The following is a 57,671-nucleotide window of genomic DNA, read 5'->3' as shown; positions in this document are numbered from 1 at the left end:
TGAGAAGTGAAATAATATGTGTTTTCCCTCCCCCATCTTCTGCTCCTGCATTCATATGCAATATCCTCATATTTTTTCCTCCTTTAAATCCTCGCCACATTTCCATCTATCTTTATTTTACTGTACTAAAAAATAAAAGCTAACAAAAGTTAGCTTTTATTTTAATCATTCAATTTCTAAGTCTACAATTAGATAAGCTAACACCACTACAAAGTAGATCCCAACTCCTGGTGCTGTTAAAATATGTCCTGCAATATAAGCAATACCTAATGCTAACAATAAGCTTGCTGCAATCATTCCATATTTTATATTAAATATCTCTTTAAACCTTGTAATAAATACTAGTAGGATTCTTAAGCCGTAATAAATAAATGGAATCATTAGTAATGCAAAACCAATAATCCCAAAGTCATAAAACCAATCATGGAAGTCCATTTCAATTAGCTTTGGATCTGGCTGCTTTTGTTCATTATATTTAAAATTACCTGCATAACCCATTCCTAATAACTTTTGTGACGTTGGCGCTTCTTTAAAGAACTGCTTATGTCTTTCTTCATATACTTGACGTCCGCTGAAAATAAGATTTTCTTGATTTTCTTGATTTTGCTCTTTCTCAAGCTCTTTCTTAACTTCCTCTTCTATCTTTGCCTTTTCTTCTGGCTTTTCAACTTTATGATGATTTTCTTCTTTTGCTTTAAGTTCTTGCTCTTTTTTCAGCTTCTCTTTAATTTCTTTTTCTTTTTGACCTTGCTGTGCCACATTTTGCTCTGATAAATAGTTATTGTGAATGCCCATATTTTGTGCTAATGGCGTTTGTTTAAACGTTCCAACTACACCAGCTAATAGGACAATAGCAATTACTGCATTAAGCGCAAGGGATTTTTTGTTCGGATTTTTTCTATCAAATAATAATTGTAGTACAATAATCCCGATTGCTGCCGCTAACGTAGCACCAATTGAGCCCATTCCTACTTTCGTACCGACCTGAATTAATGAGTAAATCATTAAAAGCGATGGAATCCAATATAAAACGTGTTTCCAGCTCTTTGTTTTTTGAATAGAATATAGTACCACAATAGGGAAAATAATAGCTAAGATTGAACCTAGTTCATTCCCTGCATAGAACCAACCTCGAGAACCTACCTTCATCCATTCATAACTACCAAAGTCAGTAGATGTTGAAATAGAAATAACCATAATTGCGTTAATGATTAATGTAGAATATACAATACTATTTCGAACCTTATCACTAATATTAACTTTCTTTTTCAATGATTTTAAAGCTAAAATGTATGACCCCAGCATGATATATATATATAATGCTTTCGCAACGAATTTAACTTCTTCACTAAGTACAATAGGATCCTTAACTAGTTTGTTATTAATAAATCCTACCCCTAAAACTCCGGCTAATAATATAAGATAAATTAAAAACTTTCTATTTCCCTTCTCTTTTGCCTGAATTAAAATATAAATGCCACCAACAGCCATAATAAGGAATCTTACTAAAATTCCAACGGTAGCACTTGACTTTAATAAAGTGATGCTAAGAGACGTTAATAAATCTAAAACAGGCTGTAAAATAATAAAAAAGAGCAAAAAACGCTCAAATCTAACCCTAGCTTGATTTGCTAACATTCCAAGACCTCCATACAAAATCTTAACATTATCTTTTAATCATAATTTTTTATCATTCAAACACACCTAGCAATTATAACATAACTCATATTCAAATCGAGAACTATTTTTCCAGCTAAAACTAGCCAGGACAAGTATTAATCAGTAATAGAAATTACTGTTCTTTCGCTATACTCCTTATTTTTACAAAAGCTATCTAACAACCATCCCCTTATTTTTGTCAGTATATACATATTTTTTTATCATTTTATACAGATGTAAACAACATACCTACCATTGTAACATTTTACCAGCTAGGTAACACCAAAAAAATGTAAAATTAATCTTTTCATATCTTTTTCAAATTACTTTATAGCTATTTTCCAAACATTTTCAAACGCTTTCTTTATGTATTTTATCCGTTTTTCTACATGTAGCGAAAAGTAATTGTTATTTCCAATACTTTAGTGTATATTTTTTCTCTGGAACATCTTTAAGAGGAAGGGATTAAGGCCATGTTATTAATCGATATATTTACGTTTCTTGGCATTATCGCCGCTGCCATTTCTGGTACATTAGTTGGTTTAAAAAAAGATTTAGATTTATTCGGTGTCCTTTGTTTAGCTGTAGCTACTGCGCTCGGCGGCGGTATTATTCGTGATATTATGATCGGTAACCTGCCTCCCGTCGCATTTGTTAAACCCATTTACTTTTTCGTAAGCGTATTATCAGCATTATTTACTTGTATGTTTTTTGAGCGTATCAATAAACTTCAAGTTGTTATTATGCTTTCTGACGCTGTTGGCTTAGGCGTTTTTACAGCTATTGGTGCAAATGCGGCAATGTCACATCATGTTGACGCCTCATTTTTAGTTGTTTCAATGGGAGTTATTACAGGTATTGGAGGCGGTATTTTGCGTGACATTTGCGCTCAAGATATCCCCTACGTCTTCCGAAAAGAAATTTACGCCATCGCTTCTATTTTAGGGGCAATTAGTTTCCTAATCACATATGCAATGGGGGCACACGTATTGGCTTTCTATGTTTGTTTATTAGTAACATTCATTATTCGTGTTGTCACTGTCATATATAATGTACATTTCCCAGTTTTCTTTAAAACACATGCTAAAATTAATAAAAGTCATTAAGAGAATTCTATATGGAATTCTCTTAATTTATATACTATTCTACACACTAACATAGAGTAATTGCATATAAAAATATATAATTATATTAGAACCAAAAAAAGAAAACACTTTACAAACAGGGGGAAGAACGATGCTTGGGGTTTTTAAAAAACATAACAATAAAACAAACGTAAGTATACTTGAATTAAGTAAGAATCAACAAATCACTTTTAACGTTCCTACTAATTCTGAACTGAAAATTCAAATGGATATGCTACATATTTCAAAAGAAGATTTACAAATCGTAAAGGTACTACAGCCTTTTATTTATGAAGAAATTGATTGGATTACTGAAAAATTCTATTCCAATATTACAAAACAGCCTAATTTAATTACGATTATCGAACGTTATAGCTCTATTCCAAAACTAAAGCAAACTTTAAAAACACATATAAAAGAATTATTTAGCGGAGATATGCATGAAGACTTTATTGAACAACGTGTTAGAATTGCAAAAAGACATGTACAAATTGGGTTACATAGAAAATGGTATACTGCCGCTTATCAAGAATTATTCCGCTCTATCATGAAGATTTTAAAAACGAAAATTACAACAATTGACGATTTTTCTTATTCTATAAACGTAATAAACAAATTACTTACTCTTGAACAAGAACTCGTTATTGCGTCTTATGAATCTGAATATGAAAGAATGCAAAAAGAACTTGAAAAAGAAAAAGAAATAACAGCTATGACCATTACGCACATTGCAACAGAACTAGCATCTGTATCTGAAAAAACAAGCGCTTCTATTCAGCAGTTAACCGCTAAATCTGAAACGATTGTAGAAATTGCTAAAACAGGTACGTCATTAGCTACAACATCAGAAGAAAAAGCAAATAAAGGTAAAGAACAATTAAATGAGCAAAATAAACGAATGGAATACATTCAAACGAACATGGAAACGATTATTACAGATACACATGAACTTCTCGATATTTCTAACAAAATTAACGAAATTATAGATATTGTAAAATCAATTGCCGAGCAAACAAATTTACTCGCACTAAACGCTGCAATTGAATCTGCGCGTGCTGGGGAATTTGGCAAAGGCTTTTCTGTTGTAGCTGGAGAAATTAGAAAGTTATCAGAGCAAACGAAAGAATCTATATTTAACGTTACAAAGCTCGTTGAAAAAACAAATGAACAGATTGTTCGTGTCTCTTCTTCCGTGAAACAAATTAGCTCTCTCGTATCTGAAGGAACTGATAGTATGTCTGCAACGGATCAATACTTCCAAGAAATCGTAAAAGACATGTCTAACTCAAAAGAACAGAATAAAAAAATTGAAAATGAGTTAGAAACCATTTCACAAGTAATGAAAGGAATTCAAGATGATTCCTCAAAAATGGCTCTAACAGCTGATAGTTTACAACTAGAACTGAACCGATAGAGCGATTATGTCAGTAGAGATTCTTTATCTCTACTAGCTCTTAGTATTCATCTTCCATCAAAAAAAGAATCCAAATTGGATTCTTTTTATTTTCTAAAGAATATTTTTTGACAATACACATAACTCATATAAACACCAAAGCTTTGCAAAATAAACAATGCTGGCACAATAAGATTATAATATGCCATATCGACTTGGAAGAGCTTTAATAATACGTATCCGCTAATTAACAATAAGAACAACATATATCCCTCATTTTGTTGTTTCTTAATAAGAAAGTGTAATAGAGCTATAGTCATAAACAATGTTACCGCTATATATATCAGTTTTTCACATTTGAAAAGAGTAGAATTTATCCCCTCATCTGAAAACTGATTTATCACCGGTTCTAAAAGTTTAAATCTTTCTCCCTCAATCTCTTTTAACTTCTGATCAATATGCTCTGTTACACTTTGATTTTTCGATACTTTTTCCTCACGTTGCGCTTTTCCAATTAAGACAGATTGAACATACGTCTCATTCGAAATCGTATATTGTGACAGTCCCATTGTCTTAATTCCATAATTCACACTAAAATGAGCACTATAAAACAGAATAAGTATCCCTATCGTCTTTAGTAACACTTTTTGTTTCGTTGCTGATTGAAACACTTCAATTAATAATACATATATCGTGATAAAAATAGGAAGAAATAATCCCATTGGGAAAATCATATTACTACATGCAAATAAAATCGCTGAAAACACCCACATATAAGGATGATCTAATCCTTTATATAAAAGTATGTAACAAGCAAAATAAAATAAAAATATTGCAAGTGACTCAGGAGTTAATACGGAACTCATGAATATATTTGGAATATACAGAGCATAAAATGTGGAAGCAATACGACCGCATTCTTCTCCAAAAACCATTGCCGCAATACGATAAATAAAAAGTGCAGTTCCTGCGCAAAATAACACATTAAATAGTTGTAAAGCAAATAATGTATCACCAAATATACGAATAATTACTGACTCATATATAATAAACGGCAAATGAGTTATAGTCCCTATATTATTACCAATTGCAATCTCCTTTGCAGACTCATACATCATTTTCATATCACCAATTATTGGAGCATCTACAAATAACAGCATACTAAGCCTCACAACTATAGATATACTTATAAGAAAAATAAGAAATTGTTTGTCTGTAAAACGATATTGTAAAATTGATGCCACTAACAAAATGAGTATGACGAAAATTGCCAATATGATTGTTACACTTGTTGTACTTCCTCCAAAAAATTGCTTACTTGTCTCAAATGCTGTCCAACAACTATAAACAAAAAATGCAAGCATCGCACCAATCGTAATTTTATTGAAGAAAGATGAAAAATTTGTTTGTATATGATTCATATGTCCATTGCACCTCTATTTCCATTCATAACAAAACGATTCTATCATGAATGGGTACACGGCTGATAGGGAATTTCTATGACAAATACATAGTCATTACTTTTTACTTGCAATGTAAGCGAATCCTCTTTTACACTACATTTTAGATAAAATAAATTTTCTTTCAGTTACATGAATACAAATACAGACATTTAAATAATCCTCTTTTGGAATACGCTTTACTTTATTAAATATCTAATATGAGTAATCCACTTACACATAATATTCTGATTGAAAACAGACTATAGGGGCTGAATATATGGAAAAGAAATTCATGCGAGAATCAAAAGCAATTAAAACAACACGTGTTTTTCCTAACGATTTAAATAATCACCAAACACTGTTTGGAGGGAAATTATTAGCAGAAATTGATAGTATTGCTTCAATTGCGGCTGCAAGACATAGTCGTAAACATTGCGTAACAGCATCTATTGATTCAGTTGATTTTTTAACTCCAATTCACCAAGCTGATTCTGTTTGTTATGAAGCATTTGTATGTTATACAGGGAAATCTTCAATGGAAGTTTTCGTAAAAGTAATCGCAGAAAATTTATTAGCAGGCGAGCGTAGAATTGCCGCCACTTGCTTCATTACATTTGTGGCAATAAAAGATGGAAAACCTTCGTCCGTACCACAAGTACTTCCTGAAACTGAAGAAGAACATTGGTTACACACAACCGGTTCAGAACGCGCGGAAAATAGAAAAAAAGGACGTTTAAAAAGTAAAGAAATGGCTGAGGTTTTAACTTTAAATAAACCTTGGAATATTTAATACGATACTCTTCCATATACATGCATAGGTTCTTTCTTCCTTGCATGTATTTTTTATGCAAAATATTCCCTCTTATCCTTTTATTCTCAATCTGTCCTCTTAAATCATGCACCAGCTTTTCCTTTATTTTGTTATACTGTTAATGGTATATTAAAGAAAGTTCGTTTAAAAATAACCATAATATGATTAAGTATATAAGGGATGGTGCGGTAATGACTATTGAAGTACCAATTTCAATACCAAAAACGTTAATTATTATTCCAGCGTATAACGAGGAAGAGGCAATTGCAGATACATTAACAAGATTATTAAAACTAAAACAGCATTTTACTGGATTAAGCATTTGCGTTATTAATGATGGATCACACGATAAAACAGCTCAAATCGTAAAAGAATTTCCTGTTCACCTTGTGAATTTACCGTATAATCTAGGTATTGGCTCAGCTGTACAAACTGGATATAAATACGCATATGAGAATGGATATGATATTGCGATTCAGTTCGATGCTGATGGACAACATAACCCAGATGATTTATATAAAATTATAAAGCCTATCGCTGAAGATGAATGCGATATGGTACTAGGGTCACGTTTTACAGAAAAAACAGCATATAAAGGTAGTATTTCCAGAAGAATCGGTATTTTTTATTTTACTGCCCTATTGAAAGTACTAACAAAACAAACATTTATGGATCCAACTTCTGGATATCGTGCTATCAATCGAGAAGTAATTACAATTTTTGCACACAATTATCCAAAAGATTATCCAGAACCAGAAGTTCTTATTCATTTAAAAAAGAAAAAACTTCGCATTAATGAAATATCTGTAAATATGCAAGAGCGACAAGGTGGACAATCTTCTATCACACCTTTTAAATCTGTATATTACATGATTAAGGTAAGTCTTGCTATATTGATGCAAAAAATCGTGAAAGGTTGATAATAAATGCCTATAATTACCTTTTCATTCATCTTTATTTTATTATTATTATTATTAATTATTAATTCTATTCGTCGCGGAACTTTAGAAACGAAATATGCTGTTTTGTGGATTTTCGTTTGTATTGCAATGGCTATTTTAAGTTCTACCGATAAAATTATAAACTGGATTGGAAAACTATTAAAAGTAGAATATCCCCCTTCCATTTTATTTTTATTTGGATTATTATTCTGTTTCATCTTAATTTTTGATCTAACAAGAAAAATTTCTAAACAACATCATCAACTTGTAACATTAACGCAAGATTATGCGTTACTAAAGCAAAAACTACATGCAACCGAGCCAGACAAAGATTAACCTAATAGTTCAAAACCAATATAAAAAACCTCTTAATTTATTTCAAAAATTAAGAGGTTTTTTATTCTCAATAATAATTTATTCCCCTTCACAATCGTTACGATAAATATATCCTACTTACTAACTAAGTAAAAATAGTATAAATAAGAATTTATATGCAATAAACATATTAAAGCCGTTTGAAATACGAGAATTAACCATAAGTCACCACCTTTTTAATAGAAAGTTGATTTACAAAGTTTATATGCGTTAAAATTATACAGATGTTCTTGTAATCTTCTTCCTTTCAAAAGGCTTGTATATATGGTGCAAGACATAAAAAACTTGAGGAGATAAAAATTCTATGATGGAACAAAAACAACTTGTTTCTGTTGTCATACCTCTGTATAACACGGAAAAATATATTGAAGAAACGATGCAGTCAATATTAGATCAAACATATAAAAACATCGAAATTGTAATTGTAGATGATGGGAGTAAAGATCAGTCACCTTCTATCGTAAAAAATCTTGCTGAAAAATACCCAGGGCAAGTAAAATACGTTCATCAAAAAAACCAAGGCGTTTCAGTAGCCCGTAATACAGGTATGGAAAATGCTAGCGGAGAATATGTCGCTTTCCTTGATAGCGATGACTTATGGCATCCAACTAAAATTGAGAAGCAAGTCGAAAGTATGCATAAAAACGAAATGGACGCGTGCTATTGTGGTTATATGAATTTCTACGAAGAAACAGGCGAGAAGGTTGAACATACAACAAACTTTATTAAAGGTGATATGACAAAAGCATTCCTAACACATCAAGTTGTTGCTCAAACAAGTACTTGGATTTTCAAAAAATCTATCGTAATAGATCATAACATTCGTTTTACACCAGGATGTAGTTGGGGCGAAGACTTGGAGTTTTTATTTAAACTTATGAGTGTGACAAATGTATGTTATGTCGATGAATATTTAACATATTACAGAATCTTATCAGAAGGAAATCTTTCTTCTAAATATAAAGATTATGAATTAAAAACGGCAAAAGAGCTGGAAGTATTCAATCGTATGAAAGACTGGGTACATAATAAATCTCAAGATTTCATTACAAAAGACCCTCAGTCACTTATTGAGATTCTTGAGACTTATTTATTTCCTTATACAGTCATCAATAACTCTTGTATATATATTAAAGAAAACTCTCAATTAGATAAATCACAAGTTCAATTAATCAAAAAAGATATAAAGAAATATTGCCGTAAAATCTATTCAAAGAATGGAAAGCGTAGTAAAAAACTATATGCAATGCTTTGGTTTGTACGAATTAAATTTCTGTTTTCTTAAACTGAAAATATAACGATACTCTCTTTCTGTGAACAAATCAAAATTACAAATAGGACAAGCTAACAGGGTCCTAAAGAATAGAAAGGTCTTTTCTCATGAAAACAAATAAAATTCTAAAAAATGCATCCTACCTCTTTGTAGGAAACATTACTGTTCGTTTTGTACTGGCTATTGCAACAATTCTCTTTGCAAGATATGTTTCACCAGATGAGTACGGGATGTTTACAGTTGCATTAGCAGTTTCCGCTGTCATTTGCTATTTTACGGATGCAGGTTTGACACATACGTTTATGCGTGAAGGAACAAAAAGCAACGCTAACATTAGCGTATTAATAAGCAGTTATTTACGAATTCGTTTAGTATTAGCTATCGTAATTTCTGTGCTCTTCGCCATTTTCGCTCAGTTCTTCTACACTGATGCTTACTTACGTGCCATGGTATATTGGGTCGTACTACCAACCATGTTTGGAGCTACTTTACAAGGGGTTGGGATGGCCTATTTCCAAGTAACAGAGCGTATGCAATTCACAGCGATTATTTCTGTACTACAAGGTGTGACGGCCGCAGCCGCTCTTCTGCTAGGGATGTCATTTAAATGGTCACTTATGATGGTTGCTGCTATGTATGGAATATCTAGCCTTATAACAGGAGTCATTGCCTTTATAATGACAATCCGCTATACAACAATTCATAAGGGTTGGAATAAAGGCATTTTAGATCAATTACTTATTTTCACAGTCAATGGCGTTATCATTATGCTTTTACCGCAGTTAGGTCCTATTATCTTAGAAAAAGTTTCAACGAAAGCACAAGTTGGATTCTTTGGGGCCGCCTATAAAATACCTGCTGTACTTTACCAAATACCTGGTGTAATTGCAGCAGCCTTTTATCCAAAATTGTTTGCTTTTGGAAACGAAAATAATATTGATGAACATAGAAAGCTATCTCAATTCGAATTAAAGCTTATGTCTTTCTTAGGGATGGGAATTTCTATCCCGTTTATTGCCGATCCAAGTTTTTGGATTGTAACTCTATTAGGTGAAAAATATGCGCCAGCTGGTAATGCACTTGCAATTTTAGCCTTTATGGTCATTTTACAATCTATCAACTATCCGCTTGCTGATAATTTAACAACAGCTGGTCAACAATGGAAACGTGCGACAACTATGGCAATTGGATTAGCTGTCGCTATCATAAGTTACATCATATTAGGTAGCCAATTCGGAATGATGGGAGCTACTGTAGCTGCTATCCTTACTGAGATTACATTATTAATCGGATTTTCATTATTCGTTCGTAAAGGATTTTCATTGCTATTCAAAGGAATAATATTCAATACACTAGCATTTATAATTAGTTATGCAATATACCGCACAGTATTAATTAGCTTACCACCACTAGTAGCTTTAGTACTTACTGGTATATTGTATGGCATTATTGGCCTTGCAATTGATCCACAAATACGCGGATTAATTTTAGGATTTGTAAATAAAAAGCTAGGTAGATAAACAATAACAAGGCAAGCTTCTAAATTGTAAATAGAAGCTTGTTTTTTTACTTATATACAATTCCCCTTCATAATAAAAGGTTCTAGGTACAACCCCAATATATTTCTCGTACTTCTCTCCACTTAATACAACTGGCTTTTCCGTCAAATATAGTATTTCCACAAATTCTTTCATCTACTTATCAAACAGACCAATGAACTGGATTATTCCTCTTTTTACAGTTATTATTCGTTTGGTATATCCCGTTAATTCTCGTATGTGTTAAATCAATTCCTCACCTGTAATGGCACCACAACCTGATATGTTCCAATTTTGTCCATAGGCCTCGCCATGTGAAGCTAATTCAACTATTGCTTTTGCACCATCTGGTGTAAAACTATATTCACGGGCAATCTTTTTATCTCCAATAAAGCTAGACATTTTATTTGCAAGTATTCCTTTTAATGTATGATGGACAAGTGTGTTTTCTGCATTTGGACCATAAAAGTTTGGGAAATGAGCAATAAACATTCGTACATTAGCTTATTTTGAAAATATATACATTTTGAAATGATGGCATTATATGAAAGAATTTAGTATCATGATTCAAGGTACTATTTCAAGTTGGACGGAGGATACTATGAGCTTATTAACAGTTGAAAAATTAGGACATACATTTGGCGATCGTACATTATTTAAAGATGTATCTATGCGATTACTAGCAGGTGAACACGTTGGATTAGTTGGTGCAAACGGAGTTGGTAAATCAACATTTATGAATATCATTACTGGTCAACTTATTCATGACCAAGGTCGTGTAGAATGGACACCGGGCACACATTATGGCTACTTAGATCAGCATACTGTTTTAACGCCTGGACGTACAATTCGTGACGTACTAGCGGATGCATTTTTACCGTTATTCGAAAAGGAAAAAGCTTTAAATGAAGTTACAGAAAAAATGGGAACTGCTACACCAGAAGAGCTAGAAGAACTTCTTGAGCAAATGGCAGAAATACAAGATGCACTTGAAGCAGGTGGTTTCTATTTACTAGATATGAAAATTGAAGAGGCTGCACGTGGTCTTGGAATTGATGCAATTGGTTTAGATCGTGATGTTTCAGCACTAAGCGGTGGACAACGTACAAAAGTATTGCTTGCAAAGCTATTACTTGAACAACCAGAAGTGTTATTACTTGATGAACCTACTAACTATTTAGACGTTGAACATATTCATTGGTTAACAAATTATTTAAAAGAATACCCACATGCATTCTTATTAATTTCTCATGATACGGAATTTATGAACAAATGTGTTGATGTTATTTTCCATCTAGAATTCACAAAAATGACACGCTATACAGCGACATATGAAAAATTCCTAGAACTAGCAGAAATCAATAAAAATCAACATATAAACGCTTATGAAAAGCAGCGCGAGTTTATCAAAAAGCAAGAAGATTTCATTGCAAAAAACAAAGCCCGTTATTCAACAACAGGTCGTGCAAAGAGTCGTCAAAAACAACTTGATCGCATGGAACTTATTGATCGCCCAGAAACAGCAATTAAACCTGAATTCTCATTTAAAGAAAGTCGTGCAAGTAGTCGCTTCGTCTTTGAAGGTGAAAATGTAGAAATTGGATATACACATCCGCTACTACCAAAGCTATCAATGACAATTGAACGCGGTGAAAAAATTGCTATCGTTGGATGTAATGGTGTTGGTAAATCAACGTTACTAAAAACAATTTTAGGTAAAATTAAACCTTTAAGTGGTAAAACAAGTCTTGGTGACTTCTTAGAGCCAGCATACTTTGAGCAAGAAGTTAAAGCTGATAATATAACACCAATTGATGATGTATGGAATACATTCCCTGGCCTAGACCAGCATCAAATTCGTGCGATGTTAGCAAAATGCGGATTAAAAAATGAACATATTTCTCGCCCATTAAGTCAATTAAGTGGTGGAGAACAAGCAAAGGTTCGTTTATGTAAGCTAATGGGTGAAGAAAGTAACTGGCTACTATTTGATGAGCCGACAAACCATCTTGATGTTACAGCAAAAGCGGAACTTAAGAAGGCTATGAAAGCATATAAAGGAACAATTCTTCTTGTATGTCACGAACCGGACTTTTATGAAGATTGGGTTACAAAGGTTTGGAACATAGAAGAATGGGCACAACAAAACTCTTAATTACCTAACCTGCCCTTTATACTGTAACTTAACGTACAAAGGGCAGTTAAGTTACATCCGTAATAAATTTTGATAAGGGGTTTTGAAATATAATGGAAAGTACGTTCTCTCTCAAACTTAATACGTTTTTTGTAAAAATTTTATTATTACTATGTCTAATCATTTCTGGTGCTATCACATGGCATTCGGTAGCAGTGATTAAAGAACATGATGAGACTAGCCTCTTAGTTTTAATACCAGTCCTTATTCTAATAGGTCTTGTATTTTTACTTTTTGGCTATATTTCTAATAAATATATGTCAAAATTGACATTTTCTATCTCACTAATCATTTTGGCTTTTTCTATTCGATTAATTTGGATGCTCAATATTCAAACTCCTGTAGAAACAGACTTTTCAATGATGTACCATAGCGCTATACAAGCTGCTAAAGGAGACTTTAGTTTCGCACAAAATACTTATTATACTTCATGGGTTTACCAACTTGGCTTTACAATGTACCAAGCCTTTATTATTAAGTTATTTGGCGAAGGAACGTTCCTCTTAAAATTTTTAAATATAATCTATTGTACAGGAACAACATTACTAATTTATAAAATAACTTCTTATATATTTAATGAATGGTCTGGACGAATAGCTGGATTACTATATGCATTTTATATCCCAAGTATTGTATTGAGTTCTGTACTAACAAATCAACACCTTGCTGTATTTTTATTTTATCTAGGCTTCTATTTATTAATTACAAAAGGCCTAAGCAATAAATATACGTGGATTTTTATAGGGGCTATCCTAGCTTTAGGAGACATCATGCGTCCACTTGGTGCTATAATCTTAATTGCAATAACTATATATGTCTTTTTGCAAGGTATATTAGGAAAATCAAGAAAAGAGATTTTTACTTCTGTAAAAAAACTTAGTGGCATTTTGATTGTATTTTTTCTTTTACATCAAATTGTAAGTTACTCATTTATATATTCCGGAATTACACAATATCCTCTCTCTAATCGTGATCCACTTTGGAAATTCACGTTAGGATTTAATCATGAAACAAAAGGTAGCTATTCTGGTGCAGATGCGGAATATATTATGTCCCTTAAACTTGGCGAAGAACGAACTGCGGCCCAAAAAAAGCTAATTCAAGAGCGACTATCTGATCCACAGAAAGTTTTATCTTTATTTGGGGATAAATTTGTACTCATGTGGGCAGATTATGACTCCGCACCATTATGGAGCCTAGTAACATTGGAAAAGACAGATAAGGATATGGTGTCATTAAAAGAGGATCTTACAAAATATGAAAAGTATATGTATACTGCGGCTATGATATTTGGCACATTATCACTCCTTTATCTCATCCTAACTAAACAAAATAAAACACATTACACTCTATTTTTATTACTAATAATTGGTTACGTAGCTATTCATTTCTTAATCGAATACCAAACAAGGTACCGATACTTCATTATCCCTAGCTTTACAATAATTCAAGGCTACGGAATATATATTTTTTATAGTCTAATATCGAAAAAGAAATTGTCATAAAAAGAAAATAAGAAACTACCTTTCAAAATATTTATAATTGCCCTCAATTTTACTTATAATTTACATTTTGAGGGCAATTTTTTATGATTAATTTCATTTGAAACTTGAAAATATGGTATAATTTTTATTTGTTGTATATGAATAACACTTCTATATTTTTTGTTTTACTTATATATTATTATAAACATGAGGATATTATTATGGAAAAACTCTTAAAGTTTGGCTTAGTAGGGATCTTTAATACACTCATTACAATTATTAGCTTTTGGATATTATTAAAATTCGGTATGAACTACCTTATTGCGAATACCATTGCCTATTCAATTGGTGTTGCCAATAGCTACTATTGGAATAAAAATTGGGTATTTAAACCTAATAATAAAGGCTCGTCAATGTTCTTTAAATTTCTAACTGTAAATTTAATTGTATATGCTTTTAATACATTATGTTTATTTATATTAGTAAATAAACTTACCTTTAATGCATTAATTGCACAGATCTTCGCAATTGGTTTCGGAATGGTTATAAATTTTGTCCTTAATAAAATTTGGACATTCAACCAAACTGAAAAGGTGACTAATTAAATTTGAACAACTTATTAAAAATACGGAGGATGCAACATGCAAAAATTAATTTCGGTTGTAGTTCCTATGTACTTCGAGGAAGAAGTAGCACAAGAATGTTATAACCGTTTAAATTCCGTTATGCTTCAAAATAACATTAATTACGAGTTTGTCTTTGTAAACGACGGTAGTACAGATCGCACAATGGAAATCTTATCTGAAATTGCAGCAAATGATTACCGTACAAAAATTGTTAATTTCGCACGTAACTTTGGTCACCAAGTAGCTGTTACAGCTGGTATTGCTGCCGCAAAAGGTGACGCTATTGTAATTATAGATGCAGACTTACAAGATCCACCTGAAGTTATTCCTGAACTTATTGCAAAATGGGAAGAAGGATATGAAGTTGTTTATGCAAAACGTAAGCAACGTAAAGGTGAAACTTGGTTCAAACTTTTAACAGCTAAGTATTTCTATAAATTCTTAAACTATATGTCTGATATCGATATCCCAAAAGATACTGGTGATTTCCGAATCATCGACCGTAAAATAGCTGATGTTTTCAATCAAATGACTGAGCGAAATCGCTTCATCCGCGGTATGATGTCTTGGGTTGGCTTCCGCCAAACATATGTTGAATATGAACGTGATGAGCGCTTTGCTGGTGAAACAAAATATCCATTAAAGAAAATGATTAAATTTGCATCTGACGGCATTATTGCATTTTCGACAAAGCCATTACGCATCGTTATGTCTTTAGGTTTATTATCAGTTCTTATTTCTATAATTGTCTTACTATATACAATTACTGTGAAGGTCTTTGGACATGGCACGCAAACAGGTTGGGCGTCCATTATGGTTGCTATTACATTCTTTAGTGGTATTCAATTACTTGGTCTTGGAATCGTTGGCCAGTATATTGCTCGTATTTATGACGAAAGTAAAAACCGTCCGATTTATATCGTAAAAGAAACAATTAACATTGATGAAGAAGAGACAGCACTGCAAAAAGAAAAAGTGAATGCATAATAAAAAGGTAACAATGAAAACTATCATTGTTACCTTTTTATATTGTAATAGCCCATAAGCCTCAAACGAAATTCTTTTAAAGTTGGATATGCCTCTAAATTAAACAACATCCCTTGGATAACCGGAATTCTTGGATTTTTCATCCTCATTTCTGCCTCCAAAACATCTAATGTAACAAGCAATTCCTCATCTTCTAATTGATCCGCTAAAGTACGTTTAAACACAATAATTTCTTTTAAAAAATGTTCCTTAACCTGCTCTTTAATAAGCTCTGATTTACAAAGAAATTCTCCAAGCTTTTCTTCATGTAATACAGGTTCTTCTGAAGATTCTACCAATCCATCTACTAAATGATCCACTCTTTTCAAAATAAAAGCAGAGACGTAAGATAAGTCTATTTCTGGCGCTTGTAAAATAATTAGTTCTAAATATCCACGGCATATGCCTTCTACCATAATGACTAAATCTAATAAATATGGCATAACCTTATCACCATAAATAGACAGTAAACTATTCCGATAAAATGCGTGAGACTCTAACTTCATCCGCATCATAAATTCTTCTACTTCTTTATTAAAAGGAATCGCATTTTCCCTTGCATGCATAATAATAAATTCTTTATGCTTTTGTATATCATTAAACTGGCAATGCAATTGTTTTGCAAATTTTTCACGTGGCAATAACGACTCTTTTTCAATATCCATCATTTTGTTTTGAATCTTGTCATAGTAATATCGAAGTGTCGCTAATAAAAGTTCCTCTTTTGATTTAAAGTATAAATAAAAGGCTCCCTTAGATATGCCACAAGCTGTCACAATTTCCTGCACCGATGTCGCATTTACACCCTTAGTCGCAAATAACTTCATAGCCATCTCTATAATTAAGCGCTCTTTTTCTTTCATATCATGTCTCTCCTAAATTTAATCTTGCATCTTATTATGAATGTATTATACCATCCCTTTTCATTGACGTCTGACCAATCAGTCAGTTATATTATGTATTAGACTGACCAGTTGGTCAATATAATACAAAGGGAGCGCAAACATGAACAAAATTATTAATTTTTCGTTAAAAAATAAGTTCGCAGTTTGGCTACTAACCATTATCGTTACCATTGCAGGTATTTATTCTGGGCTGAATATGAAGCTGGAAACAATCCCTGATATTACAACACCTGTTGTAACAGTAACCACGGTTTATCCTGGTGCTACACCAGAAGAAGTAGCTGATAAAGTTTCAAAACCGATGGAAGAGCAACTGCAAAATTTAAGTGGTGTAAACGTTGTTAGTTCATCATCTTTTCAAAATGCATCTTCTATTCAGGTAGAATATGATTTTGATAAAAATATGGAAAAGGCTGAAACAGAAATAAAAGAAGCTCTCGCAAATGTGAAACTGCCAGAAGGCGTAAAGGACCCGAAAGTTTCACGTGTAAACTTCAATGCCTTTCCTGTTATTTCATTAAGCGTAGCAAGTAAAAATGAATCTTTAGCTACCTTAACTAAAAATGTAGAAAAAAATGTTGTGCCAGGATTAAAAGGACTTGATGGAGTCGCATCTGTTCAAATTTCAGGTCAACAAGTAGATGAAGTACAACTTGTCTTTAAAAAAGATAAGATGAAAGAATTAGGTTTAAGTGAAGATACTGTAAAAAATGTAATTAAAGGATCGGACGTATCTTTACCACTTGGCCTATATACATTTAAAGACACAGAAAAATCAGTTGTTGTAGATGGAAATATTACAACAATGAAAGCATTAAAAGAATTAAAAATCCCTGCTGTTCCTTCATCAGCAAGCGGTCAAGGTAGTCAAACTGCTGGAGCTGGTGCACAAATGCCACAAATGAATCCAGCTGCTATGAACGGGATTCCGACAGTTACATTAGACGAAATTGCTGACATTAAGGAAGTCGGAAAAGCAGAATCTATTTCTCGAACAAATGGAAAAGAAGCAATTGGAATTCAAATTGTCAAAGCTGCTGACGCCAACACAGTTGATGTTGTAAATGCAGTGAAAGATAAAGTAAAAGAACTTGAGAAAAAATATAAAGACTTAGAGATTATTTCAACATTCGACCAAGGTGCACCTATTGAGAAATCAGTAGAAACAATGCTGAGCAAAGCCATTTTTGGTGCTATTTTTGCGATTGTTATTATTATGCTGTTCCTACGAAATATCCGAACAACATTAATCTCTGTCGTTTCCATACCACTTTCTTTATTAATTGCTGTATTAGTCATAAAGCAAATGGATATTACACTTAACATTATGACGCTTGGAGCAATGACAGTCGCTATCGGGCGCGTTGTGGATGACTCCATTGTTGTTATTGAAAATATTTACCGACGTATGTCGTTATCAGGAGAGAAACTACGCGGGAAAGATTTAATTCGTGAAGCTACGAAAGAAATGTTTATTCCGATTATGTCTTCTACCATTGTAACAATTGCTGTATTTTTACCGCTTGGACTAGTAAAAGGTATGATTGGTGAAATGTTCTTACCATTCGCCTTAACTATCGTCTTCGCTTTATTAGCATCGTTACTAGTAGCAGTTACAATCGTACCGATGCTAGCTCATTCTTTATTTAAAAAAGAGAGCATGAGAGAAAAAGAAGTACATCATGAAGAAAAACCAAGTAAATTAGCAAACGGTTATAAACGTATACTTGCATGGGCTTTAAATCATAAAATCATCACATCAAGTATTGCTGTCCTTCTATTAATTGGTAGTCTTGCACTTGTTCCAATTATCGGTGTAAGTTTCTTACCATCTGAAGAAGAAAAAATGATTATTGCAACGTACAACCCTGAACCAGGTCAAACGTTAGAAGACGTTGAAAAAATTGCAACGAAAGCTGAGAAGCACTTCCAAGATAATAAAGACGTCAAAACAATTCAATTCTCATTAGGTGGCGAAAACCCAATGAGTCCTGGTCAATCAAATCAGGCAATGTTCTTCGTACAATATGATAACGACACGAAAAACTTCGAAAAAGAGAAAGAACAAGTCGTTAAAGATTTACAGAAAATGTCTGAAAAAGGCGAATGGAAAAACCAAGACTTCGGAGCAAGTGGCGGTAGTAACGAAATCAAGTTATACGTTTACGGAGATAGCTCAGAAGACATTAAGCCTGTCGTAAAAGATATTCAAAACATAATGAAGAAAAACAAAGACTTAAAAGATATAGACTCTAGTATTGCAAAAACATACGCAGAATACACTTTAGTTGCAGATCAGGAAAAGCTAAGTAAAATGGGTCTAACGGCTGCACAAATTGGAATGGGACTTTCTAATCAACATGATCGCCCTGTTCTGACAACAATTAAAAAAGACGGTAAAGATATCAATGTATATGTAGAAGCTGAAAAACAAAATTATGAAACAATCGATGACTTAATAAATCGTAAAATTACAACGCCGCTTGGTAATGAAGTGGCTGTAAAAGATGTGATGACTGTAAAAGAAGGAGAAACTTCGAATACAGTGAAACACCGCGATGGCCGTGTTTATGCGGAAGTAAGTGCAAAACTAACATCTGATGACGTTTCAAAAGCATCCGCCGCGGTTCAAAAAGAAGTAGATAAAATGGACCTTCCTTCTGGCGTAGATGTTTCTATGGGAGGCGTTACAAAAGATATTGAAGAATCATTCAAGCAACTTGGCTTAGCGATGTTAGCTGCGATTGCTATTGTATACTTCGTTCTTGTCGTTACATTTGGCGGTGCTCTTGCACCATTCGCAATTTTATTCTCGCTACCATTTACAATCATTGGAGCCCTTGTTGCCTTATTAATCTCTGGTGAAACGTTAAGTGTCTCTGCAATGATCGGTGCCCTTATGTTAATCGGTATCGTTGTAACAAACGCAATCGTGCTTATCGACCGCGTTATTCATAAAGAAAATGAAGGTCTATCAACACGTGAAGCTTTATTAGAAGCTGGTGCAACACGCCTTCGCCCGATTTTAATGACTGCAATTGCAACAATCGGTGCTCTTATCCCGCTCGCATTAGGATTTGAAGGTAGCGGCTTAATTTCTAAAGGACTTGGTGTAACAGTAATTGGTGGATTAACAAGTTCAACATTATTAACACTTCTTATTGTTCCAATTGTTTATGAAGTATTAAGCAAGTTTAAAAAGAAAAAAGTAAAGTAACAAAAAAATAACCTCGCTAACTGCGAGGTTATTTTTTATTTCCAAACAAGATTAGGAAATCACCATAGCCTTCTTTTTCTAATTCCTCTGTTGGAATAAATCGAAGAGCTGCTGAATTTATACAATAGCGAAGTCCATTTGGTCCTGGACCATCTGGAAATACGTGGCCGAGATGTGAATCTCCTTCCTTACTTCTCACTTCTGTACGCGTCATATTATGACTCACATCCATTTTTTCCTTCACACTAGCTGACATAACTGGCTTCGTAAAACTAGCCCATCCACATCCACTATCAAATTTATCTAGAGAAGTAAACAAAGGTTCACCTGAAACGATATCTACATAAAGACCTTCTTCTTTATGATTCCAATACTCACTTCGAAATGGTGGTTCTGTACCATTTTCCTGTGTTACATAAAATTGCATCTCACTGAGTTTTTCCTTTAAATGAGCATTATCTTTTGGCCAATGTTGCTTAATAAACGCATCTCGCCCTGAGCCCTTACGGTATAACTCGTAGCGGAATTCATTTTTCTTATGATATCCTTGGTGATATTCCTCTGCGGGATAAAACGTAGCAGCTGGCAATATTTTTGTCGCAATCGGCTTTGAAAAGCGTCCACTCCTTGCAAGCTCTTCTTTTGAAGCCTCTGCTTTTTTATGTTGTTCTTCATTATGATAAAAAATCACTGTTTCGTAAGACTGTCCGCGATCGTGGAATTGCCCACCTACATCAGTCGGATCAATTTGTCTCCAATATATATTTAATAACTCCTCATACGGCATTTTATTTGCATCAAATGTAATTTGTACTGCCTCATAATGTCCCGTCGTTTCTGAACATACTTCTTTATATGTTGGATTCTCTTTATGACCACCTGTATAGCCAGAAACAACCTTTATAATTCCTTCCATCTCTTCAAATGGCGAAACCATACACCAGAAGCACCCTCCAGCAAATGTAGCTAATTCTACCTTTTCATTTACAGCCATTCTTTCACCCCTATTCTATCTTCTCCTTACAGTATGGCATAAGAAACATCATGTTATAAAAGAAAAAGCATCGAACATCGATGCTTTTTTCTCTTCACTTTATTTTTTTCCAGCGTCCCTCTCCATTTCATCACTTGTCACATCTAAGACATCTAATAAGAAAATGAAGATTGGAATACCGATAATTAATCCCCATACACCTAAGAAGTGTTCCGAGAAGATTAATACCATAAACGTATAGAAAATTGGTAAGTTTGTTTTTTGCGACATAAACTTCGGATTTAACACGTAACTTTCAAGCGCATGAATGACTGTTACGATAACTAAAATATAAACAACGTACATAATACCGCCGATATTGTAAGCAATCATACAAAGCGGGAATAACGAAATGATAACCCCAGCTACTGGAATTAAACCAAGTAAGAAGATCATTAACGCTAAACCTAATAATTGTGGGAATCCTAATATCCATAATGCAATAACGGATAAAACGCAGTTAACAACTGCAATTAAAAATTGTGCCTCAATTACTTTTCCGAATGAACGTGCAAATTTCTTACCGAAGTACTCGATTTCAGTATAGAAAATTGCAAGTCTGCTCTCTTTAAATTTTGCAGTAAAAGCAACGATACGAGCTTTCTCCAATAAGAAAAATAAACTTAAAATTAAAGAAAGTAACACTTGAAGGCCAAATTTCCCAACATTCGTAATCGATTTATACAAAATGTCAACGCCTTGTCCTACATACTTCGAAAGTTCCATATGATTAACAGCATTAACTGCATACTTAATTAATTCACTGTCCGGTGGGTTTCTTAAAAATACGTTAAATTGATAAATCAATTGTGAAATTTGTATCGTTAATACTGGTAAATATTTAAATAGCGTAATAGCAATTCCACCAATTAACATGACATATAGAAATGCTATAATGAGTTTTCGATTAATGGGCATGAAATGATCTAATTTGCGGGAAATAAACTTTTGGAATCGATCCATTAAATACGTAAGAATAAACGTAATTAAAATTAAATTCAACATACTTTGCAGCCCGTATAACACGAGAGCAAGTATTACTAATACGAGTAACCTCTGAAATCCTTTGCTTTGAAACAGGTTTTTTATTTGCATAATCGACGAGTACTCTCTCCTGTCCTATAAAGTAAAACGTTAATAAGTAGATTTTTCTCTCTTTTCTACTTTTAATTATTCATTCATATTAAGATTTTTATAAGCTCATTATACGCCTACCTTAGCAGATCTATAGTAGCTTACTTCTTATTTTACAATACAATGACCTAATTCAAAACGTATTCTACACAGTATTAATGAAGATTTAAGGAAACTTACATTTTGTCACAATAGGTCTTACCACTACTGTAACATAAAAAGCAAGCTATCAGTAGAAATCTGTCCTACAAATAGCTTGCTTTTCTCATTTTTTAAGTAATTTTTACTATCCAATGAATAGCATGAACATCGGTATGACAACTACCGTTACAACTCCAACTACTGTTACAGCAATACTTGCCATAGCTGCCTCTACTTCACCCATTTCAATTCCTACTGCCACTCCTAATGCATGACCTGCTGTTCCAAGTGCTAAACCTTTTGCAATTGGATGTTTCACTCTAAATGTTTTTAAGAATAACGCTCCTAATGCGTATACGATGACTGCGTTAAAGATTACTGCAAATGATGTAATTGCTGGTATACCACCAATACTTTCAGAGATTGGTAATGCAATTGCTGTTGTTGCCGCTTGTGGTAACATTGAATTCATTACTGCTGTATCTAGGCCAATTGCTTTTGCAACAATGAACACGACAATTACTGAACAAATAGATCCAACCACGATAGCTGATAAAATTTGCCACCAATATTTTTTCAACTTATCCACTTGTTTATATAATGGAATTGCAAACGCGATTGTTGCTGGCTCTAAGAAAAAGCTAATCATTTTTCCACCAGTATTATATTCTTCGAATGTAAAGTTACCTACTTTTAAAAAGACAATCCCTAATACCATCGCTACGAATAATGGTGTGAATAAGAAGAACCCTTTTGAATGCTTGAATAATAATGTTCCGATTCCGTATGCGATTAATGAAACGACGATTCCGAAATATGGAGTCATTGTGCTTGCCATGTTCATTCCCTCCTAACAATATATACTAAAATGGTTACGCAACTTTTCCGTGCTTGCGTCCTTTATTTACTACTTTCAATTCTTTTGTATCTTCTGTTTCTTTTTTATCTTTTCCTAAAATAAATTGTGCAAATAATCCTGTTACAGCGAGTAAAATAACTGTTGCGACAACAATTACAGTTAAAATTTGTACAAAATATTGTCCCATTACACCAAGAGAATTAATAACCGAAATACCTGATGGGACGAAAAGGAATCCGATAATACCTGTTAAAGCTGTTCCAAGTGATTCAACTTGTTCCAATTTAATAACCTTTAAACATAATAGACTAAATAAAATGACTAACCCGATTACCGATGAAGGCATCGGAATTGGTAAATGTGTTGCAATAATATTAGAAATTAACATAATAGCTGAGAATATGAATGCTTGTGATAAGAAACTATATACTTTTTTCGTACTCATTTTGGCCACCTCTTTCGATTTGGTACCTTTATTGTATAGGATATAATCGCCTTAGTAAGCGTTTATATAACAGAACGTCAAATATACAGAATCAGTTACAAATATAAAAGGATGAAATACAAAAGCTGCTTCTTAAATACGAAGCAGCTTCTTGAGTTCTTTTGCATATGTACGACTAACAGGTACTTTTGATCCTTCTTTCATAATTAAATTATAAGTAGAATTGAACCACGGCTGGATTTCAGTAATATGATTAATATTTGCAATGAAGCTACGATGTACACGCATAAAACTTGCTTGCGGCAACTTCTTTTCCAAAATCACAAGTGTATCGTGTGTTATATATGTGTCCCTCATTGTTTTTACTGTTACTTTTCCATCCACAAGTCCTACATATATAATATCTTCAATATTCACAAGTACGATTGATTCTTCAATTGGTAATGCTAATTTATGCATATCTGCCGTTACATCTGCCCCTTTTATTTCTTGCTTCGTTTCTATTTGCGCTTGTTTTTGTTTTTTATACTTCTTTAATGTTTGTACAATACGTTCTTCATCAAATGGCTTTAAAATATAGTCTAACGCGTCTACTTCAAATGCTTGCAGCGCATACTGATCGTATGCAGTAGCAAATACAATGGCAGGTGGATTTTTCATCTTCTTTAATATATTCGCGATTTCAAATCCGTTATCATCAGATAACTGAATATCTAGGAAAACAATATCTGGTTTGTTTTTCATTAACTCTTCTAATGCGTCCTCTACACAATCAGCCTCACCAATTATCTCAACTTCCTTCGTTCTTTCTAATAAATACTTTAGTTCATCGCGTGCTAACATTTCATCATCAACTACTAGTACTTTTAACAATCTGCTCTTCCTCCCCTACTTTTTTTGGAATAACAAAAGTAATCTCTGTCCCCTCGTTTAATTTACTTTCGATATGAAGCATCGTTTCTTTTCCAAATAGCCCAATAAGACGTTCATTAATATTATATAAAGCTGTTCCAGTCCCTTTCTTGGACGAAACTACCATCTTTCCTAATTGTTCTAAACGTTCTTCCTCAATTCCTTGCCCATTATCTTTTACTTCAAAATGAACCATACCCTCTTTTTCAAAAACATGCACTTCCACTTGGCATACTGGTTGCTTCTTCGGGAAAGCGTGTCGCAACGCATTTTCAACCAATAGTTGAAGAACAAATGGTGGTACTAAAGTTGTCTTTAGCTCATCCTCAATATACACCTTTACTTCATACTTATTTGGAAACCTTGCTTGTTCTAGCGATAAGTATGCCTGTACATGGTTTAATTCTTGTTCTAGTGGAATCAATAACTGACGTGCCCCTTGTAAATTACAACGGAAATACACACTAAGCTGTAATAATAACTTCCTTGCTTTTTCTACATCTGTTCGGCATAAAGCTGATACTGTATTAATCGCATTAAATAAAAAGTGTGGGTTAATTTGTGCTTGTAATGCCTTTATTTCCGCATCTTACAATAATTTACTTTGCAACTCAGCTTCCCCTAATTCAAGTTGTGTAGAGAATATTTTTGCTAACCCTTCTGCTAATTCCTCTTCCACACGACTTAACTGGTTAGGATTTTTGAAATACAGTTTTAATGTCCCTATCGTATTTCCATGTGAAGTGAGTGGAATAACAATCGCCGCTTGCAAAGGGCATCCTTCATGTTGACAATTAATGACCTCACGTGATTTTGCTTTCATTATTTTTCCTGTGTGTAACACTTCTTTCGACAAACCAGTTATTAAACTATGTGACGGAATATGGTGATCTGATGCTAATCCAACATGAGCTAATATTTTCTCTGTATCTGTTAAGGATACCGCATCAGTTCCTGTAAAGCGGTGAATAATTTGTGCCACATGCTTACACGATTCTTCTGTTAAGCCTTGGCGAAAATACGGTAACGTTTTATCTGCAATACGTAATACCTTATGAGTCTGAAGTGCCTTTGCATTCTCTTCCTGGCGCAAAATAGCTTGTATCATAGAAAGTAAAATAAAACTTCCAAAGCTATTTACAAGGATCATTGGTATCGCAATTGTTTTCACAATGCTCATTCCATCCTCTACAATTAATAGGATCATAATCATTTCTAAAGAAACGATAAACACACTTAAAACCGCTGAAAATTTAGGCGTAATTGTACGATTATACTTTTTGAAAATGTATCCAATATAACCTGTTATAACCCCCGCTAAAATTGAAGAGATTGCACAACTTAGTGCAGTCGTCCCGCCAAGCATATAACGGTGAATACCAGCAATCGATCCTACTCCAATTCCAACGATAGGCCCGCCAAGCAATCCACTAATTCCAACACCCATAATACGTGTATTCGCGATTGTGCTCGATGAAGAAACACCCTGTAGCCAATTTTCATTCATAATCGTATTACCCGCTATTTCAATCCCAGTGTAATTGCTTACAATTGTAAACACCGAAAAAATACAAATAAGCTTAAGCTTATCTACATAACCATCTTGCTTATGAAGAAGGCGCCTGAATGTTTTAATATGCGAAAGTAAAAATCCTAAAATAACAATAAGTCCGACGCGTTCAATCATCATAAGTACTAAATTTAGCATCTGTGATTCATTCCCTTTTATAGTAGTTAGTTTTATTATCGGAAAATAGTGAAGTGGGCGTCAAGAAGAATGAAATACCTTTTGCAATATTTTACACATAACAATTCCCTCTTTATTTGACAATCTAATAGAAGAGTGCTAAAAATAAAGTAATATAATACAGTCCTTTAACCCAACCCCGTGAGGTTGAGAAGGAAGTCGGAATACGTATGCTTTTTTGGCCTTCTCATCATATCAGGTGAGAAGGCCTTTTGTTATTCTTCCATAGCGACTGTAGAAGAAAATAAGGAGGAATAATGATGAACGTCACTACTGATGTACAATCAACAACAGAGGAGACGAAAGAGAAAAGATATAAAACACTATTTGGGTCTGCGCTAGGATATGCAGCAGAAGGCTTAGATATGTTGCTCTTATCTTTCGTACTCGTCTACATTTTAAAAGAATTTCATTTAAGCCCTGTTGAAGGTGGGAACTTAACTTTAGCTACTACAATAGGAATGCTAATTGGGTCTTATTTATTTGGATTTATTGCTGATTTATTTGGGCGTATCCGTACGATGGCCTTCACAATCTTACTATTTTCACTCGCGACAGCACTTATTTATTTCGCAACAGATTATTGGCAATTATTAATTCTTCGCTTTTTAGTAGGAATGGGAGTTGGTGGTGAATTCGGAATTGGGATGGCCATCGTAACTGAAACATGGTCGAAAGAAATGCGCGCAAAGGCAACATCCGTTGTGGCACTTGGATGGCAATTCGGCGTACTAGTCGCTTCACTCCTACCAGCATTTATCGTTCCACACTTTGGATGGAGAGCCGTTTTCTTATTTGGACTCATTCCCGCACTACTAGCTGTCTATGTCCGAAAAAGTTTAAGTGAACCGAAAATATGGGAACAAAAACAACGATACAAAAAAGAATTGTTACAAAAAGAAGCTGAAGGTAATTTAACAACTACTGAGGCAGAGCAATTAAAGCAAATGAAAAAGTTCCCACTTCGAAAGCTATTTGCAAATAAAAAAGTAACGCTAACAACAATTGGTCTTATTATTATGTCATTCATCCAGAACTTCGGATACTATGGAATCTTTACATGGATGCCAACTATTTTGGCGAATAAATATAACTACACATTAGCAAAAGCGAGCGGTTGGATGTTCATCTCTACGATTGGCATGCTCATTGGAATTGCAACTTTTGGTATTCTAGCCGATAAAATTGGTCGCCGTAAAACTTTTACAATCTATTATGTTGGTGGTACTATATACTGTCTCATTTACTTCTTCTTATTCACAGATTCAACATTATTGCTATGGGGAAGTGCATTGCTTGGATTCTTTGCAAATGGCATGATGGGAGGATTCGGAGCAATTTTAGCTGAAAACTATCCCGCTGAAGCTCGTTCTACAGCAGAAAACTTTATTTTCGGTACTGGACGTGGTTTAGCTGGCTTTGGACCTGTTATTATCGGATTACTTGCTGCAGGTGGTAATGTAATGGGAGCATTATCTCTTATCTTCATTATCTATCCAATCGGTTTAGTTACAATGCTATTATTTGTCCCAGAGACGAAGGATAAAGTATTAGAATAGATTGAAACTACACAGTGTACGATCTTCCTTCAAGAAAGATAGTTATATAAATAGCAAAGAGGAAGCATCTCTAATGAAATGCTTCCTCTTTTAATATAAAATATACAATTATTTATTTTGATCTACTAGCTTTTTGGAACAAGAAAGAAGTTTGCTCTTCTTCTTTTACAATACCTTGTTTTAATGCTAGTTCCCCTGCCACTTTAGGCGCTAGCCATAGCATTGGGAACAACAGAACGGATACTGGGACAGCTGTTACTACGATGAATGATTGCAATGCATTAATACTTCCCTCACCCATGTATAAAAGAATTGCCGCAACTGCTCCCATAATAAGCGACCAAAAAATTCGTAAGCTAATTCTAGGATCTCCGTCTCCAGTCACTGCCATCGAAATCGAATAAGCCATTGAATCTCCTGTTGTCACTACAAATAAAATTGTTAATAAAAGAAATGCCGGTCCAATAATATGAGAGAGTGGCAGTTGGTCTGTAATTGCAATCATAGCAGCTGGCATACCAGATGCACTTAATGCGGTCGATATAGAACCAGGATTCATTAACTCATAAAACACACCTGATCCCCCTAGTATAGTAAACCAAAACGTTGTAATAATAGGTGCAATAATTCCAATTGCAACGATGATTTCTCGAATTGTTCTTCCTCTTGAAATGCGGCTCACTAAAATTGCCATCATCGGTCCATATCCAATAAACCATCCCCAGAAAAAGATTGTCCACGATCCTAACCAACCTGTATCACCGCGGTATGTGCTCATTGGAATAAATTCATTTATATAAAATCCAAACGAAGATACAAACGAATCAATAATAAATCCACCTGGTCCACATAATAATACAAATACCATTAATAAAATCGCTAATTTAACATTTAAATCGCTTATAATTTGAATCCCTTTATTAATTCCTGTTACTGCAGATATAGTAGAAACCGCAACTACACAAATAATAATTGCTAATTGAGTAGTAAAAACATCAGGAATATTAAACAATGCTTGTAGGCCATAACTTGCTTGTAAGCCTAAAAATCCGATTGGTCCAATCGTCCCTGCAGCTACCGCAATAATGGCAAATGCATCAATCATTGTTCCAAGCAAACTCTTTCGCAATTTCTCACCAAAAATAGGATATAAAAGCGTTCGAGGTTTTAACGGCATACCTTTATGATAATGCCCATACATCATAACTACCGCACTGATTGTACCTAAAATCGTCCAAGCCAAGAAACCCCAATGCATATAACTTTGTGCTAAAGCAGGCATTACTGCTTCTTTCGTTCCAGCAGAAATACCTTCATATATCGGCGGCACCGTCATCAAGTGGTACATTGGCTCTGCAGCTGCCCAAAAAACGCCACCTCCGGCAAGTAATGTCGACATAATAATAGCAAGCCACTTTGCCGTACTAATCTCAGGTTTTTCTAATCCCCCAAGTTTAACTCTTCCATATTTCGAGAATGCCATACACATTGCAACAATAAATGTACCAATTAATAAAACTTGCCAGAAGGCACCAAAATATTTAATTGAAGTTGCAAAACTGCTATTAATGACTCCCTCTACATAATTTTTATTTAAGAAAACCGCAATTACAAATAATAAAAGCGAACCACCACTAATAAGAAATACAGGCCAATCCGTTTTTCGACTCTTCATCCTCATTTACACTTCCTCCTTCCTCAGCAATCTAAAAAAACAACTTTATTATGTTTTATTGTTTACACCCAAAACACAATGATTATATAAGCATAATAATTTATCTATTTCCTACACACTTATGTTGTCCCTAAAAATATGCTAAATCCCTTATTTAAAAGAAAATTTCTATTCCTCTTACATAAAAAAGCAAAATAAAAGACCTTATATTTCTATAAGGTCTTCGAAACAGAAATTTGATTATAACATAAGGAACTCCTTGGTTCAAAAAGCTCCTTCCAAAAATAACCGAGGGTAAGGGCTTCCATTTGCTACGTAACAGTAGTTAAAAAAAATTATATTTTTACAGAAAATGCCCTATACTACAAACTATTTATGAAAAAAATTCGGCTTCAAAATTTCATTCGGATACGGTTTATGATAAATATGAGTGGTAGCTGGAGATAACGGCGGAATGAGCCACACCCAATTGCCCGTTACAACACGACCGGAAGCAGCTTCTTGCTTCTCAAATTGCTGAAATTGTTGCGCCGCAGTATGATGATCAACAATACTGACTCCTTGTTTTTTAAAGGAATGTAAAACAGCCACGTTTAATTCAACTAATGCCTTATCTTTCCATAACGTACCGTTTCTTGATGTATCCAAATCCATCATTTCCGCAACTGCTGGAAGTAAATTATAACGATCATGATCCGCTAAGTTACGTGCCCCAATCTCTGTTCCCATATACCATCCATTAAACGGAGCTGCTGTATAGGAAATACCGCCAATTTCTAAGCGCATATCTGAAATCATTGGAACCCCGTACCATTTTACTCCAAGTGACGAAATTGGGTATTCTGGGTGTTCAATTGGCACCTCTTTTACTTCTTCTTTCGGAATTTCTTTATATATCGGCGCTTTTCCATCTATAGAAAACACAAGTGGCAATACATCGAAATTCGTACCTTCTCCTTGCCAGCCAAGTTCTTGACAAAAATCTGTAAACACAGCGGAATGAGAGTCACCAATCACTCCCATTTCTGTTTTATATCCTGCATACCGAATCAATTGGTGATTATAAATTCGTATATTATTTTCTTCACCTTGATATTGCTTAAAAATTGTAATGGTCGGTTTCACTTTCCCGTTATTCGTTGCATATTGAATATGATGAATTAATGCATTATATACACCTTCCTCATCATTTACTTCACGTGCATCTAATATGTGCATCTTACTCCAAAATAGTCTTCCGATACATCGATTACTATTGCGCCATGCCATTCGCGATCCATGAACAAGTTCTTCAAATGTATGTTCATACGTCCCCGTCTTCTCTATTTCAACTCGAATTTCTTTCATGCGTTCTTCTATGAATTGTTCTTTATTAAGCTCTTTATAGCAAATCGTAATAAAATGACTCGCTTCCTCTATTAATTGCTTCGTTTTACTCATAAGCGATCTCCTTCTATTTCAACAAAACGTTACTACTTTACAGTATAAGCAAAAAGAATAAGAGTCACAAACGAAAGTCGAAGTGTTACTTTTATTGTACTATCTTTCAGAAAATTAAGAGATTACTATTGACTTTCATGAAAAATAGGTGTTTTTTTACTAAGGTAAATTATTTTTACCCAGACCAACTTTTAGAGAGAAAGGAGGAAGTGTCATGTCTTCATTTCAATTACCAAAGCTTTCATATGACTATGATGAACTAGAGCCATATATCGATAGCAATACACTTTCTATTCATCATGGAAAGCACCATGCGACATACGTAAATAATTTGAATGCCGCATTAGAAAACTATTCGGAATTACACAATAAATCTTTAGAAGAGTTACTATGTAATTTAGAAGCTTTACCAAAGGAAATTGTTACAGCTGTCAGAAATAACGGTGGTGGACATTATTGTCATAGTCTTTTTTGGGAAGTAATGAGCCCACGGGGTGGCGGCGAGCCTAATGGAGACGTTGCAAAAGTAATTGACTATTATTTCAATACCTTTGACAACTTAAAAGATCAACTGTCTAAATCAGCAATTAGCCGTTTTGGAAGTGGTTATGGATGGCTTGTCCTTGATGGTGAAGAACTTACTGTAATGAGTACACCTAATCAAGATACACCTTTGCAAGAAGGCAAAATTCCATTACTTGTCATTGATGTATGGGAACATGCCTATTATTTAAAGTACCAAAATCGTCGCCCAGAATTTGTTACCAACTGGTGGCATACAGTGAACTGGGACCGGGTAAATGAAAAATATTTACAAGCAATTCAATCACAAAAACATTAGTCGTGCGTATAAGGTAAGTTTGGTAATGTAAAATTAGTATTGTCGAAATCCTCCAGAATCCCCCGGATTGCCACCGGGGGATTTATGATCATTTCATTGCATGTATGTAATAACGTAATACTTTTTCTATTTCTATTTTCAACCCTCGGAACGGGAATCCTAATTCATTAGCTTTTCCATTATGTAATGTACAATTAGTCAATTCATTATAAGGTGCTACATGATCTCCTACTTCTTGAATGAGTGATTTTATTCCCGTATTTTCTTCTATAAAATGAATAATTTCCCGAGTAGAAACTACCCCGTTGCTACAAGCATTAATTGGCCCTTCTATGTCTTTCATCCCACACCAAGCTAAAAATCCCCCGGCTTCTTCTTCATGTATAAACGACAATTTTCCATCTAGATCATTCACTGCGACAGGTTCTTCTCTCACAATATGTTCAACGTAAAATTGTAACCTTTTCGTATAATCGTTTTCTCCAATAACAACTGGAAAACGAACTGCAACAACTGGAAATGTTGCTTGTTGAAATACAACTGCTTCGGCTAATCTCTTTCCTTCACCATAATTGAAGTCATTCCTATCTCCATACGCAATTGCATACTCGTACGGATTGAAGTTCTCTTCTGATAAACTTAGTGTTGGTTCATAGACAGCCATTGAAGATGTCATAACAATTTCTTCGTTTTCCCTCGTAACACTTCACATATTATCTTCGCTGCATTCGAGCTATAGCATAAATTATCGTATACAATATCATAACTTTTATCTGCTAGACGCTCTGTTAGTTGTTTTTCATCTTCTCTATCTACAATAAGTCTTTTTACTCTACTCCCAAAAAAATCTCCCGTAATTCCTCTCGTCGCAATCGTTACATCGTGCCCATCTTGCAAAAGTGCTTCTACTAAATGTTTACCAAAAAATCTAGTTCCCCCTAGCACTAATACTTTTTTCAACTTTATCATCCCCATTTCGATAAATTGTAAAATACTACCTCTCTATTATAAATGCTAACATATAAAAAGCATGGAACTCGTTTAACGATTCCATGCTTTTCTACAAAAAATATATTAACGTACTCGATATTTATAAATACAATAACAGAAGTATAAAATAGAAATTACAGATACATAAACCCATAATTCATATACGAATCCCTCTCCCCATACTCCCATAAAATAAAAGAGTGAAGGTAACGTCAATGTTACCCATGATTGTACGAAGGCAATCCTTCCAAGATATTGATTGATGTTCTTTTTTTGTGTATTTAATACAAAGAATAAATACCAAAGTAATGCCCACATAAACCACGTTAACGCATTCACAACATCGTGGAATTGAACAAATGAAACAACCATATAGAATAAAGCAATAATTGCTACCCAAATGCAGAACCAACCTAAACCGCTACTATCCATTCCTTTTATAAAAGTAACACCTACATATAAATAGGTTAATCCGAATAAGAAAGTAGCTGCATATGAATATACCGTCCAATTACTTTGATCAGAAATCATGATTAAATAGAACGGGATAATAATTTGTAGTGCACCCACAAATAAATTAAAAACACCTGCACTTTTCATCTCTGCTTTTCCTAATATAACAAGACTATTTAAAAATAAAGCTGCACCCGAAAGTAATAATCCTACGTAACCCATATGTATTCGTGTGAAAGTCTTTCCCTTTCACACTTTTAACCTCCCCACAATATAAAGTGATTCTTTATTATTTTTCTTCCTATTTAAAACTACATACATAATTTTTAATCCAAATAGGTCAGACTTCCTACCTTGAAGAACACCAAATTTAAAACGCTTTCAATCATAAATAACCCTATCAGAACATTAATAGGATTCCTTGATTATAAACGTACTCTAACCATGACACAAGTATTGATGTTATTTTAAATATTACGTTTTTTATTTCTATAAAAATTAATAGGATAATGCACTTTTTCTATCTTATTCTACTAATTTCTAACATGGAATATTATAAAATGAGCTAGTCAGTAATACATTTATCTTTATAAGATAATCGTATACTGACCTAAACTTTCATAGTCAATATTGATAGTTTCTCATCCCTAATAATTGCTATTTATCATAAATATCATTCGGATTAATTGTAGGAATAAATCCATTTATAGAACTATATTTTTTAGATATGGTATTTGGAGTAACGGTAAACGTTACAATCTTATTACTTTGTTGTTTAAAATAGCGCATCCAATTTTGACTCCATTCATCTTTCGTAATAACTTGTTTATTGAAGTCCTCCCACAATACACCATGTATAAAATTCAAGGATGTATTTTTGATTGTGTCAAATCCCCAATTCTGTATAAGAAGCAAATCAGAATCAACACCTTTTATTTCTTTTAATAAATTTACATATGCTTCGCGAAATTTCCCTTGTGTAACTGGCTGATCATAAAAATAGTCGTCAATATCACCAGCGGTATCTAAAAACACACCGTCTATTCCTTTTCCAATAACTTGCTGTTTCACTTTATTTACAACAATCCGCCGGTAATGTTCATCAGCTAAATTCATAATATATGTATCCCACTGCTCAATCTTCATTTTCTTACCGTCTCGATAATAATAGTCTGATTCAACTACTTGCGATTTATGCCACGATTCTAATTCTAAAACACTAACATACCCAAGGACTACTGTTCCTGATTTTTTTAATTGCTGAACTTGCTCTTTCGAAAATGCATATGGCTCTATAATGACCATGTCATACTTTGAAAGTCCCTCAATTACTTGCTCATTTGCTTCACCATAATAAATTTTATAACTTCGTACATTTTTTAAAACTGGTTCCACGACATTTGCTTGGGCGGATGTACTTGAGGAAAAAATAAAAGAAAATATAGCTAAAAAGCATATGGAACGTTTCCACTCCATAATAATATTCCCCCCCTATAAAACTGTAATTTTTTATCATTTTAAATATTAATACAAGTATAGTAATACAATAACATTTTACATTTTTTCAAGCTCGATATTTAATAAAAATTCCAATAAATACAATACATTAACAAAAATTAGAATTTATTTCACTTGAATTTACTACATCTCTGTTGATAAAATGATTTGGGCTTTATATATTTTAAAATAATTCTTTTAAATTATGTATTTTATTTCAGTGTACTATTCCTCAAAATTAAATTTGCAAACGAAAGAAGGGATTTTTTATGCACTATAGACAATCTAATTTATTACAAAAAATGATTGAACCTACGATTCTCTTTATTGCTCTATTTTTTCTCTCAATACTAACTGATTTTCTAACACCAACGTATGAATACTTCTTACTCTTATTTATTACATTAATTATTTCTAGCCGGTATGGCATATCTATCGCCCTTTTCACCTTTCTAGAAGCAATGATTTATATTTTTGTAAGCGGTATATATAAGGAAGATGATATATTACTGTACTTTTATTCATTAGATTACTGGATTAATTGGATTTTCTTACTTGTTATTAGTTTATGTTGTGGACTAATGAGTACTGCACAAAAGGAACGGTATGAAGATGTACATATGATAAATAATGAGCTAAAAGCCGAAAATAAGGAATTAAAATATGTTGTGAAACAATTGGATGAAACACGTATTACACTACGTTCTCGTGTACTTGAATCAAATAATCACTTATCTAAAATGTATCATATGTTTAAAGCTTTAAATCATACACATCCTGAAATTGTACTCGATGAGGGGATAAATGTATTAAAAATGTATTTCGGAGCAAAAAAAATTGGTATCTATCACGTCGATAACAATAAACAATCACTTCGTATTAAATTAAGAGCAGAAACTGGTAAAAATACCTTACCTCAATCCATTTTTGTTAAAAATGCTTCGCTAGTCATCAAAAATGCTCTAGCACATAATCGACCTTTTTTCCGTACAGAAGAGGATTTTCAAGACGCTCCACTTTTAGTTGGTCCCGTCCTATTCCAAGATGATGTACAATACGTCATTATATTAGACGAAATTGAATTTTCAAAAGTAACTTCTGAGCAATTCGAACTTTTCACATGGTATTTACGCTGGATGGGTGATCGTTTACAAAACGCTTCTAATCTTTGGCTATCAAGTCAAGAGGATCGTACATTCCCTAAAACGAGCATTTATTATGAAGATGAATTTGAACATTTACTAAAAATAGAAAAGAAACGTTACGAAACATTATCTTATCCATATTCCTATTTTGAATTTACTGTTCCACAAGATTCCTTAGAAAGGATAAATTCTATTTTAAAAGATCATTTGCGTGATATTGATATATTCGGTTATAGCACGATCGAGCAAAAGGTTATGATTCTATTACCTGGCACTGAAGAAAAATTTTTATTACCAGTCAAAACTCGTATACAAAACGCTCTTTCTTCTAAAGGAGTGGTATTCTAATGATTTTACTCCTTCTTTACTTTATTTATGCTATTTTGGTTTTTCTTTTATTTCGTTTTACGAAAGGTTTGATTACTGAAGATAAGAAAGGAATTATTGAGTTTTGCTTGATTATCTCTCTCCTTTTCCCGCTTGTCGGACTTATTGTATCAGCAATCATGTTATTACTGAATATAAGACGCTCCAAGACCGAGTGGTTACAGCAATACTCTGAGTATGTTTCCTTTCAAGTTGATCATTATGAAGATATTTTGGCATCAGCAAAACAAGATATGGACCTAATTTCATTTTCTTCTGGATTAGAACTAGATAAGCCTGAATTACATAAACAACTCATTGTACAGTTAAGCTCCTCCCCTATTTCCAATGAAGGAGACTTATTGAAAGAAGCCATTCACCATAAAGATCCTGAAACTGTACATTACGCAGCAACTACTATTAATTTACTAAATGAACGGTACGAAAAACAGATCGAATACTTAAATAAGCAATTTCTACAAAATCCACAAAATGAAATTGCAGAAGAATTGGTTTCTAATTATTTAAGATATATAGACAGTGGTCTTCTTTCTAATCAGCAAAAGGAAAAAATAATCGCCGAATTTATAAAATTTATTACACAAAGTGTAGAACTATTCCCTACCGAACCTCTTTATCCTTTCCACCTTGGAAATCTGTTTCTACATACAAAACAATATGCAAAGTCTGAAGAACAATTTTTAAATCTTATTCATTTCTATCCTGAATCATATTACGGTTACGTTGGGTTACTTGAAATATATTATGAGCAAAAGTTATGGGACGAGCTCTATAACTTAATCAATAATCTAGCAGCTGCAAAAAGAGTTCATATACTACCGCGTAAATATCAATTATTTGTAAGGCAGTTTGGAGGCGCACACATTGAAAAAGGGGATTAATATATATATCGGAATTGTTAGTATCATTTTATTTCTCTTAATTATATCTATCCTTATATATCGAACAGAAAATTTCTATCAAAAGTTTTCTGTTCCTAAAACTAAAGAAACAGATATTGTTAAAACATTCAAAGCAAAAGATGTCGCCCAAAATGGACAAAAAATGCAATTATACGTTTTAAAAACGGATAATACATTAGGGCAACAAGTCGAATTTAATACGAAAAAGGCAATGGATTACGCACACCTACACTATAAAAATATTACAGCTAATGAAATTAAGGGACTTACTCCCTCTCCCTATACAGGAATTATTATTACAGGTGAAATAATGGCGCAACTTCCACAAGCTGATATTCAAAATTTTGTACAAATGGGCGGAAGGATTATTATCGCAAACCGACTTGATTCAGATTCTTCCTGGAACACATTATTTGGTATTACAAAAAAAGAAGGCTTCAAAGATGTGAAAGGATTAACCTTTGAAGAAGTTTTATTCCCTGGTTATCCTGATCTCTCAAGTTCTTCTCCATTGTTCACTCATAGCTCAATGAATATTACGCTAGATGAGAATACAACTAATACTTGGATTACTGCAGAAGATACTCCCATCCTTTGGACCAATGACTACGGTGAAGGAAAAGTCTTATATTGGAATACAACAGCATTGAACGATAAATTAGGTAGAGGTATGTTCGTTCAATCACTGGGTACTATTTTCCCGACTTTCGCTACAGTACAACTTGGAGCGGAGATTATGTATATCGATGACTTCCCATCTCCAATTCCAAGTGGAGAACTAAAAAACTTAACAACAGAAAAAATTTCTGTTGAAGAATTTTATAAAAAACATTGGTGGAAAAATATGAAGGATATCTCTGAAGAGCTTGATATTAAATATACAGGGGTTGCAATTGGGACATATCAAAATAAAGTAACGCCACCCTTTGAAAATTTTACAGGTAAAAATAGAAATACCTATTTATTATTTGGGAGAGAATTATTAAGTCACGGTGGAGAAATCGGTATTCATGGCTATAACCATCAACCTTTATTATTACCACCAGACCCAGTAGATAAAGCACTTGAATATGTTCCATGGAATTCAAAAGAGGACATGGAGAGATCCTTAGATGCTTTACAAAAACTCGTGTATAACTTCTTTCCAAACGAAAAACTAAAAACCTATGTACCACCATCCAATATTATAAATACAACTGGATTAAGTGCATTAAACGACGCGGTCCCAACTATGGAAACAGTTGCTTCTCTATATGTAGGAAGTAAAAGTAACGGCAGTTTAATTCAAGAATTTGGACCAGACGAGCACAACAAAAATATTTATCACTTCCCACGTATTACGAGTGGCTATGCTATTTCAGATGAAGAACAATTTATTTTAGCTGATGTTACTGCAAATTTAGGGGTTATCTCACATTTCGTCCATCCAGATGATATCCTTGATGAAAAACGTTCGGGTAATTTAACGTGGGAAGAATTATTTAAAGCTTATAAAACGACAATTAAAGAAATACGAGAAAGATATCCTTATATAAAAAGTATGACACAAAGTGAAGCAACTGCTTCCATGAAAATTTATCAAACCGGTGATTTAGCTGTTTCTTATGAAGATGATGCTGTTCACATTGCATATAAAGGATTACCAAACCACACTGCAACGATTATACGTGTGGAAGAAGGGAAAAAATTGAAAACCGGTTCATTCCCATACGGCACAGTTACAAAGCTAGATTCACAAATTTATAGCGTTATATTAAAACAAGCTAACGCTACAATTCCAATTAAAGGGGTATAGCAGATGAGAATAGGTTTAGTCGTTGAAGGAAGTTATCCTTTTGTCAGTGGCGGAGTAGCAAGTTGGGTACAAATAATTATCCAACAATTTAAAGAACATGAATTCACCATTTTTGCGATCGTACCGCAAATAAAAACAGAAGCGGAATATCAATATGAAATTCCTAACAATGTGAAAGATATCATTATGATTCCCTTACAATCAGAAAGTGACTCAAACCATATAAAAACCAATTTAACGACTGATGAAGTACAAACACTTCAAAAATGGTTTACATTCCAAGCTAACGACACAGAAGCATTACAAATATTAGGGAACAAGCAAAAGCTAGGAACACTACATTCCTTCTTCGAAAGTCGTGAATTTTATGAAATAGTAAAAGAAAGCTATTTGTATGAAGAAAGTAGTGGTTCTTTCTTAAATTACTTTTGGATGTGGAGATCTATGTTCACACCAATCATTCAAATTTTACAAATTGATTTTCCTGAATTAGATCTTATCCATTCTGTATCTACAGGCTATGGTGGGCTTCTTGGAGCTGCAATTAGTGCCAAATCTGATATACCATTTATTCTAACAGAGCATGGTATTTATTCTCGGGAACGTGAAGAGGAAATACTCCAATCAACTTGGATACCAATCGAATACAAAAAAAGATGGGTTTCTTTCTTCCATCATTTATCTCACCAAGCATATGAACAAGCTGCTGATGTGATTACGTTATTCGGACGGAATAGTGCATATCAAAAAGAACTAGGAGCTCCGGCCCATAAACTAAAAATTGTTCCAAATGGTGTTACTTTATCTGACTATAAAGGGCTACGTAAGCCAAAACATTATTCAGCTAAACTCATCATTTCTGCTATTATACGAGTTGTGCCAATTAAAGACGTAAAAACAATGATTTATGCAGCTAAATTATTATTAGAAAAAGATATTCCATTTATCTTCTACTTATTAGGTCCTGATACAGAAGAACCAGAGTATGCCCAAGAATGTCGTGATTTAATTCAGCAACTTGGATTAAAAGAACATGTAATAATGACTGGCAGAGTAAACATTAAAGATTACTTAAAACAAACGGATATTCTCGTATTAACTAGCATATCTGAAGGGCAACCACTAGCTATGTTAGAAGGAATGGCATCGGGATTACCATGGGTTGTTACAGACGTTGGTTCTTGTAAGGAGTTAATTTATGGACAAGATGAAGATCCTTACGGCCAATGTGGCTTTGTTGTACCACCTGTATCTCCTGAACAAGTTGCCACCCACTTAGAATGGTATTATCGCCACCCTGAATCCATTCAACAATTCGGAAACAATGGGCGTAATCGTATTGAAGCATATTATCAATTATCAGGTGTTGTTGATAGTTATCGTAAGCTTTATTTAGAAAGGGGTGCGAAAACATGGCAGGTATAGGATTTCGATTACAAAAATTATTTCAGGAAGACTACTATTCTTCAAGGGTAAAAGCTTATGGATTTTCGTTATTTGTTACAGCTGGTCCTTGGTTAGTCGTTATTTTAGCAGTAACAACTATTCGATTCATTTTGAGTTTATTTCATTCTATTTCAATTGAAGAACAGCGTCTTTTCACTATTTCAATTTCATATTGCTTTATTTTTTCTCAAATTATTTACGGAGCATTGCAGCTCATTGTAACTAGATATGTAGCTGACCTTTTATACGAACAAAAAGCTGATAAAGTATTTTCTTCATTTTTAGGAATGACGAAGATCACACTTTTTTTAGCTATTATGTTATGGCTTTTGTTTGCATTTTTCACACCGTTAGCTTTATATTATAAAATCGTGATGCTATTTTTATTTTTAGCTTTAAATATCATCTGGATTCAGTCCATTTATTTAACAGCAGCTAAAGATTATCAATCAATTGCACTGGCATTTTTAATTGGATCCATTTTTTCCCTATTAGGAATTATCCTAGTAGCTTACTGGCACCCTACACTTGGGTTAGAACATGAATCTGCCCTATTGCTTTTAATTTCTTTTACACTCGGTACTTTCATTACACTAGTATGGTTAAGTATCGTTATTGTACGAATGTTTCCAAATAGTGATGCTACTGAACAATTTACCTTTCTGTCTTATTTAGATAAATATCCAGAATTATTTTGGTCAAGCCTCTTTTACAATGTGGGTATTTGGGTATGTAATTTTGTTATTTGGTTTGGAGACGGTCGGGGAAATATTGAAAACACATTTATTTATCATCAAATTTATGATACTTCTGTTTTCTGGGCGTATTTAAGTATTATCCCAACCTATATTTTCTTTGTAGTATCCATTGAAACCAGGTTTTATGAAAGATATAAAAAGTTCTTCGGTTCGGTAAATAATGGCGGAACATTACATACGCTTTTACAATTGAAAGATTCCATGAACTTTGTCTTAAAGCAGGAAATGGAACGTATACTTCGTAATCAAGGTATTTTTTCCTTACTTATTATTTTTATAATATGGATGTTTAGTTCGCAATCTGGAAAAACAACACTTAATTACTCTATTCTGCAACTAACTATAGTTGGTGCTTATGCAAATGGAATGGTGCTCGTTATTACATTACTACTCCTATACTTTGAGGATCGTAAAGGGGCATTTCGAACATCAACTATTTTCTTTTTTGCAAACTTGTTATTAAGCCTTATCCTGCTTCCATTTGGATTCAATGGTTACGGCATTAGTTTCGCCGTTGGATCTTCTATTACATTCCTATATGCTATTTCTAGGCTCTTTACTTACATTAAAGATATTGATTATTATACATTTTGCCAGTCAAATATTCCTATAAAACAGCGGACCTTTTTTACCAAATTAGCTAATAAACTTAACGGGAAATAAATACAAAAATGACCTTTGCTCATGCAAAGGTCATTTTTTGTATCTACATATTAAACTTCCAAATAGCCATTTTTATTATTTGATTGCCATCTCCAAGAATCTGCACACATTTCTTCTAATCCACGTTTTGCTTCCCATCCTAGTTCACGTTTTGCCTTTGATGCATCTGCAAAACATATTGCCACATCGCCAGGACGACGCTCTGTAATTTTATAAGGAACTTTTTTTCCTGAAACCCTTTCAAATGCTTCAACCATCTCAAGTACACTATACCCTGTACCTGTGCCCAAATTATAAGCATCTACTCCTGTTGTATTCAGTACTTTCTCTAGCGCTTTTACGTGACCTTTTGCTAAGTCTACAACATGTATGTAGTCACGGATGCCTGTTCCATCTTTCGTTGGGTAGTCATTTCCAAATACACTTAATTCTTTTAGCTTACCTACTGCCACTTGTGTGACATATGGCATTAAGTTATTTGGAATTCCATTTGGATCCTCTCCAATACGTCCACTTTCATGTGCACCAAATGGGTTGAAATAGCGAAGTAACGCGATACTCCATTCTCTATCTGCAAATGCTACATCACGCATAATTTGCTCAATCATTAATTTCGTTTGACCATATGGATTTGTTGCACTTAATGGAAACTCCTCTGTAATCGGTGACGTTTCCGGGATACCATATACAGTTGCGGATGAACTAAAAATCATCTTCTTTACATTATGTTTCTGCATTACTTCACATAGCACTAAAGTGCTCGTAATGTTGTTATGATAATATGTTAATGGAATTGCTACTGATTCCCCTACAGCTTTAAATCCTGCAAAGTGAATAACTGCTTCGATTGCATTTTCTTCAAAAATTGCGTCAAGTGCTTCTTGATTTAAAACATCTTCTTTATAAAACTTAAATTGTTTTCCTGTTATTTCTTTCACTCGATTTATAGATTCTACCGAGCTATTCGAAAGATTATCAACTACTATAATTTCGTAACCGCTATTTAGTAATTCTACACATGTATGACTACCAATATACCCTGCTCCACCTGTTACAAGTATTGCCATAATTATAGTCCTCCATATTTCATTCATTATAAACTTCTCAAAGTATATCACATATTTCTTATCCTATGTTTAATATGCGAACACAGAAACTTACATTTTATCCCATAATAATTTTATAACATATACGATTCCAATCAAATAATAAGAAAAACGCCACATAATTTTTGTTATGTGGCGTTTTTCTTATTAAATTACGTAACAATATACACTTAGAAAATGTGCAAGACTACCTAATAATACAAAAACGTGAAAAATTTCATGATGCCCCATATATTTAAACTCTAGCCATTTTGGCTTTGTTCCATAAATAAATCCACCAATTGTATAAAAAATGCCACCAAGTACTAAGAAAACAATGCCTCCTGTACTTAAATTCTCAGCTAACGGTGCAAAGAATAAAACAATTAACCAACCCATCGTAATATAAATTGCTGTCGATAACCATCTTGGACAATTAAACCAAAACATTTTAAACACAATGCCACAAATCGCAGTTGCATAGACTAAACAAAATAATAGCAAACCACTTGCTGAATTTAATGTAATTAAGCAAAAGGGTGCATATGTACCTGCAATTAATATAAAAATCATAGAATGATCTAGCTTCCTAAAGAAGTAAATAACACGTTCATTGGCCACAACACTATGATATACAGCTGATGCCGTATAAAGGACCATCATTCCAATCCCAAACAAAATAACAGCTGTAATTGCAGCAAATGATGGCATCTTGATAGAAACTTTCACAAGCATAGCTAATAAGGCAATAAATGATAATATCGCTCCACCTAAGTGAGTAAATGCATTAACTGGTTCCCTTACATAAGTATTCATAATAACACCCCTCATATAATTACATGTAGTTTTGGTAACTACATGTAATTATATGCACATTTCTTTTTAAGGTCAACATTTACAATTCATTTGTTTCGTAATACCATATTTAAAGATGTATTAGACATTAAGTTCCACTAAGTTATAAAAGTGAGGGATTCTACGTGGAAAATATAAATGAATTACTTGAGACATTGCATTTAGAAAAAAATATTAAACTTGAGGATATTCCAAATGTTGACTTATATGTAGATCAAGTTGTCCAACTATTTGAGAATACTTATGCAGATACAACGAGAACTGATGATGAAAAAGTATTAACAAAAACGATGATTAATAATTACGCAAAAGGGAGACTATTCATCCCTATCAAAAATAAAAAGTATTCAAAAGAGCATATGATTTTAATTAGCCTAATTTATCAATTAAAAGGTGCTCTTTCCATTAACGACATAAAAAGTTCATTAGAAACTATAAATGACTCCTTATTAAATGATGATTCATTCGAATTAAATACGTTATACAAAAATTATCTTGCTCTTACTGAAAGCAATGTCGAAAGCTTTAAACAAGACGTAAATAACCGTGTTACAGAAGTAAATGAGATTTCTTCCTTAGAAGACACAAAGCTAGAAAAATTTCTACTACTAACATCCTTCGTGACTATGAGTAATATGTATAGACGTTTAGCGGAGCAACTAGTGGATGATTTAAAAGAATCATAAATAAAAACTATCCACCTATTAAAGTGGATAGTTTTTATTTACTTAATTGCTTCATGAACTTTTAGTTGTTTCCCTTTAATCGTTGTAGTCTTCATGACTTTCAAGACAAGTGGTCCTTTTCCATTTAATATTTCAACGTAAGAAACATTATCTTGTATCGTAATAATGCCTATATCTTCTGCTGTAATACCTTTAATTTTAGCGATTGTACCGACGAAATCTACCGCCCTAATTTTCTTTTTCTTCCCGCCATTAAAGTAAAGCTTCATAATGCCTTTGTTGATGTCTGCATTTTTATCTTTCTTTATAATTGGTTTAGCATGTATCTTTTCTTCAAATGCAGCTTTCCCTTTCATAACTTCTTCTTTTGAAGGTCCAATTGCCTTTGGAATTTCAAAGCCAATATACTCCTCAATCTCTTCTAAAAATCTATTTTCATATGGTGTTATAAATGTAATAGCTTTTCCACTATTTCCAGCTCGTCCCGTTCTTCCAGTACGATGTACATAGCTTTCTTTTTCAAGTGGAATATCATAATTAATAACATGTGTAATATTATCAATATCAATTCCCCTCGCAGCCACGTCTGTTGCTACTAAATAACGAAATTTTCCTTTTCTAAAATCATCCATGACTTCAAAACGATCTTCTTGTACCATACCACCATGTATTTTGTCACAAGGATAGTTAGCTCGGTTTAATTGTCTATATACATGATCTACATTTTCTTGTGTACGGCAGAAAATAATACAGCTATCCGGATTCTCAATCGTTGTTACATCTTTAAGTAGTGAAAGCTTCTCGTCTTCTATCACCTCAAAAAGAGTATGTTCAATTTTATCCGTCGTAATCCCAGCCGCTTTAATTTCAATATGAGTTGGTGCATTCATATATGTACGTGATAACCTTTCAACATCTTCCGGTAAAGTTGCTGAAAATAGCATTGTCATTCTATTTGTAGGTAATTCATCAATAATTGCCTCTACTTGATCGATAAAGCCCATGTTTAGCATTTCATCCGCTTCATCAATCACTAAATATTTTAATCGCTCTAAAGAAAGGGTCCCTTTTTCAATATGATCCAATACACGCCCTGGAGTCCCTACTACAATATGCGTCTTTTGCTTTAACTCTAATTTTTGACGTGCAAATGGGGACTTACCATAAATTGCGGCGGCTTTAATTCTTTTGAATCGCCCTATATTTGTAATATCTTCTTTCACCTGTACCGCAAGCTCTCTCGTTGGTGTTAAAACTAATGCTTGTGGTTTATTCTCTGCCCACTCCACCATTTCACAAAGTGGAATACCAAATGAAGCTGTTTTTCCACTTCCCGTCTGGGACTTCACAACAAGATCCTTCTTTTGTAATGCGACTGGAATAACCTTACCTTGTACTTCTGTTGGATGATCATACCCTAACCCAGTAAGTGCCCTTACAATTTCTTTACTTAATTTATACTCAAAAAACCCTTTTTCACTCATATATTAACCTCATTTTATTCTGTATTATTTTCTTTTTTATCTTTTGTATACGTTACTATCGCCCTACTTATTATACTTGAAACCTCACACAAAAAGATGGATTATGCCAGATTCATCTTTTTACATAGAAATAAACCTTATCATTTCATATATTGTTCAACTACTTGATAACATCTTTTGCTCGTATTGTTAGCATTAACCTTTTCATAGAATCCTACATCCACTCAAAAAAATAAAAAGAATACATACATCCTTGTATAATCACCTTAATTTTCCAACATCCCTATAGACGAACAATATAAAACAAAAAAACATTTTAAATTCGTGTTTAACGTTGTTTTTTAGATATAAAATCTACTTTTTAAAAAAACGTTAAGAAATCCTTTGACTTTTTAATGAAAACAATGTAAATTATCATATGGACGAACATTTTTTATTAATAAAAATAAAATATTCGTATTTTAGGGGTGTAAATGATGGAAAACGTATTCGACTATGAAGATATTCAATTAATTCCTGCAAAATGTATTGTGAACAGCCGCTCTGAATGTGATACAACTGTCACTTTAGGTAAACATAAATTTAAATTACCTGTCGTACCTGCAAATATGCAAACGATTATTGATGAAAGAATTGCAACGTATTTAGCTGAAAATAATTACTTCTATATCATGCATCGTTTCCAACCAGAGAAACGAATCTCATTCATTAGAGATATGCAATCACGTGGATTAATCGCTTCTATTAGCGTTGGTGTAAAAGAAGACGAGTATGAATTCGTACAACAATTAGCTGCTGAACATCTTACACCTGAATACATCACGATTGATATCGCGCATGGACATTCTAATGCTGTAATCAACATGATTCAACATATTAAAAAGCATTTACCAGAAAGCTTCGTTATCGCTGGAAACGTTGGAACTCCAGAAGCGGTAAGAGAATTAGAAAACGCTGGTGCTGACGCAACAAAAGTTGGTATTGGACCTGGTAAAGTTTGTATTACTAAAATTAAAACAGGCTTTGGAACTGGTGGTTGGCAGCTAGCTGCACTTCGCTGGTGTGCAAAAGCTGCAAGTAAACCAATTATCGCTGACGGTGGTATTCGTACACATGGCGACGTAGCTAAATCTATTCGATTTGGGGCAACTATGGTTATGATCGGTTCTCTATTCGCTGGTCATGAAGAGTCTCCAGGGGAAACAATCGAAAAAGACGGCAAACTTTATAAAGAGTACTTCGGTTCAGCTTCTGAATTCCAAAAAGGCGAGAAGAAAAACGTTGAAGGTAAGAAAATGTTCGTTGAGCATAAAGGTTCTTTAGAAGACACTTTAATCGAAATGGAACAAGATCTTCAATCTTCTATCTCTTACGCTGGTGGAACAAAATTAGACTCCATTCGTACTGTAGATTATGTAGTCGTAAAAAACTCTATTTTCAACGGTGATAAAGTATATTAATTTTTAAACTTAACTCGAAGGACAAGTATTTTTATGCTTGTCCTTTTTCATATATAGAAATGTAAAATATTTTCATTTTACTGAATTTTCTAGTATCATGTTTTTAGATACTTATAATAAGGGGGATATAATATATGAAAGATGTAATTGAGAAACGCCATATTCGCGCAGAAGTTCCTATTGAATTAACATGGGACCTCTCTGATTTATACGAATCTGATAAAGAGTGGGAAACTGCATTACGTGTATTAACAGATGATATAAAAAAACTTGATGCGTTTAAAGGTCAATTACACACTAGCCCCACTATCTTATTACATTGCCTACTTTTAGAAGAAGAGCTTTTAATGAAGTTAACAAAACTATACTCCTACGCAAATTTACAAGAATCTGTTGATCGTACAAATCCAGTTATTCAAGCGAACTCTTCCAAAGTTGCTGCTTTATGGACGGAAGTACATACTGCATTATCCTTTATCCATAATGAAATTCTCTCATTAGAAGAAGGCACAATTGAAAAATATTTAACTGAAGAAACAAAACTCGAACCTTTCCGTAAATCATTACTAGACATACTACAAAAAAGGCAGCACACGCTCTCTCCTGAAACAGAAGAAGCTCTTGCTGCACTTGGCGAAGTACATAGTTCTCCATACAAAATTTACGGTATGACTAAATTAGCCGATATGGATTTTAACTCCATACAAGATGAACAAGGAAATGAACTCCCTGTGTCGTTTGCATTATTTGAAAGCAAATATGAGTTTTCTCCAAGCGCAGACATACGTAGGAAAGCATACTCATCATTTGTTTCCACCTTGAAACGATATAAGAATACAGTGGCAACAACATATGCGACTGAAGTAAAAAAACAAGTAACACTCTCTCGTTTACGCAAATTTGAATCTGTTACTCATATGCTTTTGGAACCTCAAAAAGTTCCACTTGAAATGTATAACAATCAACTCGATATTATTTATAAAGAATTGGCGCCTCATATGCGCCGTTTTGCAGATTTAAAAAAGAAAGTATTAGGACTCGATGAAATGCTGTTCTGCGACTTACATGCACCTTTAGATCCCGAATTTAATCCAGCAATTACTTACGAAGAAGCTGGAAAACTCATTCAAGAATCTTTACAAGTACTTGGCGATGAATATAGTGCCATTATCAAAAAAGGTTTCAAAGAAAGATGGGTTGACCTTGCAGATAACGTAGGCAAATCAACTGGAGCATTTTGTTCAAGTCCATATGGTTCTCATCCGTACATTTTAATTACATGGCAAAATACGATGCGCGGCTGTTTCACATTGGCTCATGAATTCGGGCATGCTGGTCATTTTTATTTAGCAAATAAAAACCAGCGTATTATGAACGTACGTCCATCTATGTACTTCGTTGAAGCACCATCTACAATGAATGAATTACTATTAGCCCAGCATTTATTAGCGACCACTGACGATAAGAGAATGCGTAGATGGGTCATTCTGCAACTACTCGGCACATATTATCATAACTTTGTTACTCACTTACTTGAGGGAGAATATCAAAGGAGGGTATACACGCTAGCAGAAGAAGGTGGAGCACTTACAGCTACAACCTTAACTGAAATAAAAACAAATGTCCTTTCAACATTCTGGGGAGATTCCGTAGAAATTGACGAAGGTGCTGGCTTAACTTGGATGCGTCAACCTCATTATTATATGGGCTTATATTCTTACACGTATTCCGCAGGCCTCACTGCATCTACTGCGGTGGCTCAAATGATTAAAGAAGAAGGACAACCTGCTGTTGATTGCTGGTTAGATGTACTTCGCGCTGGTGGTACGATGAAACCACTTGAATTAATGAAACATGCCGGAGTCGATATGTCAAAACCAGATGCAATCCGCAGGGCTGTTTCTTACGTTGGTTCCTTAATTGATGAATTAGAGAGCTCTTATCAAGAATAAAAAATAAGCCCTCGCTTTATGAGGGCTTATTTCATATTTACTTTCCAAATCTTTTACGGTATCCACATTTTCTACATAGCTCTTCAACTGCAACTCTTCTAGAAAATCCATCAACAATGTTTGTTGCTCTTTCACCTTCTATAATGTTAGAAAATGAATCATTATTAATATTTCCAAGGTTAATAATCCCTTCACCATCTAAACAACAAGGAATAACCGTTCCGTTCGCTAAAATACCAGCTTGATTTCGAAGCCCATGACAGAATCCTTTTCCATCATCCTCTTCTTCATGCAATGCTGGCCACTGGAATTCATAGTCTTGATTAATAAAGACACGTTCCGCAATTTTTATACCTTTTCCTGGTGTAAGCTTCTCTTCAATTTGATAAGATAAATTAAACTCATTTTCAATGATAGATAATAACTCTCTATTCTTTTGGATTTCAGCATTTGTTTTATTATCCTGCGTTAAATTCCATAATCTTAGTGAAACAATTAAATCTGATTGACTTGTCGCCTCTCTAATGAAGGAAAGTATACTTCTTACATAGCCCTCTTTGTCTTGTGAACCTGGGTGTCCATCAAAACTATGCAGTGAAAAATTCATTTGTCTTAAAGCAGGCTTATTTAACAGTCTATGCCTTCTCTTATTAATTAACGTTCCGTTCGTTGTAATATTAACTTTAAACCCTTTTTCATGGCTTAAATCTAACAATTGATCTATTTTCGGATGAAGCAACGGTTCACCCTTCACGTGCAAATAAATGTAGTCTGTGTGTGGTTTAATTTGGTCTAACCTTTTTGCAAAATCCTCCACAGAAATGAATTGCTTCTGTCTTTCCGTCGGCGGACAAAAGCTGCACGCAAGATTACATACACTCGTAATCTCCAAGTAAAATTTCTTAAACTTCTTCACCTTTAACTCCTCACTTCTATGACTACTTATACTTTTTCCTCTTCATATTACAGCATACTTTTTTAGAAATAGAAACATACTTATTTTAGGAAATATAGAAAACGGCCACATCTGTAGCCGTTTGAATGTACTATTACTATTTATGATACGGTTCTCCGTGACGGATTAGATGGTAAATCATCATCATCAAAGAACCAAAAAGATATATGCTTAATATCTTTTCTGTCTGGGGTCACTATAATTTCTTTTATTAGGGAACGTACTAAAGTTTTCTTTTGCTCACTCGTTGCAACCTGGAATGCCTTGTTGAAATCATTAAAGAACTTTTTTAACTCATTTGGTTTAACATCAATTAAAGGTGATTTCTCTTCAAGTTCGCTTTTTAAAGTGATTATCTTTTTTTCTAAACTTTCTATACTTTGATTTACTTTTTCGACTAAACGGTTATAATTTTCAACCGTGATACTTTCATCAAAAAATTTATCATCTAGATGTTCCCGTTTGGCTTTTTGTTTTTTTAATTCCTTCTCAAACAATTCTATATCTGTTACCAAATTTTCACCACTGTTAGTTTCATTACTTATTAATTTTTTTAATACTTCTTCAATAAAGTTTTTATTATTTATAAAAGAAGAAATAATTTTTAAAACCTTTTCCTCTATCCAATCTTTTTTTATCAGATTACTATTACATGATTTTGTGCCAGCAACGTGAAACCTTTGACACATATAATACAGATGATATCCATTACCATCCCGTCTTTTTACTTTACTCATTACTGTACTCCCACCACATTTAGGACACTTTATGACCCCTGATAAAAAGAAGTCTCCATTAAAGTTACGATTAGATGAATAGCATTTTGTCTGTAATTCATTGATTTTCTTTACTTTTTCCCATGTTTTAATATCAATAATTGCTTCATGCTCACCTTTAATTGTAATACCTTTAGTTTTTCCAGCTCTACGAGTAATCGACCAATCTTGCTGTTTTCTCCATACACTATTTCCTATGTATTTCTCATTATTTAAGATAGTTCGTACTGCTTCAATTCTAAACGGATTACCCATTTTCGTTTTCTTATTTTTTTTATTTAAATGATTTGTTATTCTTTTATAGCCCCAACCTTCGGCTCTTAATTGGAATATTTCTTTTACTATTCTAGCTTCTTCTTCATTTATTTCCAATTTTTTATTTACATTATTGTAACCTAACATTTTTCCCCCATTATTTTTCCCAGATTCTGCTCTTTTCCGCATTCCAGCTTTTACTCTGTCGACTATAATCTCCCTCTCATATCTAGCAAATGTGCTTAATAGGGAAATAAACATGTATCCAGTAGTTGTTGAGGAATCAATATCTCCAGCACTAATTAATAGGCTTTTCTTATTAGGATGTAAATGAGTATCAATAAGATTCATTACATCAGTATTATTGCGAGATAACCTATCTACTTTCCATGTTAAAATGGTATCGAATTTGTCACTAGCAACATCTCTAAACATGCGCTGGACTTCTGGTCGGTTAAAATCTTTACCAGAATATCCTCCATCCCTATATATATCATAAATTTCATAACCTTTCTTTTCAGCATATGCGATTAAAGCATCCTCTTGTGCGCTCATAGAGAATCCATTGGTTTGCTCTTGTGTTGAAACTCTTGTATAAATTCCAACAGTTTTTTTCTTAATAATATTCATTTATTTTCTCCTTTTTTAGGGATTTGTTAGGTGATTATTTTAGTGCAACAAACTTAGTGGCTTTTTCGAATTTTCATTTCCTGTAGAAAAACTTGAATCATGTTACTAGCAACTACTGAACTAAAGACTTCATTTAAATCTAGAAATAAACACACTTCATAATTTTTCCAAATATTACTTTTTACATATTCTAGCATTGAACAGCATTATTTGTTTGATTTTTTATATGTAGAAAAAATACTTACTAACGTTTCAATAAACTCAGCTTTTTTTATTTCTGTATCAGTTAGTTTAATAAGTTCTTTTGTAAGCATAATTTTTAGTACCTCTGTTCTTAATATTTTTTGAATTTTGATACCTATAAGTTAGCAGATTCACTTATTTAAAAGTTGAATTATGAAATTTATTTTTCTAAAATAAAAAGTTTATATTTTCTGAATAGTAATAAAACAAACCCGCTCATTTAGAAATGAACGGGTTTGTTTTATTACTAACTTCTAATTGCCTTTCTCAGTATATCCTCTTTTCCTTCATTAAGATAATCAAGAAAATCTTCAATATTTAATTTTTTATCAATTAAATTAATAACTATATTTTCGTCTTCTATATTTTCTTTTTTATCATTAGGCGGGAAATAAAAAGATATTGGTATTTCTAAAATTTTGTACTCATATTTATCGTATTGAAACTTACCTTTATATTTCTTGGTTTTCAATGTTTGAGAAATCAGACCAACTGATACTAGTCGTTGAACGTCCCTTCGAAGGTTCAAATCATCTCTAATAGAACATTTTTCAGATATTTTCTTCATAGAGACCTCTAGTTTCATTTCATCTCCACTTGCTCTGCTCATTAAATAAGCATAAATTAGCTTTTGTCGTGGAGTAATTAAATACGAGCGTAAGACAGCATAGTGCAAAAAAAAGAAATTCCCTTTCACATTGAGATTTTCCCTATGTAATAAATGAAAATCATTTTCCTTTTCTCTTTTTTCAACTAAATTTCCTTCACTTAATCTCTTTTTCACATTTTTAAATGTTGGACGAGTCACTCCAAATTCCTCATATAGATTTTTTAAATTTGCAAACGACATATGTTCAGGAATATCTTTACAAATCGAACTAAGATATATGTAAGTCATCTTGTCAGTTTTCTTCAAATTATCCACTTGAAATAAGCCCTTAAAAACCATGAAAAATTCTTTTTCTTTAAAATTAATTACTGTAGTCACTTCGACTTCTCCCCTTTATTAATTCGTTTCCTTATTATTTTTACTATTTTTTAAATAACCTTCTTTAAAGTAAATTTCCTCGGGGAGTAATGTAAAATTTAGAATTGGTAATGTAAATTATGAAGGGACAACGATGTAAAATTAAGATGTATGATAGGTAAAATTAGGCGGGAATAAATAATTAAGATACTTTATACAAAATACTTGGTTATTAATATACTATCTAAAATACATTTTCAATAACAATTTTCAGTGCATTAAATTTTGTTCTTTTTATTTATAAAAAATATATTTTTTAACTCATTTCTTTTTTTTATTGTATTATCTTAAAGATTGGTAAAAAGCAAATTAATTTCCATCGCTACTCCCATTTATGGAATATGGGGTTTTGACTTTGACCTTCGAGCGCAGCTCGCTGCGAAGCAGAAGGACGGAGGCGAGCCGCGCCGCCAATTCATTACGATGAATATGGCTGCCAACCATGTTCTCGTTATGTGATATTTAGAAAATTTGTCACAGTCGGAACTACCAATTCCGACTCAAAAATTTGAATAATAAAACCTATGATTTTAATTTTGCAGGTGGAGTATATTGGAATACCAAACTGATAGGACTCTGCTGTTCCAGTGAGAAAACACAACTACCAATTGTGCTGAAGCTGGTTCGGGTCTCGCGACGTGCACGGAGACGTGCTTGCGTTGTGGGGATGAGGGCTGCGGGTAACACTGCTTCTACTCAATGGTTTGTAAAATTGGTTTATGGGCGACACAGAAAAAGTAATTTTCAGCAAAACGAAAATTGCAGATATAAATAAAGTGGTGTAAATCCATACTGCGGGACATGTGAAAGCATGTGACGTTGGTCTCGGCGGGGGAGGTTGTCGGTAGTAATATTGGCAACTAAATAGCTCAACCCGTTAAAGGCTCCCACAAATGCGTGGGAAGTAAAGCACCGTAACCGTTTTAGGGCTGGTGCAACCGAGTAAGAAAATTAGAAGAGGCGATAATCCATTATGCAATGATGGCACTGCGACGACCGAAATCCCTTCGGGGAGTAGTAAGAGGGAGCTTCCATATTCTACCCTTGAGTCCTTTGCTTGAGCAACCTGAGCTAATTTTCGAAGTTTATATCTAATGTGGCAAGTTCCGAACGGCTCCTATGGTGGGAAGTGCGAGGAATGAGAGCATTTTTGAGTAGCTTTAAAACAACCTGCTTGGACGGTGGGGAGTTGTTGCGTCTGTGGGGTGGTACCTACAATTTTGACCGAAGCGAAAGAAAATACCCTTTGCAAAAAAGATTATAGGTGATACAGGTGGTGCTGTATCTGGTCTGGCGACCTTGGTTTACTGTGCTTTGTTTTTTTCCATCGGGAGGTGGTATTTATGGCACAACAATATTTAGTTGCATCTTGGCAAGCAATGCTACAAATGGTGGTAAATCTCTGTGGCAAGGGTTATTACTACTTTCATATAACGGAATTACCAATTGAAAAACAATATAAATGGGAGGCAATAGATTTAAAAATAATAGGAAAATATCAAACAAATAAGTCGAAGTGGCAACGCCAGCGGGCAAAAGCTAAAGGTGTTGCTAACTTCTACTATCTTCGCTGGCAACACATAATTCTTATACTTCATACCGAAGGTAGGATTAATGCAGATATTGTCTACGATGATAAATTTAGTAACTTACGACAATCACCGATTTTTTTAAAAATCTCTGATTTGTCGGCTTTTCGCATACAAATTATGAATAAAAAAAAGGTCACGGTTCATTTATCAAGTGATACATATGAAGGATTAAAAGCTACCCTTTACAATACAGCAAAGACGAAAAATCTATTTAAAATAAAGTTGACGTTCAATGCTATTAATGGATACCCTGCTTATTCAGGAATTTTAGAACAAAAAAAACAGCTGGCAAATTATTTAATATTACAAGCTAAAAAACATAACATTAAAATTAAAAGAAGTGAACTAAGGTTTAACACTAAGAAAAGTACAGTGAAAAACTATTATGAATTCCCCTAGAAATATATTTTTAAATAAACATTAAAATTAAAAGGAGCTCTATATTCATTTAACCAAAATATAGGGCTCCTTTTATGGTTATGCCATATACATGGAATAATAATAAAAGCGATTCTTCTTACCAATAATCAATATAACTCACTAAGCGTTTAGCTGGATTAGCTTTCTATTAATATCTTCTTCCATTTGTTTTTTCCATTGCGGTGCTGAATAATTACTAAAAGAGAGCAGGTCATTCATTAGCTGTCTCAAATAATTAGAATGATTTTCATCTGGTTTCCTCTGAAATAGTGATTCAAAAATATCTGTAAAGTTCCTCAACGTTATTGGAACAATCTGGACTGCCATTTGTGAATCATCACTTCTATACCAAACTCCAATCCTAAATGTTTCAGCTGTATTTGTATCTACTGAATTTGCAATAAAGAGACCATATACTCGCTTTCCCATTTTACTATAATAATCAACGTGTTTTGCAACATGTCTTCTTACAGGCTCACCTTCAGCTGCTTCTTGGCGAGATGAAGTGGTTAAAGTAACTTCAACTACTACAACAAATTCTTCAAATTCAAAAATCATATCTGCATCCCCACCTGATGCATGACGTACAGGAAGGAAATTTCTATCTATAATAAAACGTCTAGCTTCCCAAGGTTTATTATGTAATGAATTTATCGCAAGAAATGCTCTCCAAATAGTCCATTCTAAATAGGCTGGTCCCTCTCCACTAGGTATGATTGAATCTCTTTTTCCAATCCTTGTGGGCTGCTGGAGAGCTTTCATATACTGAATAATTTCTTGCCACTGATTTTTTTGTTCTAACGCAAACTGCTTCTCTAATAAATGTATCCACTGATTCTCAAGTCTAATTCTTATTCTAGTTAATTCTTTAGCATCTAAATCATGTAAGTTTACCGGTAAATTTTCTACCAATTCCCCGTTTTTATTTAATAATAAATTTAAATCTCTAATGGCAACAATTGCTTCAGATTCATTATCTGTGGGTAGCATAGCTCCATTTCCAAGAGCCTTTTTATAAGCGTCGTCATTCAAGACAGAATAATAAGGTGTTGATAAAATTTGCTGCACAATGGTATGTTTATGCACTGCAATACTTAAACGGGAAACCCCTTCTTCTGCAAAAAGTCCAGATAGCCTTAAATATCTAATATTTACATCTGCATATGCAATTAAACTATCTGCGCTTACCCTTCCTCCGTCTTTTTTAGCTGCATTTTCTCGATATAATTTATCGAATTTCCGGAGGTTTCCTACAGACTTCTCTCGCTGCTTTCTATAATTTATTATTTCATCTACAATATTAGAAACATCATCCATACTATAATGAAGCATTAGAATAGACGCCATTTCATTTTTTGAAATAGTTTCTTGTTCACCGCGTTTTGACAGTAAATTTAGCACTTCCAATATTAACCTTAATGGATTAAATGGATTATTAATATCCCCCTCTTTCATAGGATGTAATACTGAAGGTAATTGGTGCATTAATAAAGCCCTTAAAAAGCAATCTTCTTGTTCTGGCAAGGATTCTGAATGAATTAAACTTCTTCCATTATTAGTGACAGTATGAGTATCTTTAGATATAAAACCTAGTCTTATAAGATTAACTCTCCATTTACGTGCAATAGTATTATCGCTATTGGTTTGGAGAGAAATTATACCTTGTTCCTCTAATAAACGTGTCATTCCTTCTTCATTTATTTTATTAAAGTTACCGTGAAACTCAGAATTGACTAAAGCTTGAAGTCCATATTTTAATCGATGGGGATTACGAACACCATTATCAGCAATTAACCAAGGCATACCTATCCACTCCTTTTATCAATATCCTACAAACAAATATTCTTCTACTTTATTTTTGTTATCACCAATTTTATGATTTTGATTTCCAAAAGAATATTGATGATTTAAAGCAATAACATCTACATTTGACTTATGTTTTGCTAACAATTCAAGCATTTCCTCTTTGGTTGGTAGGGAATTAGAAGAATAAGAAACAATTAATATACTGTCTTTATGCTTTTTAAACAACAAATCAAATGCCTCAGATGCTCCTTTTCTAGAGCTAAAGGGAGTAGGATAATTTTTAAATTTCTTAGTTTTAGTATTCTCTTGTATCTCTACATCTTGCCAATCACGAGCTAAACCTTCAACAAAATGATACCTACGTACATATTCATTATCCGAATGTGGGCTATAGTACGGGGGGTCAATATAAACTAAATCTGCTTTTTTCTTAAATGTCATGGCATCCCCACGTCGAGATTTATTTGCCTTGCCATTATCAAAAACAGCTGCATTAAATAACTTCACTGCTTCAAGAAAGTGTTCTTGTAAAGAAAGCTGCAAGTCTCTTCGACCATCATCATACTTATCTAACCCCACAAAGGTGAAAATCCCCCTAGGGCGTCGCTTCATACA

The 57,671-nt window shown here is 33.5% G+C and carries 44 protein-coding genes and 4 pseudogenes (2 of these 48 cut by a window edge); 24 read left to right on the top strand and 24 right to left on the bottom strand.

Annotated features, from left to right (window positions below):
- Both PDQ33_RS03725 and PDQ33_RS03720 read right to left on the bottom strand, forming a co-directional pair.
- A protein-coding gene (locus tag PDQ33_RS03725; protein WP_270754706.1) for a glycosyltransferase family 4 protein crosses the window boundary here: on the bottom strand, positions 1–70 show its 5' portion. 1,040 nt of this gene lie to the left of the window's left edge; the window shows 70 of its 1,110 coding nt (coding positions 1–70); the start codon lies at positions 68–70; its stop codon lies off the left edge, out of view.
- Positions 71–165: 95 nt separating this feature from the next.
- Positions 166–1,638, bottom strand: a complete 1,473-nt coding sequence (locus PDQ33_RS03720) for an O-antigen ligase family protein (RefSeq protein WP_270392507.1) — start codon at positions 1,636–1,638, stop codon at positions 166–168.
- A 494-nt stretch (positions 1,639–2,132) separates the two neighbouring features.
- Between PDQ33_RS03720 and PDQ33_RS03715 the strand changes: the two genes are divergently transcribed.
- From PDQ33_RS03715 to PDQ33_RS29140, 3 genes and pseudogenes are all read left to right on the top strand, one after another.
- On the top strand, positions 2,133–2,765 hold the full coding sequence (locus PDQ33_RS03715) for a trimeric intracellular cation channel family protein (protein WP_270754709.1): 633 nt from the start codon (positions 2,133–2,135) through the stop codon (positions 2,763–2,765).
- Positions 2,766–2,895: 130 nt separating this feature from the next.
- Positions 2,896–3,393: pseudogene (locus tag PDQ33_RS29145) on the top strand (protoglobin family protein); the annotation flags it as partial.
- 63 nt (positions 3,394–3,456) lie between these two features.
- Positions 3,457–4,197: a methyl-accepting chemotaxis protein gene (locus PDQ33_RS29140; protein ID WP_370530095.1), complete on the top strand. Its 741-nt coding sequence runs from the start codon at positions 3,457–3,459 to the stop codon at positions 4,195–4,197.
- 86 nt (positions 4,198–4,283) lie between these two features.
- Here PDQ33_RS29140 and PDQ33_RS03705 read toward each other — a convergent pair whose 3' ends face one another.
- Positions 4,284–5,597, bottom strand: a complete 1,314-nt coding sequence (locus PDQ33_RS03705; protein ID WP_098922085.1) for an ArnT family glycosyltransferase — start codon at positions 5,595–5,597, stop codon at positions 4,284–4,286.
- 298 nt (positions 5,598–5,895) lie between these two features.
- On the opposite strand from PDQ33_RS03705, the gene PDQ33_RS03700 reads away from it, so the two are divergent.
- The 5 genes from PDQ33_RS03700 to PDQ33_RS03680 all read left to right on the top strand — a co-directional run bounded on the left by PDQ33_RS03700 (position 5,896) and on the right by PDQ33_RS03680 (position 10,538).
- Positions 5,896–6,408 (top strand): acyl-CoA thioesterase, encoded by a 513-nt coding sequence (locus tag PDQ33_RS03700; RefSeq protein ID WP_000412121.1) that lies wholly within the window; start codon positions 5,896–5,898, stop codon positions 6,406–6,408.
- Between the two features lie 212 nt (positions 6,409–6,620).
- Positions 6,621–7,349 (top strand): glycosyltransferase family 2 protein, encoded by a 729-nt coding sequence (locus tag PDQ33_RS03695; protein WP_270754713.1) that lies wholly within the window; start codon positions 6,621–6,623, stop codon positions 7,347–7,349.
- Between the two features lie 6 nt (positions 7,350–7,355).
- Positions 7,356–7,706: a DUF2304 domain-containing protein gene (locus PDQ33_RS03690; RefSeq protein ID WP_001121772.1), complete on the top strand. Its 351-nt coding sequence runs from the start codon at positions 7,356–7,358 to the stop codon at positions 7,704–7,706.
- Positions 7,707–8,049: 343 nt separating this feature from the next.
- Complete coding sequence (locus PDQ33_RS03685; RefSeq protein WP_061529232.1) at positions 8,050–9,030, top strand: glycosyltransferase family 2 protein; 981 nt, start codon at positions 8,050–8,052, stop codon at positions 9,028–9,030.
- Positions 9,031–9,125: 95 nt separating this feature from the next.
- Positions 9,126–10,538 (top strand): oligosaccharide flippase family protein, encoded by a 1,413-nt coding sequence (locus PDQ33_RS03680; RefSeq protein WP_270754717.1) that lies wholly within the window; start codon positions 9,126–9,128, stop codon positions 10,536–10,538.
- Here the strand turns inward: PDQ33_RS03680 and PDQ33_RS03675 are convergent.
- Positions 10,527–11,060: pseudogene (locus PDQ33_RS03675) on the bottom strand (short chain dehydrogenase); the annotation flags it as partial. The gene PDQ33_RS03680 and the pseudogene PDQ33_RS03675 overlap by 12 nt on opposite strands.
- A 97-nt stretch (positions 11,061–11,157) precedes the next feature.
- On the opposite strand from PDQ33_RS03675, the gene PDQ33_RS03670 reads away from it, so the two are divergent.
- The 4 genes from PDQ33_RS03670 to PDQ33_RS03655 all read left to right on the top strand — a co-directional run bounded on the left by PDQ33_RS03670 (position 11,158) and on the right by PDQ33_RS03655 (position 15,847).
- A complete protein-coding gene (locus PDQ33_RS03670; protein ID WP_061131963.1) occupies positions 11,158–12,711 on the top strand; it encodes an ABC-F family ATP-binding cassette domain-containing protein in 1,554 nt (517 codons plus the stop codon).
- 92 nt (positions 12,712–12,803) lie between these two features.
- On the top strand, positions 12,804–14,255 hold the full coding sequence (locus PDQ33_RS03665) for an ArnT family glycosyltransferase (protein ID WP_061131916.1): 1,452 nt from the start codon (positions 12,804–12,806) through the stop codon (positions 14,253–14,255).
- 200 nt (positions 14,256–14,455) lie between these two features.
- The gene (locus tag PDQ33_RS03660) at positions 14,456–14,839 is read left to right on the top strand and encodes a GtrA family protein (RefSeq protein ID WP_061529235.1); all 384 of its coding nucleotides are present in this window, start codon (positions 14,456–14,458) and stop codon (positions 14,837–14,839) included.
- Between the two features lie 36 nt (positions 14,840–14,875).
- On the top strand, positions 14,876–15,847 hold the full coding sequence (locus PDQ33_RS03655) for a glycosyltransferase family 2 protein (protein WP_270392497.1): 972 nt from the start codon (positions 14,876–14,878) through the stop codon (positions 15,845–15,847).
- Positions 15,848–15,876: 29 nt separating this feature from the next.
- Here PDQ33_RS03655 and PDQ33_RS03650 read toward each other — a convergent pair whose 3' ends face one another.
- Positions 15,877–16,749 carry a TetR/AcrR family transcriptional regulator gene (locus tag PDQ33_RS03650; RefSeq protein ID WP_061529236.1) on the bottom strand — a complete coding sequence of 291 codons (873 nt, stop codon included), beginning with the start codon at positions 16,747–16,749 and terminating at the stop codon, positions 15,877–15,879.
- Positions 16,750–16,891: 142 nt separating this feature from the next.
- Here PDQ33_RS03650 and PDQ33_RS03645 point away from each other — a divergent pair, with 142 nt between their 5' ends.
- Positions 16,892–20,008 carry an efflux RND transporter permease subunit gene (locus tag PDQ33_RS03645; protein ID WP_270392495.1) on the top strand — a complete coding sequence of 1,039 codons (3,117 nt, stop codon included), beginning with the start codon at positions 16,892–16,894 and terminating at the stop codon, positions 20,006–20,008.
- A 28-nt stretch (positions 20,009–20,036) separates the two neighbouring features.
- On the opposite strand, the gene msrB is transcribed toward PDQ33_RS03645, so the two are convergent.
- The 6 genes and pseudogenes from msrB to lytS form a co-directional block, all read right to left on the bottom strand.
- Positions 20,037–21,002, bottom strand: coding sequence for a peptide-methionine (R)-S-oxide reductase MsrB (msrB, locus tag PDQ33_RS03640; protein WP_270754721.1), 966 nt, complete (start codon positions 21,000–21,002; stop codon positions 20,037–20,039).
- Between the two features lie 99 nt (positions 21,003–21,101).
- Positions 21,102–22,136 (bottom strand): AI-2E family transporter, encoded by a 1,035-nt coding sequence (locus PDQ33_RS03635; RefSeq protein WP_270392491.1) that lies wholly within the window; start codon positions 22,134–22,136, stop codon positions 21,102–21,104.
- Between the two features lie 325 nt (positions 22,137–22,461).
- Entirely contained in the window at positions 22,462–23,154 is a 693-nt protein-coding gene (gene lrgB, locus PDQ33_RS03630; RefSeq protein ID WP_270392490.1) for an antiholin-like protein LrgB, read from the bottom strand.
- Positions 23,155–23,188: 34 nt separating this feature from the next.
- Complete coding sequence (lrgA, locus tag PDQ33_RS03625; protein WP_000104902.1) at positions 23,189–23,620, bottom strand: antiholin-like murein hydrolase modulator LrgA; 432 nt, start codon at positions 23,618–23,620, stop codon at positions 23,189–23,191.
- A 132-nt stretch (positions 23,621–23,752) separates the two neighbouring features.
- Complete coding sequence (locus tag PDQ33_RS03620; RefSeq protein WP_270392489.1) at positions 23,753–24,493, bottom strand: LytR/AlgR family response regulator transcription factor; 741 nt, start codon at positions 24,491–24,493, stop codon at positions 23,753–23,755.
- Positions 24,471–26,240: pseudogene (lytS, locus tag PDQ33_RS03615) on the bottom strand (two-component system sensor histidine kinase LytS). The gene PDQ33_RS03620 and the pseudogene lytS overlap by 23 nt, the downstream one beginning before the upstream one ends.
- A gap of 299 nt (positions 26,241–26,539) precedes the next feature.
- On the opposite strand from lytS, the gene PDQ33_RS03610 reads away from it, so the two are divergent.
- The gene (locus PDQ33_RS03610; RefSeq protein WP_001103431.1) at positions 26,540–27,838 is read left to right on the top strand and encodes an MFS transporter; all 1,299 of its coding nucleotides are present in this window, start codon (positions 26,540–26,542) and stop codon (positions 27,836–27,838) included.
- A 112-nt stretch (positions 27,839–27,950) separates the two neighbouring features.
- On the opposite strand, the gene PDQ33_RS03605 is transcribed toward PDQ33_RS03610, so the two are convergent.
- Together PDQ33_RS03605 and PDQ33_RS03600 are read right to left on the bottom strand one after the other, a co-directional pair.
- Entirely contained in the window at positions 27,951–29,519 is a 1,569-nt protein-coding gene (locus tag PDQ33_RS03605; RefSeq protein WP_270392485.1) for a BCCT family transporter, read from the bottom strand.
- 363 nt (positions 29,520–29,882) lie between these two features.
- Positions 29,883–30,953, bottom strand: a complete 1,071-nt coding sequence (locus PDQ33_RS03600; protein WP_262724332.1) for a nitric oxide synthase oxygenase — start codon at positions 30,951–30,953, stop codon at positions 29,883–29,885.
- Between the two features lie 214 nt (positions 30,954–31,167).
- On the opposite strand from PDQ33_RS03600, the gene sodA reads away from it, so the two are divergent.
- On the top strand, positions 31,168–31,794 hold the full coding sequence (sodA, locus tag PDQ33_RS03595) for a superoxide dismutase [Mn] (protein WP_270392484.1): 627 nt from the start codon (positions 31,168–31,170) through the stop codon (positions 31,792–31,794).
- Positions 31,795–31,882: 88 nt separating this feature from the next.
- Here sodA and PDQ33_RS03590 read toward each other — a convergent pair.
- From PDQ33_RS03590 to PDQ33_RS03580, 3 genes and pseudogenes are all read right to left on the bottom strand, one after another.
- Positions 31,883–32,769: pseudogene (locus tag PDQ33_RS03590) on the bottom strand (NAD-dependent epimerase/dehydratase family protein).
- A 99-nt stretch (positions 32,770–32,868) separates the two neighbouring features.
- A complete protein-coding gene (locus tag PDQ33_RS03585) occupies positions 32,869–33,459 on the bottom strand; it encodes an AmiS/UreI family transporter (protein ID WP_000542569.1) in 591 nt (196 codons plus the stop codon).
- 435 nt (positions 33,460–33,894) lie between these two features.
- Entirely contained in the window at positions 33,895–34,713 is an 819-nt protein-coding gene (locus tag PDQ33_RS03580; RefSeq protein ID WP_270754728.1) for a putative glycoside hydrolase, read from the bottom strand.
- Between the two features lie 290 nt (positions 34,714–35,003).
- Here PDQ33_RS03580 and PDQ33_RS03575 point away from each other — a divergent pair, with 290 nt between their 5' ends.
- The 5 genes from PDQ33_RS03575 to pelG are packed head-to-tail and all read left to right on the top strand — an operon-like array spanning position 35,004 to position 41,830.
- Complete coding sequence (locus PDQ33_RS03575) at positions 35,004–36,227, top strand: nucleoside-diphosphate sugar epimerase (protein ID WP_270754731.1); 1,224 nt, start codon at positions 35,004–35,006, stop codon at positions 36,225–36,227.
- A complete protein-coding gene (locus PDQ33_RS03570; RefSeq protein ID WP_270754733.1) occupies positions 36,227–37,147 on the top strand; it encodes a tetratricopeptide repeat protein in 921 nt (306 codons plus the stop codon). Before PDQ33_RS03575 ends, PDQ33_RS03570 begins: the two co-directional genes overlap by 1 nt.
- Positions 37,131–38,963 carry a DUF2194 domain-containing protein gene (locus tag PDQ33_RS03565; RefSeq protein WP_270392480.1) on the top strand — a complete coding sequence of 611 codons (1,833 nt, stop codon included), beginning with the start codon at positions 37,131–37,133 and terminating at the stop codon, positions 38,961–38,963. Before PDQ33_RS03570 ends, PDQ33_RS03565 begins: the two co-directional genes overlap by 17 nt.
- Positions 38,964–38,966: 3 nt before the next feature.
- Positions 38,967–40,388 (top strand): GT4 family glycosyltransferase PelF, encoded by a 1,422-nt coding sequence (gene pelF, locus PDQ33_RS03560; protein ID WP_270754737.1) that lies wholly within the window; start codon positions 38,967–38,969, stop codon positions 40,386–40,388.
- Positions 40,376–41,830, top strand: coding sequence for an exopolysaccharide Pel transporter PelG (gene pelG / locus PDQ33_RS03555; protein ID WP_270754739.1), 1,455 nt, complete (start codon positions 40,376–40,378; stop codon positions 41,828–41,830). The genes pelF and pelG overlap by 13 nt, the downstream gene beginning before the upstream one ends.
- 50 nt (positions 41,831–41,880) lie before the next feature.
- On the opposite strand, the gene galE is transcribed toward pelG, so the two are convergent.
- Positions 41,881–42,897, bottom strand: a complete 1,017-nt coding sequence (gene galE, locus PDQ33_RS03550; RefSeq protein ID WP_000996533.1) for a UDP-glucose 4-epimerase GalE — start codon at positions 42,895–42,897, stop codon at positions 41,881–41,883.
- Positions 42,898–43,083: 186 nt separating this feature from the next.
- Positions 43,084–43,731, bottom strand: a complete 648-nt coding sequence (gene trhA, locus PDQ33_RS03545; RefSeq protein ID WP_001099729.1) for a PAQR family membrane homeostasis protein TrhA — start codon at positions 43,729–43,731, stop codon at positions 43,084–43,086.
- A gap of 164 nt (positions 43,732–43,895) precedes the next feature.
- Between trhA and PDQ33_RS03540 the strand changes: the two genes are divergently transcribed.
- Positions 43,896–44,456, top strand: coding sequence for a DUF1836 domain-containing protein (locus PDQ33_RS03540; protein ID WP_270754741.1), 561 nt, complete (start codon positions 43,896–43,898; stop codon positions 44,454–44,456).
- Between the two features lie 38 nt (positions 44,457–44,494).
- Here the strand turns inward: PDQ33_RS03540 and PDQ33_RS03535 are convergent, their stop codons facing one another.
- Entirely contained in the window at positions 44,495–45,940 is a 1,446-nt protein-coding gene (locus PDQ33_RS03535; protein ID WP_270392475.1) for a DEAD/DEAH box helicase, read from the bottom strand.
- A 476-nt stretch (positions 45,941–46,416) separates the two neighbouring features.
- Here PDQ33_RS03535 and guaC point away from each other — a divergent pair, with 476 nt between their 5' ends.
- Together guaC and pepF are read left to right on the top strand one after the other, a co-directional pair.
- On the top strand, positions 46,417–47,400 hold the full coding sequence (guaC, locus tag PDQ33_RS03530; protein ID WP_000432434.1) for a GMP reductase: 984 nt from the start codon (positions 46,417–46,419) through the stop codon (positions 47,398–47,400).
- Between the two features lie 134 nt (positions 47,401–47,534).
- Positions 47,535–49,352, top strand: coding sequence for an oligoendopeptidase F (gene pepF / locus PDQ33_RS03525; RefSeq protein ID WP_270754743.1), 1,818 nt, complete (start codon positions 47,535–47,537; stop codon positions 49,350–49,352).
- A gap of 37 nt (positions 49,353–49,389) precedes the next feature.
- On the opposite strand, the gene PDQ33_RS03520 is transcribed toward pepF, so the two are convergent.
- The 3 genes from PDQ33_RS03520 to PDQ33_RS03510 form a co-directional block, all read right to left on the bottom strand.
- Positions 49,390–50,268, bottom strand: coding sequence for a radical SAM/SPASM domain-containing protein (locus PDQ33_RS03520; protein WP_000713636.1), 879 nt, complete (start codon positions 50,266–50,268; stop codon positions 49,390–49,392).
- Between the two features lie 140 nt (positions 50,269–50,408).
- Entirely contained in the window at positions 50,409–51,968 is a 1,560-nt protein-coding gene (locus PDQ33_RS03515) for a recombinase family protein (RefSeq protein ID WP_270754746.1), read from the bottom strand.
- Positions 51,969–52,458: 490 nt separating this feature from the next.
- On the bottom strand, positions 52,459–53,199 hold the full coding sequence (locus PDQ33_RS03510; protein WP_270738893.1) for a hypothetical protein: 741 nt from the start codon (positions 53,197–53,199) through the stop codon (positions 52,459–52,461).
- A gap of 1,382 nt (positions 53,200–54,581) precedes the next feature.
- Between PDQ33_RS03510 and PDQ33_RS03505 the strand changes: the two genes are divergently transcribed.
- Positions 54,582–55,229: a hypothetical protein gene (locus PDQ33_RS03505; RefSeq protein ID WP_270754748.1), complete on the top strand. Its 648-nt coding sequence runs from the start codon at positions 54,582–54,584 to the stop codon at positions 55,227–55,229.
- 141 nt (positions 55,230–55,370) lie between these two features.
- Here PDQ33_RS03505 and PDQ33_RS03500 read toward each other — a convergent pair whose 3' ends face one another.
- Positions 55,371–57,053 (bottom strand): AlwI family type II restriction endonuclease, encoded by a 1,683-nt coding sequence (locus tag PDQ33_RS03500; protein WP_270754749.1) that lies wholly within the window; start codon positions 57,051–57,053, stop codon positions 55,371–55,373.
- A gap of 18 nt (positions 57,054–57,071) precedes the next feature.
- On the bottom strand, positions 57,072–57,671 hold the final stretch of the coding sequence (locus PDQ33_RS03495; protein ID WP_270754752.1) for a Dam family site-specific DNA-(adenine-N6)-methyltransferase. The gene runs 1,308 nt beyond the window's last position; 600 of the gene's 1,908 nt are visible here — the last part of the coding sequence; its start codon lies off the right edge, out of view — the gene reads right to left on this strand; the stop codon is at positions 57,072–57,074.

The organism is Bacillus cereus group sp. Bc031, assembly GCF_027716265.1.
Taxonomy (GTDB): Bacteria; Bacillota; Bacilli; order Bacillales; family Bacillaceae_G; genus Bacillus_A; species Bacillus_A paranthracis.
Note: the sequence above shows the minus strand (reverse complement) of the source record. Positions and strands in the feature narration are given on the sequence as shown.

Excerpts from the sequence above, each read along its gene's own strand:
- PDQ33_RS03720 (WP_270392507.1), bottom strand. The coding sequence starts at position 1,638 with ATGTTAGCAAATCAAGCTAGGGTTAGATTTGAGCGTTTTTTGCTCTTT.
- PDQ33_RS03715 (WP_270754709.1), top strand. The coding sequence starts at position 2,133 with ATGTTATTAATCGATATATTTACGTTTCTTGGCATTATCGCCGCTGCC.
- PDQ33_RS29140 (WP_370530095.1), top strand. The coding sequence starts at position 3,457 with ATGCAAAAAGAACTTGAAAAAGAAAAAGAAATAACAGCTATGACCATT.
- PDQ33_RS03705 (WP_098922085.1), bottom strand. The coding sequence starts at position 5,597 with ATGAATCATATACAAACAAATTTTTCATCTTTCTTCAATAAAATTACG.
- PDQ33_RS03700 (WP_000412121.1), top strand. The coding sequence starts at position 5,896 with ATGGAAAAGAAATTCATGCGAGAATCAAAAGCAATTAAAACAACACGT.
- PDQ33_RS03695 (WP_270754713.1), top strand. The coding sequence starts at position 6,621 with ATGACTATTGAAGTACCAATTTCAATACCAAAAACGTTAATTATTATT.
- PDQ33_RS03690 (WP_001121772.1), top strand. The coding sequence starts at position 7,356 with ATGCCTATAATTACCTTTTCATTCATCTTTATTTTATTATTATTATTA.
- PDQ33_RS03685 (WP_061529232.1), top strand. The coding sequence starts at position 8,050 with ATGATGGAACAAAAACAACTTGTTTCTGTTGTCATACCTCTGTATAAC.
- PDQ33_RS03680 (WP_270754717.1), top strand. The coding sequence starts at position 9,126 with ATGAAAACAAATAAAATTCTAAAAAATGCATCCTACCTCTTTGTAGGA.
- PDQ33_RS03670 (WP_061131963.1), top strand. The coding sequence starts at position 11,158 with ATGAGCTTATTAACAGTTGAAAAATTAGGACATACATTTGGCGATCGT.
- PDQ33_RS03665 (WP_061131916.1), top strand. The coding sequence starts at position 12,804 with ATGGAAAGTACGTTCTCTCTCAAACTTAATACGTTTTTTGTAAAAATT.
- PDQ33_RS03660 (WP_061529235.1), top strand. The coding sequence starts at position 14,456 with ATGGAAAAACTCTTAAAGTTTGGCTTAGTAGGGATCTTTAATACACTC.
- PDQ33_RS03655 (WP_270392497.1), top strand. The coding sequence starts at position 14,876 with ATGCAAAAATTAATTTCGGTTGTAGTTCCTATGTACTTCGAGGAAGAA.
- PDQ33_RS03650 (WP_061529236.1), bottom strand. The coding sequence starts at position 16,749 with ATGAAAGAAAAAGAGCGCTTAATTATAGAGATGGCTATGAAGTTATTT.
- PDQ33_RS03645 (WP_270392495.1), top strand. The coding sequence starts at position 16,892 with ATGAACAAAATTATTAATTTTTCGTTAAAAAATAAGTTCGCAGTTTGG.
- msrB (WP_270754721.1), bottom strand. The coding sequence starts at position 21,002 with ATGGCTGTAAATGAAAAGGTAGAATTAGCTACATTTGCTGGAGGGTGC.
- PDQ33_RS03635 (WP_270392491.1), bottom strand. The coding sequence starts at position 22,136 with ATGCAAATAAAAAACCTGTTTCAAAGCAAAGGATTTCAGAGGTTACTC.
- lrgB (WP_270392490.1), bottom strand. The coding sequence starts at position 23,154 with ATGGCAAGCACAATGACTCCATATTTCGGAATCGTCGTTTCATTAATC.
- lrgA (WP_000104902.1), bottom strand. The coding sequence starts at position 23,620 with ATGAGTACGAAAAAAGTATATAGTTTCTTATCACAAGCATTCATATTC.
- PDQ33_RS03610 (WP_001103431.1), top strand. The coding sequence starts at position 26,540 with ATGAACGTCACTACTGATGTACAATCAACAACAGAGGAGACGAAAGAG.
- PDQ33_RS03605 (WP_270392485.1), bottom strand. The coding sequence starts at position 29,519 with ATGAGGATGAAGAGTCGAAAAACGGATTGGCCTGTATTTCTTATTAGT.
- PDQ33_RS03600 (WP_262724332.1), bottom strand. The coding sequence starts at position 30,953 with ATGAGTAAAACGAAGCAATTAATAGAGGAAGCGAGTCATTTTATTACG.
- sodA (WP_270392484.1), top strand. The coding sequence starts at position 31,168 with ATGTCTTCATTTCAATTACCAAAGCTTTCATATGACTATGATGAACTA.
- PDQ33_RS03585 (WP_000542569.1), bottom strand. The coding sequence starts at position 33,459 with ATGGGTTACGTAGGATTATTACTTTCGGGTGCAGCTTTATTTTTAAAT.
- PDQ33_RS03580 (WP_270754728.1), bottom strand. The coding sequence starts at position 34,713 with ATGGAGTGGAAACGTTCCATATGCTTTTTAGCTATATTTTCTTTTATT.
- PDQ33_RS03575 (WP_270754731.1), top strand. The coding sequence starts at position 35,004 with ATGCACTATAGACAATCTAATTTATTACAAAAAATGATTGAACCTACG.
- PDQ33_RS03570 (WP_270754733.1), top strand. The coding sequence starts at position 36,227 with ATGATTTTACTCCTTCTTTACTTTATTTATGCTATTTTGGTTTTTCTT.
- pelF (WP_270754737.1), top strand. The coding sequence starts at position 38,967 with ATGAGAATAGGTTTAGTCGTTGAAGGAAGTTATCCTTTTGTCAGTGGC.
- pelG (WP_270754739.1), top strand. The coding sequence starts at position 40,376 with ATGGCAGGTATAGGATTTCGATTACAAAAATTATTTCAGGAAGACTAC.
- galE (WP_000996533.1), bottom strand. The coding sequence starts at position 42,897 with ATGGCAATACTTGTAACAGGTGGAGCAGGGTATATTGGTAGTCATACA.
- trhA (WP_001099729.1), bottom strand. The coding sequence starts at position 43,731 with ATGAATACTTATGTAAGGGAACCAGTTAATGCATTTACTCACTTAGGT.
- PDQ33_RS03535 (WP_270392475.1), bottom strand. The coding sequence starts at position 45,940 with ATGAGTGAAAAAGGGTTTTTTGAGTATAAATTAAGTAAAGAAATTGTA.
- guaC (WP_000432434.1), top strand. The coding sequence starts at position 46,417 with ATGGAAAACGTATTCGACTATGAAGATATTCAATTAATTCCTGCAAAA.
- pepF (WP_270754743.1), top strand. The coding sequence starts at position 47,535 with ATGAAAGATGTAATTGAGAAACGCCATATTCGCGCAGAAGTTCCTATT.
- PDQ33_RS03515 (WP_270754746.1), bottom strand. The coding sequence starts at position 51,968 with ATGAATATTATTAAGAAAAAAACTGTTGGAATTTATACAAGAGTTTCA.
- PDQ33_RS03505 (WP_270754748.1), top strand. The coding sequence starts at position 54,582 with ATGGCACAACAATATTTAGTTGCATCTTGGCAAGCAATGCTACAAATG.
- PDQ33_RS03500 (WP_270754749.1), bottom strand. The coding sequence starts at position 57,053 with ATGCCTTGGTTAATTGCTGATAATGGTGTTCGTAATCCCCATCGATTA.